Annotated in this window: 49 protein-coding genes, 1 tRNA gene, 2 rRNA genes and 1 pseudogene (2 of these 53 running past the window's edge); 19 read left to right on the forward strand and 34 right to left on the reverse strand. The window is 65.3% G+C overall.

Annotated features, from left to right (window positions below):
* The 3 genes from D3877_RS01265 to D3877_RS01275 form a co-directional block, all read left to right on the forward strand.
* Positions 1-2,161: ribosomal RNA gene (locus D3877_RS01265) — 23S ribosomal RNA — on the forward strand (it extends 583 nt beyond the left edge of the window).
* A gap of 208 nt (positions 2,162-2,369) precedes the next feature.
* Positions 2,370-2,485: ribosomal RNA gene (gene rrf / locus D3877_RS01270) — 5S ribosomal RNA — on the forward strand.
* A gap of 96 nt (positions 2,486-2,581) precedes the next feature.
* Positions 2,582-2,658: transfer RNA gene (locus D3877_RS01275), tRNA-Met, on the forward strand.
* A 166-nt stretch (positions 2,659-2,824) separates the two neighbouring features.
* Here the strand turns inward: D3877_RS01275 and rhmD are convergent.
* The 4 genes from rhmD to D3877_RS01295 all read right to left on the reverse strand — a co-directional run bounded on the left by rhmD (position 2,825) and on the right by D3877_RS01295 (position 7,208).
* The gene (gene rhmD, locus D3877_RS01280; RefSeq protein WP_119828986.1) at positions 2,825-4,012 is read right to left on the reverse strand and encodes an L-rhamnonate dehydratase; all 1,188 of its coding nucleotides are present in this window, start codon (positions 4,010-4,012) and stop codon (positions 2,825-2,827) included.
* Between the two features lie 14 nt (positions 4,013-4,026).
* Positions 4,027-5,421 carry an MFS transporter gene (locus tag D3877_RS01285; RefSeq protein WP_119828987.1) on the reverse strand — a complete coding sequence of 465 codons (1,395 nt, stop codon included), beginning with the start codon at positions 5,419-5,421 and terminating at the stop codon, positions 4,027-4,029.
* Positions 5,422-5,488: 67 nt separating this feature from the next.
* Positions 5,489-6,241, reverse strand: a complete 753-nt coding sequence (locus tag D3877_RS01290) for an SDR family NAD(P)-dependent oxidoreductase (RefSeq protein WP_119828988.1) — start codon at positions 6,239-6,241, stop codon at positions 5,489-5,491.
* 124 nt (positions 6,242-6,365) lie between these two features.
* The gene (locus tag D3877_RS01295; RefSeq protein WP_119828989.1) at positions 6,366-7,208 is read right to left on the reverse strand and encodes a fumarylacetoacetate hydrolase family protein; all 843 of its coding nucleotides are present in this window, start codon (positions 7,206-7,208) and stop codon (positions 6,366-6,368) included.
* 110 nt (positions 7,209-7,318) lie between these two features.
* Here D3877_RS01295 and D3877_RS01300 point away from each other — a divergent pair, with 110 nt between their 5' ends.
* Positions 7,319-8,299 carry a LysR family transcriptional regulator gene (locus D3877_RS01300; protein ID WP_119828990.1) on the forward strand — a complete coding sequence of 327 codons (981 nt, stop codon included), beginning with the start codon at positions 7,319-7,321 and terminating at the stop codon, positions 8,297-8,299.
* Positions 8,300-8,488: 189 nt separating this feature from the next.
* Here D3877_RS01300 and D3877_RS01305 read toward each other — a convergent pair whose 3' ends face one another.
* The 6 genes from D3877_RS01305 to paaX all read right to left on the reverse strand — a co-directional run bounded on the left by D3877_RS01305 (position 8,489) and on the right by paaX (position 16,537).
* Positions 8,489-9,493 carry a methyltransferase domain-containing protein gene (locus tag D3877_RS01305; protein ID WP_119828991.1) on the reverse strand — a complete coding sequence of 335 codons (1,005 nt, stop codon included), beginning with the start codon at positions 9,491-9,493 and terminating at the stop codon, positions 8,489-8,491.
* Between the two features lie 43 nt (positions 9,494-9,536).
* Positions 9,537-11,213 (reverse strand): methyl-accepting chemotaxis protein, encoded by a 1,677-nt coding sequence (locus D3877_RS01310; protein ID WP_119828992.1) that lies wholly within the window; start codon positions 11,211-11,213, stop codon positions 9,537-9,539.
* Positions 11,214-11,302: 89 nt separating this feature from the next.
* Complete coding sequence (locus tag D3877_RS01315; RefSeq protein WP_119828993.1) at positions 11,303-12,346, reverse strand: sulfotransferase family protein; 1,044 nt, start codon at positions 12,344-12,346, stop codon at positions 11,303-11,305.
* A 722-nt stretch (positions 12,347-13,068) separates the two neighbouring features.
* Positions 13,069-14,142 (reverse strand): 2Fe-2S iron-sulfur cluster-binding protein, encoded by a 1,074-nt coding sequence (locus D3877_RS01320; RefSeq protein WP_119828994.1) that lies wholly within the window; start codon positions 14,140-14,142, stop codon positions 13,069-13,071.
* Between the two features lie 95 nt (positions 14,143-14,237).
* The gene (locus tag D3877_RS01325) at positions 14,238-15,266 is read right to left on the reverse strand and encodes a diiron oxygenase (protein ID WP_119828995.1); all 1,029 of its coding nucleotides are present in this window, start codon (positions 15,264-15,266) and stop codon (positions 14,238-14,240) included.
* A gap of 311 nt (positions 15,267-15,577) precedes the next feature.
* On the reverse strand, positions 15,578-16,537 hold the full coding sequence (paaX, locus tag D3877_RS01330; RefSeq protein WP_119828996.1) for a phenylacetic acid degradation operon negative regulatory protein PaaX: 960 nt from the start codon (positions 16,535-16,537) through the stop codon (positions 15,578-15,580).
* 390 nt (positions 16,538-16,927) lie between these two features.
* Between paaX and D3877_RS01335 the strand changes: the two genes are divergently transcribed.
* From D3877_RS01335 to D3877_RS01370, 8 genes are all read left to right on the forward strand, one after another.
* Positions 16,928-18,082, forward strand: coding sequence for an ABC transporter substrate-binding protein (locus D3877_RS01335; protein WP_119828997.1), 1,155 nt, complete (start codon positions 16,928-16,930; stop codon positions 18,080-18,082).
* 190 nt (positions 18,083-18,272) lie between these two features.
* Positions 18,273-19,148: a branched-chain amino acid ABC transporter permease gene (locus tag D3877_RS01340; RefSeq protein ID WP_119828998.1), complete on the forward strand. Its 876-nt coding sequence runs from the start codon at positions 18,273-18,275 to the stop codon at positions 19,146-19,148.
* Between the two features lie 13 nt (positions 19,149-19,161).
* The gene (locus tag D3877_RS01345) at positions 19,162-20,109 is read left to right on the forward strand and encodes a branched-chain amino acid ABC transporter permease (RefSeq protein ID WP_119828999.1); all 948 of its coding nucleotides are present in this window, start codon (positions 19,162-19,164) and stop codon (positions 20,107-20,109) included.
* Positions 20,106-20,930, forward strand: coding sequence for an ABC transporter ATP-binding protein (locus D3877_RS01350; RefSeq protein ID WP_238474669.1), 825 nt, complete (start codon positions 20,106-20,108; stop codon positions 20,928-20,930). Before D3877_RS01345 ends, D3877_RS01350 begins: the two co-directional genes overlap by 4 nt.
* Positions 20,931-20,942: 12 nt before the next feature.
* Positions 20,943-21,647 carry an ABC transporter ATP-binding protein gene (locus D3877_RS01355; protein ID WP_119829001.1) on the forward strand — a complete coding sequence of 235 codons (705 nt, stop codon included), beginning with the start codon at positions 20,943-20,945 and terminating at the stop codon, positions 21,645-21,647.
* Positions 21,648-21,679: 32 nt separating this feature from the next.
* On the forward strand, positions 21,680-22,645 hold the full coding sequence (locus D3877_RS01360; protein WP_119829002.1) for an MBL fold metallo-hydrolase: 966 nt from the start codon (positions 21,680-21,682) through the stop codon (positions 22,643-22,645).
* Positions 22,646-22,762: 117 nt separating this feature from the next.
* Positions 22,763-23,404, forward strand: coding sequence for a maleylacetoacetate isomerase (gene maiA / locus D3877_RS01365; RefSeq protein ID WP_119829003.1), 642 nt, complete (start codon positions 22,763-22,765; stop codon positions 23,402-23,404).
* Positions 23,405-23,557: 153 nt separating this feature from the next.
* Positions 23,558-26,116 carry an ATP-binding protein gene (locus tag D3877_RS01370; RefSeq protein ID WP_238474670.1) on the forward strand — a complete coding sequence of 853 codons (2,559 nt, stop codon included), beginning with the start codon at positions 23,558-23,560 and terminating at the stop codon, positions 26,114-26,116.
* A 26-nt stretch (positions 26,117-26,142) separates the two neighbouring features.
* Here D3877_RS01370 and D3877_RS01375 read toward each other — a convergent pair whose 3' ends face one another.
* Complete coding sequence (locus D3877_RS01375) at positions 26,143-27,027, reverse strand: DMT family transporter (RefSeq protein ID WP_119829004.1); 885 nt, start codon at positions 27,025-27,027, stop codon at positions 26,143-26,145.
* Between the two features lie 283 nt (positions 27,028-27,310).
* On the opposite strand from D3877_RS01375, the gene D3877_RS01380 reads away from it, so the two are divergent.
* Positions 27,311-28,006: a cold-shock protein gene (locus tag D3877_RS01380; protein ID WP_119829005.1), complete on the forward strand. Its 696-nt coding sequence runs from the start codon at positions 27,311-27,313 to the stop codon at positions 28,004-28,006.
* A 196-nt stretch (positions 28,007-28,202) separates the two neighbouring features.
* Here D3877_RS01380 and D3877_RS01385 read toward each other — a convergent pair whose 3' ends face one another.
* The 3 genes from D3877_RS01385 to D3877_RS01395 form a co-directional block, all read right to left on the reverse strand.
* Positions 28,203-28,868 (reverse strand): NnrU family protein, encoded by a 666-nt coding sequence (locus tag D3877_RS01385; RefSeq protein WP_119830708.1) that lies wholly within the window; start codon positions 28,866-28,868, stop codon positions 28,203-28,205.
* A 65-nt stretch (positions 28,869-28,933) separates the two neighbouring features.
* A complete protein-coding gene (locus tag D3877_RS01390; protein ID WP_119829006.1) occupies positions 28,934-29,581 on the reverse strand; it encodes a 3'-5' exonuclease in 648 nt (215 codons plus the stop codon).
* A 13-nt stretch (positions 29,582-29,594) separates the two neighbouring features.
* Positions 29,595-30,185, reverse strand: coding sequence for an NUDIX domain-containing protein (locus tag D3877_RS01395; protein ID WP_238474671.1), 591 nt, complete (start codon positions 30,183-30,185; stop codon positions 29,595-29,597).
* A 248-nt stretch (positions 30,186-30,433) separates the two neighbouring features.
* On the opposite strand from D3877_RS01395, the gene D3877_RS01400 reads away from it, so the two are divergent.
* From D3877_RS01400 to D3877_RS01420, 5 genes are all read left to right on the forward strand, one after another.
* On the forward strand, positions 30,434-31,516 hold the full coding sequence (locus D3877_RS01400) for a class I SAM-dependent methyltransferase (RefSeq protein WP_119829008.1): 1,083 nt from the start codon (positions 30,434-30,436) through the stop codon (positions 31,514-31,516).
* A 145-nt stretch (positions 31,517-31,661) separates the two neighbouring features.
* Entirely contained in the window at positions 31,662-32,048 is a 387-nt protein-coding gene (locus tag D3877_RS01405; protein WP_119829009.1) for a heme-copper oxidase family protein, read from the forward strand.
* 90 nt (positions 32,049-32,138) lie between these two features.
* Positions 32,139-34,829 (forward strand): aconitate hydratase AcnA, encoded by a 2,691-nt coding sequence (gene acnA, locus D3877_RS01410; protein WP_119829010.1) that lies wholly within the window; start codon positions 32,139-32,141, stop codon positions 34,827-34,829.
* A 294-nt stretch (positions 34,830-35,123) separates the two neighbouring features.
* Positions 35,124-35,822, forward strand: a complete 699-nt coding sequence (locus D3877_RS01415; RefSeq protein ID WP_119829011.1) for a ParA family protein — start codon at positions 35,124-35,126, stop codon at positions 35,820-35,822.
* Between the two features lie 23 nt (positions 35,823-35,845).
* Entirely contained in the window at positions 35,846-37,420 is a 1,575-nt protein-coding gene (locus D3877_RS01420; protein WP_147395070.1) for a ribonuclease E domain-containing protein, read from the forward strand.
* A gap of 6 nt (positions 37,421-37,426) precedes the next feature.
* Here the strand turns inward: D3877_RS01420 and D3877_RS01425 are convergent, their stop codons facing one another.
* The 9 genes from D3877_RS01425 to D3877_RS01465 form a co-directional block, all read right to left on the reverse strand.
* Positions 37,427-38,272 carry a LytTR family DNA-binding domain-containing protein gene (locus D3877_RS01425; RefSeq protein WP_119829013.1) on the reverse strand — a complete coding sequence of 282 codons (846 nt, stop codon included), beginning with the start codon at positions 38,270-38,272 and terminating at the stop codon, positions 37,427-37,429.
* Between the two features lie 181 nt (positions 38,273-38,453).
* Positions 38,454-39,134 carry a helix-turn-helix transcriptional regulator gene (locus D3877_RS01430; RefSeq protein ID WP_119829014.1) on the reverse strand — a complete coding sequence of 227 codons (681 nt, stop codon included), beginning with the start codon at positions 39,132-39,134 and terminating at the stop codon, positions 38,454-38,456.
* 9 nt (positions 39,135-39,143) lie between these two features.
* Positions 39,144-39,527: a VOC family protein gene (locus D3877_RS01435; RefSeq protein WP_119829015.1), complete on the reverse strand. Its 384-nt coding sequence runs from the start codon at positions 39,525-39,527 to the stop codon at positions 39,144-39,146.
* A gap of 134 nt (positions 39,528-39,661) precedes the next feature.
* The gene (locus D3877_RS01440; protein WP_199720667.1) at positions 39,662-40,087 is read right to left on the reverse strand and encodes a tellurite resistance TerB family protein; all 426 of its coding nucleotides are present in this window, start codon (positions 40,085-40,087) and stop codon (positions 39,662-39,664) included.
* Between the two features lie 81 nt (positions 40,088-40,168).
* Positions 40,169-40,651: a VOC family protein gene (locus tag D3877_RS01445; RefSeq protein WP_119829016.1), complete on the reverse strand. Its 483-nt coding sequence runs from the start codon at positions 40,649-40,651 to the stop codon at positions 40,169-40,171.
* Between the two features lie 27 nt (positions 40,652-40,678).
* Positions 40,679-41,767, reverse strand: a complete 1,089-nt coding sequence (locus D3877_RS01450; protein ID WP_119829017.1) for a hypothetical protein — start codon at positions 41,765-41,767, stop codon at positions 40,679-40,681.
* Positions 41,768-41,972: 205 nt separating this feature from the next.
* Positions 41,973-42,194 carry a DUF1150 family protein gene (locus tag D3877_RS01455; RefSeq protein WP_119829018.1) on the reverse strand — a complete coding sequence of 74 codons (222 nt, stop codon included), beginning with the start codon at positions 42,192-42,194 and terminating at the stop codon, positions 41,973-41,975.
* A gap of 78 nt (positions 42,195-42,272) precedes the next feature.
* Positions 42,273-42,749: an Hsp20 family protein gene (locus tag D3877_RS01460; protein ID WP_119829019.1), complete on the reverse strand. Its 477-nt coding sequence runs from the start codon at positions 42,747-42,749 to the stop codon at positions 42,273-42,275.
* A gap of 139 nt (positions 42,750-42,888) precedes the next feature.
* A complete protein-coding gene (locus tag D3877_RS01465; RefSeq protein WP_119829020.1) occupies positions 42,889-44,031 on the reverse strand; it encodes an NAD(P)/FAD-dependent oxidoreductase in 1,143 nt (380 codons plus the stop codon).
* A gap of 271 nt (positions 44,032-44,302) precedes the next feature.
* On the opposite strand from D3877_RS01465, the gene rpsD reads away from it, so the two are divergent.
* On the forward strand, positions 44,303-44,917 hold the full coding sequence (rpsD, locus tag D3877_RS01470; protein ID WP_119829021.1) for a 30S ribosomal protein S4: 615 nt from the start codon (positions 44,303-44,305) through the stop codon (positions 44,915-44,917).
* Between the two features lie 85 nt (positions 44,918-45,002).
* Here the strand turns inward: rpsD and D3877_RS01475 are convergent, their stop codons facing one another.
* The 11 genes and pseudogenes from D3877_RS01475 to D3877_RS01525 all read right to left on the reverse strand — a co-directional run.
* Complete coding sequence (locus D3877_RS01475; protein WP_238474672.1) at positions 45,003-46,202, reverse strand: PP2C family protein-serine/threonine phosphatase; 1,200 nt, start codon at positions 46,200-46,202, stop codon at positions 45,003-45,005.
* The gene (locus tag D3877_RS01480) at positions 46,199-47,407 is read right to left on the reverse strand and encodes a fused response regulator/phosphatase (RefSeq protein ID WP_238474673.1); all 1,209 of its coding nucleotides are present in this window, start codon (positions 47,405-47,407) and stop codon (positions 46,199-46,201) included. Before D3877_RS01480 ends, D3877_RS01475 begins: the two co-directional genes overlap by 4 nt.
* Positions 47,404-48,135, reverse strand: a complete 732-nt coding sequence (locus D3877_RS01485; RefSeq protein ID WP_119829023.1) for an ATP-binding protein — start codon at positions 48,133-48,135, stop codon at positions 47,404-47,406. The genes D3877_RS01480 and D3877_RS01485 overlap by 4 nt, the downstream gene beginning before the upstream one ends.
* Positions 48,136-48,140: 5 nt before the next feature.
* Positions 48,141-48,446: an STAS domain-containing protein gene (locus D3877_RS01490; protein WP_119829024.1), complete on the reverse strand. Its 306-nt coding sequence runs from the start codon at positions 48,444-48,446 to the stop codon at positions 48,141-48,143.
* A gap of 45 nt (positions 48,447-48,491) precedes the next feature.
* Positions 48,492-49,172: pseudogene (locus D3877_RS30960) on the reverse strand (methyl-accepting chemotaxis protein); the annotation flags it as partial.
* Positions 49,173-49,644: 472 nt separating this feature from the next.
* Positions 49,645-50,706 (reverse strand): protein-glutamate methylesterase/protein-glutamine glutaminase, encoded by a 1,062-nt coding sequence (locus D3877_RS01500; protein ID WP_119829026.1) that lies wholly within the window; start codon positions 50,704-50,706, stop codon positions 49,645-49,647.
* 3 nt (positions 50,707-50,709) lie between these two features.
* Entirely contained in the window at positions 50,710-51,402 is a 693-nt protein-coding gene (locus D3877_RS01505) for a chemotaxis protein (protein WP_119829027.1), read from the reverse strand.
* 2 nt (positions 51,403-51,404) lie between these two features.
* Complete coding sequence (locus D3877_RS01510) at positions 51,405-52,259, reverse strand: CheR family methyltransferase (RefSeq protein ID WP_238474674.1); 855 nt, start codon at positions 52,257-52,259, stop codon at positions 51,405-51,407.
* 85 nt (positions 52,260-52,344) lie between these two features.
* Positions 52,345-54,927 (reverse strand): methyl-accepting chemotaxis protein, encoded by a 2,583-nt coding sequence (locus D3877_RS01515; protein WP_119829029.1) that lies wholly within the window; start codon positions 54,925-54,927, stop codon positions 52,345-52,347.
* A gap of 124 nt (positions 54,928-55,051) precedes the next feature.
* Positions 55,052-55,579 (reverse strand): chemotaxis protein CheW, encoded by a 528-nt coding sequence (locus D3877_RS01520; RefSeq protein ID WP_238474675.1) that lies wholly within the window; start codon positions 55,577-55,579, stop codon positions 55,052-55,054.
* A gap of 21 nt (positions 55,580-55,600) precedes the next feature.
* On the reverse strand, positions 55,601-57,671 hold the 3' portion of the coding sequence (locus D3877_RS01525; protein ID WP_119830711.1) for a chemotaxis protein CheA. It continues 206 nt past the right edge of the window; only the last 2,071 of its 2,277 coding nucleotides appear in the window; its start codon lies off the right edge, out of view — the gene reads right to left on this strand; it ends in the stop codon at positions 55,601-55,603.

Here is a 57,671-nt window from a genome sequence, read left to right on the forward strand (position 1 = left end):
CAAGCTTAAGCCGATAGGTGGAGGCGCAGCGAAAGCGAGTCTGAATAGGGCGACCGAGTTGCATGCTTTAGACCCGAAACCTGATGATCTAGCCATGGGCAGGTTGAAGGTGCGGTAACACGCACTGGAGGACCGAACTCACGCCTGTTGAAAAAGTCGGAGATGACCTGTGGCTAGGGGTGAAAGGCCAATCAAATCAGGAAATAGCTGGTTCTCCGCGAAAGCTATTTAGGTAGCGCGTCGGATATTGCCTGCGGGGGTAGAGCACTGGATGGGCTAGGGGGACGCGAGTCTTACCAAACCTAACCAAACTCCGAATACCGCAGAGCAGAGTCCGGCAGACAGACGGTGGGTGCTAAGGTCCATCGTCGAGAGGGAAACAGCCCAGACCGCCAGCTAAGGTCCCCAAATCACGGCTAAGTGGGAAAGGATGTGGGAAGGCCATGACAACCAGGAGGTTGGCTTAGAAGCAGCCATCCTTTAAAGAAAGCGTAATAGCTCACTGGTCTAGTTAAGCCGGCCTGCGCCGAAAATGTATCGGGGCTCAAGCCGTGTACCGAAGCTGCGGATGTGATCTTTGATCACGTGGTAGCGGAGCGTTCCGTAAGCCTGCGAAGGGCTGCCGTGAGGCCGCCTGGAGGTATCGGAAGTGAGAATGCTGACATGAGTAGCGACAAAGAGTGTGAGAAACACTCTCGCCGAAAGTCCAAGGGTTCCTGCGCAAGGTTAATCCACGCAGGGTGAGCCGGCCCCTAAGGCGAGGCCGAAAGGCGTAGTCGATGGGAACCACGTTAATAATCGTGGGCCAGCGGGTGGTGACGGATGGGAAAGCGTGTAGGCTCTTATCGGATTGAGCCTGCTGTGGACCCGTTCCAGGAAATAGCCCCCGCGTTAGACCGTACCCCAAACCGACACAGGTGGACAGGTAGAGTATACCCAGGCGCTTGAGAGAATGGTGTTGAAGGAACTCGGCAAATTGCCCTCGTAACTTCGGAAGAAGAGGGCCCCGTTCATGCGCAAGCGTGGGCGGGGGGCACAGACCAGGGGGTAGCGACTGTTTACTAAAAACACAGGGCTCTGCGAAGCCACACAAGGCGACGTATAGGGTCTGACGCCTGCCCGGTGCCGGAAGGTTAAGAGGAGGGGTGCAAGCTCTGAATTGAAGCCCCGGTAAACGGCGGCCGTAACTATAACGGTCCTAAGGTAGCGAAATTCCTTGTCGGGTAAGTTCCGACCTGCACGAATGGCGTAACGACTTCCCCGCTGTCTCCAACACCAACTCAGCGAAATTGAACTCTCCGTGAAGATGCGGAGTTCCCGCGGTCAGACGGAAAGACCCCGTGCACCTTTACTACAGCTTTGCAGTGGTGCTAGGGATCTCATGTGTAGGATAGGTGGGAGGCTTGGAAACATGGGCGCCAGCTCGTGTGGAGCCAACCTTGAAATACCACCCTTGAGATCTCTGGCATCTAACCGCGCTCCGTCATCCGGGGCCGGGACCCTGCATGGCGGGTAGTTTGACTGGGGCGGTCGCCTCCCAAAGTGTAACGGAGGCGCGCGATGGTGGGCTCAGAGCGGTCGGAAATCGCTCGTCGAGTGCAATGGCATAAGCCCGCCTGACTGCAAGACTGACAAGTCGAGCAGAGACGAAAGTCGGCCATAGTGATCCGGTGGTTCCATGTGGACGGGCCATCGCTCAACGGATAAAAGGTACGCCGGGGATAACAGGCTGATGACTCCCAAGAGTCCATATCGACGGAGTCGTTTGGCACCTCGATGTCGGCTCATCACATCCTGGGGCTGGAGCAGGTCCCAAGGGTTCGGCTGTTCGCCGATTAAAGTGGTACGTGAGCTGGGTTTAGAACGTCGTGAGACAGTTCGGTCCCTATCTGCCGTGGGTGTAGGAGTTTTGCGAGGATCTGTCCCTAGTACGAGAGGACCGGGATGGACATACCTCTGGTGCACCGGTTGTCACGCCAGTGGCATGGCCGGGTAGCTAAGTATGGACGGGATAACCGCTGAAAGCATCTAAGCGGGAAACCCACCTCTAAACAAGAGCTCCCTTGAGAGCCGTGATAGACCATCACGTCGATAGGAGGCGTGTGGAAGGGCAGCAATGCCTGAAGCTAAGCCTTACTAATCGCTCGATCGGCTTGATCTCACACAACGAGACGCGCCGCGCGCAGCGGCAAGCCTGTTCAACGCACAGCCAACGTCAGTCAAAACAATGACTTGACACAATCCGCCGGTTCAGATACAAACATCCTCCGATCACTTGCACACAAAACAGCGCGAAACATTGTTGGTTCGGCTGCCCTCTCTGGAAACAGAAAAAGCAGCAGTTGGTTGTCGGTCTTGTGCCTGAGTGACCTGGTGGTCATGGCGAGGCGCCAAACACCCGATCCCATCCCGAACTCGGCCGTGAAAAGCCTCTGCGCCGATGGTACTGCGTCTTAAGGCGTGGGAGAGTAGGTCGCCGCCAGGTCGCTCAGGCACAAGAGACATCAACACCGTCCAACAAAACACGCGCCTTCATCTCACAACTCCATCTCCACACAGCACGCCACGCACAAAAGACACTCGCGGGGTGGAGCAGCCCGGTAGCTCGTCAGGCTCATAACCTGAAGGCCGCAGGTTCAAATCCTGCCCCCGCAACCAAATCTCAAAAGCCAGCCTCCCTAAAGGAGAGCGGGCTTTTTGCTGTTCACGCGCTCACAGTCCGTGGCGCCGAGAATGTCCCCCGCTCTTTGCGTGAAAGCCTGCGTGCGCCCCATGCATTTGGGGCTGAGGAAACCATTGTCCCCACAGCCCCGTGATTGATCGGTCAGTGCGTGTGCGGACGCGACAGGGCGCAGTCGGGGTTCAGCCGCACGCCGAAGCCCGGACGGTCTGGCACTTTCAGGCGTCCGTTCACGGGCACCGGCTCGTCCAGCAGCAGCGGGTTGAACATCGGAACCACCTCATCCGCCTTTGGCGCCATCATCAGGAACTCGGCGAAGGGGCTGTTGTGACGGGTGACGACGAAATGATAGCTGTAGACGCTCGACCCATGGGGCACGACCAGCGCGTTGTGGGCGTCGGCCAGGGCTGAGATCTTAACCAACTCGGTGATCCCGCCGCACCAACCGACATCGGGTTGCAGAATGTCGCAGCAGCCCATGTCCAGCAGCATGCGGAAGCCCCAGCGGGTCGCCTCATGCTCGCCGGTGGTGACGAGCATGCCCTTGGGAACATTGCGGCGCAGCTCGGCGTAGCCCCAATAATCATCGGGCGGCAGCGCCTCTTCGATCCATTTCAGCCCCAGCTCCTGCGCGCCCAGCGCCAGACGCGTGGCGTAGTTCACGTCGAGGCTCATCCAGCAATCATACATCAGCCAGAAATCCGGGCCGACCCGCTCGCGCATGTCGGCCAGCAGGGCGAGATTCTTACGCAAGCCCTCCTCGCCTTCCGCCGGGGCGTGGCGCAGCGGCAGCTTGCCGCCGATGAAGCCCATCTGCTTGGCCAGATCGGGCCGCGCGCCGGTGGCGTAGAACTGCAATTCGTCGCGCACCGGTCCGCCCAGCAGGTGGAAGACCGGCTCGCCCCGCACCTTGCCCAGCAGATCCCACAGCGCCAGATCGACGCCTGAGATCGCGTTCAGCACGATGCCCTTGCGACCGTAGAACAGCGAGCCGTTGAACATCTGGTCCCACATCTTTTCGATGTCGGTGACGCGCTGACCCTCAATGAAGCGGGCGAGATGCTTTTCGACGATCCAGGCGCCGATGTCGCCGCCGGTGGTCACGGCGAAGCCGATGGAGCCGTCGGACGCCTCGATCTCGACCACCAGCGTGCCCAGCACGTTCAGGCCGAAGGTCTGGCGGCTCTGCCGGTACTCCGGGTATTTGCTCATCGGGGTGGCGATGTGGTCGTCGATCCAGTGGCCGCCAGCTTGGTCATGGTAGTCGGCGCCGCCGCCGCGCACGGTGAAGGCGCGGACCTGCCGGATGATGGGGGTGGTGGAAGCGCTCATGGGTTTGGTTCCGGTTAGGATTGATGTTGCGGGAGGCCGACGCCGGGCGCCAGCCCGTCGGAACGCTGGGTCTCGACCAAACCCAGCGCCTTCAGGCCGAGGATCAGCAGGGCGCCGAGCAGCGTGGTTGCGGCCAGCAGATAGAGACCGGCGGCGGTGGAGGCGAAGAATCCCTCCGCCCAGGTCTTGACGTTGGGGGCGACGAAGCCGCCGAGCGCGCCCAGCGAATTGACCATGGCGATGCCGCCCGCCGCCGCGACGCCGCCGAGATAACCCGTGGGGAAGGTCCAAAACAGCGGCTGCACGGCGATGAAGCCCGCCGCCGCCACGCACAGCGCCAGCAGCGCCAACAGCGGCGACCCGGCCCCGGCGGACACGGCGATGCCCAACCCGGCGGCTGACAGGGTCAGCGCGGCCAGCACGCGACGCTCGCCGGTGCGGTCGGAATGGCGTGGGATCAGATAGGCGGCGGCCAGCGCGCAGATCCAGGGAATGGCCGTGACCAGCCCGACCTCAAACCCGACCTTCTTGCCCAACAGACCGGCGACCTGCGTCGGCAGGTAAAAGACGACGCCGTAAACGCTCATCTGGATCAGGAAATATATGGCGCAAAGATAGAGCAGGCGGGGGTTGGCCAGGGCGGCCAGAACGCTCTTCGGGCCATGGGCGTGCTTGTGCGCCTCTTCGGCGTCGACGGCGGCGGCCAGCACGCTCTTTTCCTCGGTGGACAGCCAAGTGGCGTCGGTCGGGCGGTTGTTCAGATACCAATAGGCCCAGACGCCGACCGCCGAGGCCAGCAGCCCTTCGACCAGGAACATCCATTGCCAACCGAGCAGACCACCGGCCCCATGCAGATCAAGCAACAGGCCGGACAGCGGGCTGCCCAGGATGAAGGCGATGGGGGCGCCGAAATAGAACATCCCCATCACCCGCGCCCGCGCCTGAGACGGGAACCAGTAGGTCATGTACAGGATGACGCCGGGAAAGAACCCGGCCTCGGCGACGCCCAGCAGGAATCGCAGACCATAGAAGGTCGTCTCATCATGGGCGAAGGCCATGCCGGCGGAGATGACGCCCCACGTCACCATGATGCGGCACATCCAGATGCGGGCGCCGACCCGATGCATGATGAGGTTGCTTGGCACTTCGAACAGCGCGTAGCCGATGAAGAAGATGCCGGCGCCGAGCGCGAAGGCCGCGTCGCCGATGCCGGTGTCGAGCTGGAACGCCTTCTTGGCGAAACCGATGTTGGCGCGGTCGAGGAAGGCCAGCACATACATCAGCAGCAGGAAGGGCAGCAGCCGGGCCTGAACCTTGGCGACGGTGGCGGCGAGCGTGACCGGCGACGACCCAAGCGACGATTGGCCGATGGACGCCGGGCGTGGTGGAGACGCGGTGGAGGTGGCCATGGTACGTTTCCTCACAGGTTGCGGGCTGTTTTTGTTGGTCGATGCCCTGATGCGCGCGCCCGGCCCGTCAATAGACGGCGCGGCCGCCCGAAATGTCGAAGACGCCGCCGGTCGTGAAGGAGCAATCCTCGGTCGCCAGCCAGCCGATCATCGCCGCGACCTCGCCAACCTCGACGAAGCGGTTCATCGGGATTTTCGACAGCATGTACTCGATGTGCTCTGGCTTCATCTGCGCGAAGATGTCCGTCTTGGCGGCGGCGGGGGTCAGGCAGTTGACCAGAACCCCCTTGGTCGCCAATTCCTTGCCCAGCGATTTGGTCAGCGCGATCAGGCCAGCCTTCGACGCGCTGTAGTGGGAAGCGGTCGGGTTGCCCTCCTTTCCGGCGATGGAGGCGACGTTGACGATGCGGCCATAGCCGCGCGCGATCATGTGCGGAGCCACGGCGCGGCAGGTCAGGTAAGGGCCGACGAGGTTGACGTCGATCACCCGGCGCCAGACGTCGGGGGCCAGTTCCCAGGTGGGAGCGTTTCCGCCGGTGACGCCAGCGTTGTTCACCAGAACGTCGATCTTGCCGAAGCGATTCAACGTCGCCGTGACGCCCGCCGCGACGGAATCGGCGTCGGTCAGTTCGACCACGGCGGCGGAGACCTCGCCCTGGCCCGACAGGCGGTTGAAGGCGCTGTCCAGCGCGGCGGAATCGACGTCCCACAGCGCCACGGCGGCGCCGGACGCCAGCATGCGCTCGGCGGTGGCGAAGCCGATGCCGCGCGCGCCGCCTGTGATGATGGCGATGCGTCCGTTCAGGTCGAGACGGTTCATGATGCTGAGTCTCCCTATCGATGGTTCTTGGCGCCGTCGTTCGGCATGCCTCCCCCGTTCCGACCGGACGATGATCCGGTCGGGGCGAGACGGGCGAATGGACGGGGCGAGAGGCTGGGGCCGGTCAGGCGGCGACGGTGCGCTGTGTCTGTTCGCCCAGCCCGGCGATGGCGAGCCGCATGGTTTGGCCAGGACACAGGTAGAGCGGCGGCTTCTGGCCAAACCCGACGCCGGGCGGGGTGCCGGTGGAAATGATGTCGCCCGGTTGCAGGCTCATGAACTGGCTGATGTAGGACACCAGATGGGCGACGCCGAAGATCATCGTTCGCGTCGATCCGTTCTGGTAGCGCGTGCCGTCAACCTCCAGCCACATGTCGAGCGCCTGGGGATCCTCCACCTCGTCGGACGTGACCAGCCAGGGGCCGATGGGGGCGAAGGTGTCGTGCCCCTTGCCCTTGTCCCACTGGCCGCCACGTTCCAGTTGGAAAGCGCGCTCCGACACGTCGTTGACGACGCAGTAACCGGCGACATGCTCCAGCGCCTGCGCTTCGGTGACATATTTGGCGGTCTTGCCGATGACGATGCCGAGTTCAACCTCCCAGTCGGTCTTCTCGGCCCCGCGCGGGATCTCCACGTCGTCGAAGGGGCCGCAGATCGCGCTGGTCGGCTTCATGAACAGCACCGGCTCCGACGGCACGGCCATGCCGGATTCCGCCGCGTGGTCGGAGTAATTCAAGCCGACGCAGACGATCTTGCCGACGGCGCCGACGCAGGCGCCGACGCGCGTCGTGGCGGGCAGTTCCGGGAGAGTCGAGGGATCGAGGCGGCGCAAACGGTCCAGGGAGTCGGGCAGCAGCGTCGCTCCGGCGATGTCCGCCGCATGCCCGGACAGATCGCGCAGGATCCCGTTCCGGTCGAGCAGCGCGGGTTTCTCCTGGCCGGGCGGACCGACGCGCAACAGCTTCATGATGGCTCCTTATGCTTGGTGAACTGATTGTCCGCAGTGTAAAAAGCTCTGCGATAGCGATCCAATCGAAACTTGGATGGCATTGATCGAGTTTTTCTATCGGAGTCAGCATGTCCGCCACCCCCCTGCTGCCCACCTTGATGAACCGACTGCGGTTGAAGCAACTGGCGCTGATCGCGGCGCTGGGCCAGCAGCGCAACCTGCACCGCGCCGCCGAAGCGGTGCATGTGACCCAGCCGACGGCGACCAAGATGCTGCACGATGTCGAGTTGGTTTTTGGCTTTCCGCTGTTCGAGCGGCTGCCGCGCGGCATGCAGCCGACCGAATTGGGGCAGGAGGTGGTGCGTTTCGCGGCGCGGCTGCTGGCGGATTTCGACCGCTTCGCCCAGGATTTGGAGGGCAAGCGGCGGGGCGGTTACGGGCAATTGGTGGTGGGGGCGATCATGGGCGCGGCGCCGGACGTCGTCGCCCGCGCGGTTGCCGATCTGAAGGCGGACCGTCCGCTGTTGGTCGTCCGGCTGCTTGGCGAAACCAGCGACGAGATCCTCGATTTGCTGGCCGCGCGCAAGCTGGACCTAGCGGTTGGGCGTTTCAGTGGACCGCTTCAGCACAATGAATTCGATTTTGAACCGCTGGCCAACGAAACGCTCTATGTCGTCGCGCGGGCGGCGCATCCGCTGATTGGGCGGGAGGGTTTGGCGTTGGGCGATCTTGCGGATCTGCCCTGGGTGATGCAGCCGTTGACCAGCCCCGCCCGTCAATTGCTGGAGCAGGAGTTCGCGCAAGCCCGCATGTCCACGCCGACCAATTTGGTCGAGGCCAGTTCGATCTTCGCCACGCTGCAACTGCTGCAAACCAGCGACGCGGTGTCGGTGTTGCCGGAATCGGTGGTGCGCGACCATTTGCGCGCCGGTCTGTTGTGTCGCCTGCCGATGGTGATCGGCAAGAACCTGACCGGCTTCGGCATTCTGACGCGCAAGGGGGAAGCGTTGGGGGCGTCCGCCATCGACTTCGTGCGCGCGCTGCGGGTTTACGCCAAGGCCATCGACCGAACGGGGCGCGCGGCAACGCGCCCTGGCGGTCCTTTGTGAGGCCGACGAAAGCCTCGCCAGCCCGGTCAATTGTTGGGGCCAATCGGACGAAACGCCGCGAAGCCTTTGGCGTCGCGGCGTTTCATGTCGGTTTGATCGCGCTCTGCGCGTCGTGGGCGACCACCGCGAAGCCCTTCAATCCAAGCCCGCCAGAGCGTATCGGCTCGGCGGGCTTTTTGCTGTTTCAGGTCAGCGTGGATCGGCCACAGACAGGGCGTTTGTCGCGCGCCACCCGTCATCCAACAGAACGGTCACGCGGTCGCCGCCGCGAACCGGGATGGCGTGCGTCAACGGGCTGAACACTTCGGTGGACCAGATCAGGAAATCGTTGAACCACAATTCTTGGATCCACATCACCGCGTTCAAGGTTCCGGCGGATTCGACCGCCAGCGTCGCGCGGTCGGGCAAGCCAGCGAAGCGCTCGCCGCCATCATAACGGATCTCCGTCACCAGGGTTGGATCGCCCAAGAAACGCCCGCCGCCGCGCCGGTGGCGGTAGCCGCCGTTGGTGAAGCCGGGCGACCAGTCGTAATCGCCGAACGTCACCGGACGGGAGCGGTTGTAGCAAACCTCCGTCGTCATCGCGTCGAGCAGCGGCCCGAGATTGAGCGCGTAGCGGTCTTCCAGATCGCCGACGGAGCGCCGCAGATCGGCGAGTTCGGTATAGGCGTCAACCGGCGGCCAATCGCAGGGAATGGCGCGGTAGCGGACCCGATTGGGCACGGTCACGCAGGTGGACGTGCCGAAACGGTGGCGCAGATCGCAGACGGCGGTGGAGCGCGCTTCATCGACGATGATGTGGTTGGTGTAGATGAAGGCGAACAGCACGTCGAAGCGCCCGGACAGATCGGACGGCGTGAGTTCCCTCAGATCGGCCTCCAGAAAGCGGATGCGGTCGGCGAAGCCGTTGGCGCGGGCCAAATCGCGGGCCAGATCGACGTGATCGCGGTCCACCGCCACCACGTCTCCGGCCCCGGCCTCCAGCGCCAGAAAGGACAGGATGCCCATGCCGCACCCGGCGTCGAGCACGCGGGCGCCGGGCGTCACGGCGGCCCGCACCGCCTGTTTGACGCTGAAGGTCCGATCCAGCCGCAGCAGGAAGCGCAGATGCATGGCGACGGAGAAATGGACATCGCGCTTGGGGGCCGCCGCCGGGGCGGCGATGGATTGGTCGTGGTCGGAACGGTCGCTCATCGGTTGGCCTTCCGGTCAGAGGGGGCAGGGCGGATGTGGCCGCTCAGATCGCGCGCAGCCGCTCGAAAAAGCTGGTGACTTTGCTGTTCAGTTCCGCCGCCTCATGTTGCAGGGCGTCCGACGCGCCATGCAGATCCCCGGCGGCGCGGCTGGTGGATTCCGCCGCTCCGGCGACGCCGTTGATGTGGGTCGAGACGTCGCGGGCGCCGTCGGCGGCGCGCCCGATGCTGCGCGCGATTTCCTGAGACGTCGCCCCCTGCTGCTCCATCGCCGAGGCGATGCCGATGGAGATGTTCCGCATGTTGGCGACGATGCCGCCGATGGTGGAGATCGCCGACACCGCGCGGTCCGTCTCGCCCTGGATTTCGCCGACGAAGGATTGAATTTCCACCGTCGCCTGGGTCGTCTGGCTGGCCAGCGCCTTGACCTCGTTCGCCACGATGGCGAAGCCCCGACCGGCTTCCCCGGCGCGCGCCGCTTCGATGGTGGCGTTCAGCGCCAGCAGGTTGGTCTGGGTGGCGATGTCCTGAATGACCTTGACGATGGCCTCGATCCGCTGGGCCGCGCTGGCCAGCCCCTGCATGGTGGCGTTGGTCCGTTCGGCCTCGTTGACCGCGCGCTCGCTGACTTCGGTGGAGTTGGCGACCTGTTGATTGACCTCGCTGACCGCCGCCGACAGCTCTTCGGCGGCGCTGGCGATGGTTTCGACATTGCCGGAGGTCTCGTTGGCGGCGTGGTTCACCGCGTCGATCATGCCCCGGCTTTGCTGGGCCATCGCCGACAGGCCGCCCGCGTTGGAGCGGACCTGCTGGGCCGCCGCCACCACCGCCGCGACAATCTGACCGATTTGGTCGCGAAACTCATCAAGCGACCGTTCGATGGCTTCCTGCCGACGCTGCTTGGCCGTTTGTTCGGCGGCTTGCGAGGCGATCAGGCTGTCGGCCCGCTGACGGTTCTGCTTGAAGATCTCCAGGGCGCGGGCCAGCACGCCGATTTCGTGGCGGTCATCGAGATGGGGGATCTCGACGGTCAGATCGCCGTTGGCCAAGCGCCCCATCCGGTCGGCCATCATCGACACCGGACGGCTGATGCTGCGGGCCAGCGCGAAGGCCAAGGCGCTGCCGACCAGAACGACGATGGCCGAGATGCCCAGGTAGATTTCGAGAATGCGGTTGTAGATGGCGTCCACGTCGTCGAGATACAGGCCGGTGCCGATGGACCATTGCCAAGGCTTGAACTCCGCCGCGTAGGCGATCTTCTCCACCGGATCGGTCTGGCCGGGTCGGGGGAAGCGGTAGCGGAAGAAATCGCCGCCGCGCTGGGCCGCTTCGATCTGCAAGCGAACCGTCGGCACGCCGTCGGCGGTCTTGAAGTCGATGCGGTTCTTGCCTTCAAAGGCGGTGTTGACGTGAACCATCGTCACGCCGTCGTAGCGCGTGGCGAAGAAATAGTCACCAGCGCCAAAGCGCAACGGGCGGATCTGGTCACGCGCCGCTTGCTGCGCCTGTTCGCGGGTGAGTTGGCCAGCGGCTTCCTTGTCCTGCCAGCCCTGCACCATGCCGCGCACCACGCCGACGGTCTGGCGCAATTGCTCCTTGCGGTCTTCCAGAAGGCTGTCCTTTAGGACGCTCAGGCCAAAGCCGATGACCACCATCAGGGCGATCAACAGCACCGGGATGAACAGCATCAGCCGGTGGGAAATGCGCAGTCGTTTCAGCATGGCGTCCTCTCGCTTCAATCATCGGTGACGGGCGTCCGGTTGCGGACGGATGCAACCGAACACCGCTGCGGGGTGGTGGCCGCTGGTTTTCAGGAAACCAGGATGGGCCGTTCGGTGGGCGGCGTTTCGTAAAAGGCGTCCGGCGCGAAGGTTTCGGGGGAGAAGGTCATGCGTCGGCCGAGAACCGTTTCAGACAGATCAAGGGACAGATGAAGCTCCCCCATGCAGGCTACGGCGCAGGCTTCATAAAGTTCCGTGACGCCCATCCGGGTCAGCAGATCGAGATCCGCGTCGGTCACGTCCCCTCGGCTGCGGTCGATGTAGCGATAGCCCGGTTCGGCGCGGTGGAGGTCGGGGACGAAATAGACGTCGGGTTCCTTGACGAAGATCACGCTGGATTTGCCGCTGTCGAAGGCTTCAACCTCGCCCCAATCGGTGACGGCTTCCGCCGAGAAACGATCGGACAGGCCGAGATGGTGGAACAGCGCGGCGGCGGCGCGCACCGGGTCGCGGCTGGCTTCGTGGATGTAGTGGGTGGTCGCCACGCCATGACGCTTGGCGTAGCCTTCGACGCGGATCGCGTTGAGGGAGGCCAGAACGAAATGCCGAATCAGCCGGTCGCGCGGCACCCGGTCAGTCCATTTGTTGAGCCAGGAGGCGAGCGACAAAACCGGATCGCGGTCCAGCATGATGAGGTGCAGACGGTCAACCGGATAGCCCGCTTCGATCAGGATTTGCAGGGGAATGTAAAGGCACTCGGCCATCAGATAGGGGCCGGCGACCTCCTTGCTGAAGATGTTGGGGTGCTCGTGGGCGAGGGGCGGCGTCCAGTGGGATTGCGGGTCGCCGGTCAGGCTGTTGCGCATCGATGACTTGACCGGCTGGTAGTAAGACGGAATGCCAGCCTCGCCAAACAGATTGGCGATGGCGGTGGAGCCAACGCGGCAGCGGCCCCAGCCATAATACAAATGCGGGAAATCATCGGTTGGAATCCGATGAAAATCGGCGGACAGGGTGGTGGCGACGGCGCTGGTCAGATCATTCAGCCGGAAATCGCGCGTTTGATACTTTCCATCCGGCTCCATCCACAAAGACGAAATGGAGTCATCATCGGATCGAATGAGATCGGACATGGAATAGAAAGATTTAGGGTTGTTCTCAAGTTTTCCCACGACAAACCTCCCTTTTCAGCATTGTTGTCTGTCCAACAAACGCAGAAAATCGCCGCATCAAACGCATGCAGGCGTATGTCTTGTTCATCAGTTTGATGATAAGAGAAGAATTTTCAGCTTTGATTGTTCTTTTTGTTCGGACGCACGAAACAATTGCGCTAATCATATTAACAAAAGGTTATCATATGACGTATGTCACAACTGATTTGAGAAATTTTCCGATCGAAAGGAAAATTTATTGTCGCAATTATTGTTAAATTTAAGAAATAGACAGAGTTTCTGGAAAATCTTATATGGTCATTATTGTAAAGTAATTGCTATTGAACATCATCGATATTTTGAAATTCCACTTTGATTTGTGGGAGGTTTTGCAGCATCGGAAAGTGGAAAAAATGCAAACTGTGATTGTTTCTGGGGAGTCGATCAAAGATGTGCTTTTCAAAAAGTCGACAAAATTTCTCGCATGACTGGAAAGTCTGAAAATAAGCTGAATCCCTTGGTGGTGTCCTTGGGGCGCAAAGCGAAATCTATGAAAATTCCTACAGGAAGATTGTTTCAGTAAGAGAATGTTCATATTGCGAAGCAGTGAGGGCGGGGTGTTTGGCGATGACCGTCAACGCCAGACGCCCCGACGAGGCTGGCTCATCGGGGCGTCTGGATTGGACGGTCGTCTTTTGGTGGCGTTACGCCAGGGCGTTCGCCATCAGCCGATCTGGTGACGGCGCTTCCGGGAGTTGTTGGGAGACGTAGCCTTCGCTGTGGATCTGGTCGTCCTTGGCCCCCAAGAGCTTGGCGGCGGTGACGCAGTCATGGACGAAGGGCGGGCTGCCCGCGACGAAGAGGGCGTGGTTCGACAGGTCGGGGAACAGGCCGGGCAGGATGGTCGGAATGCGCCCAGTCAGGCTTTGGCCGGTCAGCCCCTCATCCGGCGCTTCGCGGGTCAGCGTCACCAAAACCTTGAAATTGCGGTATTTCGCCTGCCAATAGGCCAGCAACCCCTGTTCATAGACGTCCAGCTTGGTCGCGGCGGAGAACAGCAGCGTCACCGGCGGGCGGTAGCCCCGGCGCAGCGCCGCGTCGGTCAGCGCCAGAATCGGCGCCAGCCCCGACCCGGCGGCCATGCACAAGACTGGGCTGTCCACCGACGGGTCGCCGATGAAGGTGCCGTAAGGGCCGGACAGGCGGACCTGCGCGCCGACGGTCAGGGCGTCGTGCGCCCAGTTGCTGGTTGGGCCGCCGTCCACGCGGGTGATTTGCAAGACGATTTCGCCGTCCGGTCGCGGGGCGTTGGCGATGGAGTAGCAGCGCGGCGGGGCGCCCGCCGACGCGTCGCCCAGCATCACATATTGCCCCGGCCAATAGCGCAGCGGCTGGCCCAGCGGACGCAGGCGCAATTCGACGATGCGCGGCGTGCGGGCGATGCGGTCGGTGACGACGAACAGCGCGTTTTCGCGCGGCGGAAACAGCTTGGGCTTGGCGTCGGCGGTGCCGAATTCGATGACCAGCTCGTCGGAGATCGGCTTGGCCATGCACATCAGGCCATAGCCGTCTTTCCGTTCGGCTTGGGACAGCGCCATGTCCAGCACCATGCCCTGGTCGAACTGGCCGCTGACCACCTTGACCTTGCATTCGCCGCACGCCCCGGCGCGGCAATTGTTGGGCAGGGCGTAGCCCGCCTGCTCAAGCGCCGACAGAACGGTTTCGCCGTCGCGGCACTCCACCGTGCGGCCCGAGGGATGAAGGCGAATGCGGCTCACCGGCAAGGTCCTTTGGGTGTGGGTGAGGGAAAGAAGCCCTCTCCCGCAGGCGGGAGAGGGGGAGAACAAAACAACCAGCTCAGAACACGGGCGAATCAGAACACAGGGATGATTTCGTCCATGTCGATGTCGCGGACCTCTTCGCCGGTGATGTCCACTTCGGGGATCGCCGGGAAGGGGATGCTGTAGCGGTCGAGCACGCCCTTGAGGTTCAGCATGGCGTTGCGCCAATTGTCCTTCTTGGCCTCGTAGGTCGGGATGAGGAAACCGGCCTTGCGGGCGATCTCCTCGCCTTCGCGCTGGTTGGCGATGAAGTCGTCGGGCAGATCCCAGAACTGGGGGGGCGGCTCGAACAGCACGGCGGACAGGAACAGATAGCCCGCGCGGATCTGCTTGGTGATGACCGAACGATCCTCCGGCGCCAGCTTGGGATAGTCGCGCTCCATCACCGACATGCAGATCGCCATGTGGCGGCCTTCGTCGCGGCCGATGTTGCGGAAGGCTTCCTTGAAGACCGGCTCGGTGCAGCCCGCCGCCATCTGGTGGAAGATGGTCGCCGCCGCGATTTCGCCCATCAGGAAGGAGCTGAACAGCACGGCCAGCGAGTATTTCGGCACGGCCTTCTTGTAGCCGTCCCAATAGCGCCCGCCGTTGTAATAGAGCCAATGGGCGTTCTTTTGCAGGCGACGGCCAATGTCGGTCTTCGGCTCGTAGGTCAGCGGGCTGGAGGCTTCCAGCAGCTTGGTGATGGCCAAGCCGCACATCTGCTCGTGATTCTGCTCGTCGCGGGTGACGGAGAAGAAGCAGCGGCGGACGGGATCCTCTTCGTGAACCTCGTAGGTCTTGATGAGGGCGTGGGCGAAGACCGGCGGGGCCGAGGCGTCGAACACCGACAGGATCGTCCACCAATAGGCGATGGCCTCGCGCTCTTCCCACGTGTAGCGGGTGACGTCGAAGGTGTCCCAGGACAGCTTGAGCGGATCCCAGTTTTCACGCTGGGCGGCGGCGTAGACCTCTTCCAGCTTCTTCGTCTGGGATTCCCACGACAGCGGGTAGACGTTGGGCTGCGGGGTGGCCGGGGGGAATTCCATCGTGTTGGCGATGGGGCTGTAGTCCTTGGCCATGGGGGCGTGTCCTCCTGGAATTCATGGGGGCGCTCGCGTTTGACCATCGGCGCCTTGTGGGGATTTTATGACGCATATTTTCAGTTCAATCAACATTTTCTGTATCACATTAAACGCGGGCAAAAATTCGCATCAACCAATTGAATTTAATGGATTTTATGACTGATTTTTGAAATTGATCTATATCAATTCGCATCAATGCAGAGACTTCGCAGGTGCGAACTGTATCGAAAAGACGTGCGGCGCGGGGGCGGGATCGAGCGCCGCGCCGGGTTGCGCGCGGTGGTTCCGTCTGATGCGGGCGCGTTGGTTCAGGCTGTGCCGACGCTGTCCTGATCCACCGGCGTCAACCCGCCGAATCGGTTGACGAAGCTGGGCTGGGCCTCGGGCAACGGGCCGTTGGCGGTGGTCAGGGCCGACATCAGATAGGCTTCCGACGGCGCGGACAGGCGGCGGTAGAGGTTGCGCGTCAGCATCCGCGATTCCTGGCCCGGCCAATCCGACGGCAGCAAATCCTGCGGCAGCATTGGGTCGCGCAGCAGAATCCGGCGAAAATCATGGATCATCAGCGTGCGCAGGACGAAGCACAGCCGGGGTTCGGGCGTTTCCATGGCGTCCAGCGCCGTCCAGACCGGACGGAAACGATCCAAAAAAGCGGCGTAATCGCGTTCCAATTGATCCACGTCCCAGCAGCCGCGCACCAGATCGCGCAGTGCGCCAAAGCCGCCCGCCCGGTCCAGCGTGGCCTTCATGTGGACGATTTTGTCGGCCACGCCCAGCCCGGCCAACAGCCGATGCATCGCCGCCTCGTCGCAATTGGGGTGGGCGTACACGGTGGGGGAGGCCGCGCCGAAGCCCTGCCACAGCAGCTCGCGCTTCAGCGAATCGCGGGCGTCGGCGTCCAGCGCGTTGGGCGGCACCATCAGAATGTCCCAGCCGCGATCCCACGCGCTGGCCAGCGGCGCGTAGATGCGCCGTTCGGCGGCGGCGAATCGCTCCGTCCCGCTGTCGGTCACGCGGTAGAAGCTGCGCCGCCCGATCTGGGTGTTGTCCAGCCAATCATCCTTGCACAGCCGGAAGACGGAGGTGCGGACGATCCGCTCGCTCATGCCGAAATGCGCCATCAGGTCGATCAGCCCGCCCAGCCACGCCGATCCGCCATGGGGCAGCACGGCGTCGCCATAGACGGTGATGATGAGCGACTTGGCGCGGGGGGCCACCGCGTCGAGCAGTTGGGCGGCAAGGTCTTCGGGGCGGCGCGGGCGGGCCATGCGGACGAGGTGTCCTTCTGTCGGGGCGGAACGAGGCTTCTGTATACGCAACCTGCCCCATCCAGGGCCAGCGCCAAGGGCGGTTCGCCGTTCGGGCGCGCGGCGGGGTGGCTGGACAGTCGCCGATCCGGACTTTCCGTTTGACAATCATTAATATGATACACTACGGTCATCATGTTAAAAGAAAGTGTGTCATAAAACGAAACGCCGACAATCGAGACGAACGGGATCGGAACGACCGGCTCCACCGCCAAGGCGCGCAACATCCGCAAAAACCACTTTGTTCTTAAGGGCAAATTTTTTCTTTCGAAATCATTTCGTTTGAAACATTATGGTTGGCAAATCGTCCCCCGGCGCAAAAACGGGGGCGCATCCAAATGGGAGGACACCATGCGTATCCGCTTGCTCTCCACCATGGCCGCTGTGGTCGGCCTCACCCTTGGCGCCGTGACGGGAGCGGCGTCAGCCGCTGATCCGATCAAGGTCGGGGCGATCATCTCGGCGACCGGCCCGGCCTCTTTCCTGGGCGACCCGGAAAAGAAGGTGCTGGAACTCTACGCCGACCGCGTCAACCAGGCGGGCGGCGTCGCCGGGCGTACGGTGCAGCTTACCGTCTATGACGATGGCGGGGCGGCGGACAAGGCGGCGTCCTTCACCAAGCGCTTGATCGAAAGCGACAAGGTGGACGTCATCGTCGGCGGCACGACGACGGCGGCGACGATGGCGGCGGCCCCGCTGGTCGAACGCGGCGAGGTGCCCTTCATCTCGCTGGCGGGCGCGGTGGTGATCGTCGAGCCGGTGAAGAAGTGGGTGTTCAAGACCCCGCACACCGACCGCATGGCGGCGGAAAAGGTGATGGACGATCTGAAGAAACGCGGGCTGACCAAGCTGGCGCTGGTGTCGGAAGACTCCGGCTTCGGCAAGTCGGGCCGCGAACAGACGCTGGCCGTCGCCAAGGAGCGCGGGATCGAGCTGGTGGCCGACGAAACCTATGGCGCCAAGGACACCGACGTGACGGCGCAGCTCACCAAGATCCGCAACAACGCGGCGGCGCAGGCCGTTCTGGTGTTCGGCTTGGGGCAGGGGCCGGCGGTGGTGACGAAGAATTACCGCCAGTTGGGCATCACCCTGCCGCTCTACCAGTCGCACGGCGTGGCGTCGAAGGAATACATCCGCTTGGCGGGCGGAGCGGCGGAGGGCGTTCGGCTTCCGGCGGCGGGTCTGGTGGTGGCCTCGCAACTGGCGGACAGCGATCCGCAGAAGAAAGTCGTCGTCGAGTTCACCAAAGTTTACGAGGAGGCCTTCAGCTCGGAGGTCTCGACCTTCGCTGGTCACGCCTATGACGGGTTGATGATCGCGTTGGACGCGGTGAAGCGGGCGGGCGGCACGGACAAGGCCAAGCTGCGCGACGCCATCGAGCAGACCAAGGGCTATGTCGGCACCGGCGGCATCGTGACGATGAGCGCCAAGGACCATATGGGCCTGTCGCTCGACGCCTTCCACATGGTGGAGGTCAAGCAAGGCGATTGGGCGCTGGTGAAGTAAAGGCAGGGGCGCAACGGCTCCCTCTCCCGCCCCGGGAGAGGGAGGGGACCCGCCGAAGGCGGGGAGGGTGAGGGGCTGCCGGAACATGGAGTCCAGTCTTACCCGATAGCCCCTCACCCTTCCCATGCTGCGCATAGGCCCCTTCCCTCTCCCGGGGCGGGAGAGGGAAAAGAGACGCGGAAGAACGAGAATGTTCGCGGAACTGCTGCAATACATGCTGTCGGGGCTGACCATCGGCGCGATTTACGCGCTGGCCGGTCTTGGCTTCTCGATCATCTACAACGCCAGCCACGTCATCAACTTCGCCCAGGGCGAGTTCATCATGATCGGCGGCATGGCGTCGGCCACCTTGACCGCGTCGGGCGTTCCGTTGCCGCTGGCGATCCTGATCGGTTGCGGCGGGGCGATGCTGGTCGGCGTCGCCGTGGCGAAATTCGCGGTGGAACGGGCGCGCGACGCCTCCACCGTCACCCTCATCATCATCACCATCGGCGCGTCGATCTTCCTGCGCGGCTTGGCGGAGCTGGTTTGGGGCAAGGATTTCAAGCGGCTCGACGCCTTTTCCGGCGAAACGCCGATCCAGTTCCTCGGCGCGTCGATGCAACCGCAATCGCTGTGGGTGGTCGGCTGCGCGGGCGTGCTGATCGTCGCCATCGGCCTGTTCTTCAACAAGACGCTGACCGGCAAGGCGATGCTGGCCACCTCGCACAACCGGCTGGCCGCGCAACTGGTCGGCATCGACGTGAAGCGGGTGGTGCTGGCCTCCTTCGCGCTGTCGGCGGCCTTGGGGGCGGTCGGTGGGGCGGTGGTCGCGCCCATCACCTTCTCCTACACCGAGATGGGCATCATGCTGGGGCTGAAGGGCTTCACCGCCGCCGTGTTGGGGGGCTTGGGCCATGGGCCGGGCGCCGTCGCCGGGGGCTTGATCGTCGGCGTCGCCGAGGCGTTGGGCGCGGGCTACATCTCGTCCGCTTACAAGGACGCGGTCGCCTTCGTCATCATCCTGGCCGTCCTTCTCTTCATGCCGAACGGCCTGTTCGGCAAACGCGGCGCCGAGCGGGTGTAAGGGGATCGATCGGATGAACCGCATTCTTCATGGCCGTTTGACCGGCCTGGCCGTTCTGGGCGCGATCATCGCCGTCCTGCCGGTCTTCCTGACCAACAATTTCTATCTGGACGTGGCGATCCTCGCCGGGTTCAACGCGGTGGTCTGCGTCGGCCTGAATTTGCTGATCGGCTACGCCGGGCAAATCAGTCTGGGCCATGCCGGATTCTTCGGGATCGGCGCCTACGCGTCGGGCGTTTTGGTCGGCGTCTATGGCTGGCCGCCCATCGCGGCCCTGCTGGCCGGGGCGGTCTTCGTCGGCGTCCTCGCCTTTGCCGTGGCCAAGCCGATCTTGCGGTTGAAGGGCCATTATCTGGCGATGGCGACGCTGGGCATCGGCATCATCGTCTCCATCGTGCTGCGCACCGAAAGCGGCCTGACCGGCGGCCCCGACGGCATGATGGTCGAGCCGTTCAAAATCTTCGGCGTCGAGCTGTATGGCGAAAAGGTTTGGTACTGGGTCGTCGGCGTTCTGCTGTTCGTCGTCGTCTGGCTGTCCTTGAACCTGATCGACAGCCCGATGGGCCGGGCGCTGCGCGCGGTCCACGGGTCGGAGGTGGCGGCGGAGGTGGTCGGCGTCGACACCGCGCGCTTCAAGGTCATGGTCTTCGTGCTGTCGGCGGTGTTCGCCAGCGTGGCGGGCAGCCTGTTCGCCCATTACGCCGGCCTCATCACCCCGGCCAAGGCCGATTTCTTCAAATCCATCGAACTGGTCACGATGGTGGTGTTCGGGGGCATGGCCTCCACCTTCGGGGCGGTGGTCGGCGCGGTCGTGCTGACCCTGCTGCCGCAGGCGCTGACCGTGTTCCAGGACTATCAGCAGATCGTGCTGGGCGCGATCCTGATGGCGACCATGGTCTTCATGCCGAAGGGGCTGCTTCCCACCCTGGCCGGATTTCTCCCGTCGCGGAGGCGGGCATGACCATGCTGACAGCGCAAAAGCCGTCTTCCGACGCCGCGCCCGTCGCCCGGCGCGCGGGGCCGCCCCTGCTGCGGGTGGAAAATCTCAGCCGCGAGTTTGGCGGCGTGCTCGCCATCGGCGATCTCAGCTTCACCGTGGCGGCGGGGGACATCCATTCGATCATCGGGCCGAACGGGGCGGGCAAGACGACGCTCTTCAACCTCGTCACCGGCGTCTACAAGCCCTCGGGCGGGCGGGTGCTGTTCGACGGGGCCGACGTGTCGGGGCAGGCGCCCTACAAGCTGGCGGCGCGCGGCATGTCGCGCAGCTTCCAGAATTTGCAGATCTTCTTCAACATGACGGCGCTGGAAAACGTCATGGTCGGGCGGCATCTGCATCTGGACACCCGCCTGCTGCCCGCGCTGTTCCGCTTCCCCTCGCTGGTCCGCAAGGATTCCGAAGCCCGCGACCGGGCGGCGCAGTTGATGGCCGACGTCGGTCTGTCGCGCTATCTGGGGGCGGACGCCGATTCCATGCCCTATGGCGCGCTGAAACGGCTGGAAATCGCCCGCGCGCTGGCGTCGGAGCCGAAAATGCTGCTGCTCGACGAACCGGCGGCGGGGCTGAACGCCACCGAAAGCCGGGAAATCGACGCGGTCATCAAGACGGTCGCCGCCAGCGGCGTCACCATCATCCTGGTCGAACACGACATGAAGATGGTGATGGGGATTTCCGATCACATCACCGCGCTGAATCACGGGCGCAAGCTGGCCGAAGGAACCCCGGCGGAGGTGGCGGCGAATCCCGACGTCATCGCCGCTTATCTCGGCGCGGCCCCGTAAGGAACCGGATCCATGCTTCTGGAAATTGACGGTCTGAACAGCCATTACGGGCGCATCCACGCGCTGAAATCGGCCAGCCTGACGGTGCGCGAGGGCGAGCTGGTGGCGCTGGTCGGCGCCAACGGCGCGGGCAAGACGACGCTGCTGCGCACCCTGTCGGGCGTTCACCCGGCGTCGAGCGGCGTCGTCAAATTTGACGGACTCGACATCACCCGGATGAAGGCGGTGCGTCGCGTCGCCGAGGGGGTGATCCAGGTGCCGGAAGGCCGCCAGCTTTTCGGCCCGCAATCGGTCGAAGACAATCTGCGGCTTGGCGCCTTCCGCCGGGGCAGCGGCGATCCCGACGGCGATCTGGAGCGTCTTTACGCGATGTTCCCGATGCTGCGGGTCAAGCGCGACCAACCGGCGGGCACCCTGTCGGGCGGCCAGCAGCAGATCGTCGCCTTGGGCCGCGCGCTGATGGCCAAGCCGCGTCTGCTGCTGCTCGACGAACCCAGCATGGGCCTCGCCCCGCTGCTGGTGGCCGAGATTTTCGAGGCGGTGCAGCGGCTCAAACGCGAGGGCGTCACCATCCTTCTGGTCGAGCAGAACGCCCACGCCGCCCTGTCCATCGCCGACCGTGGCTATGTCATCGAAACCGGCGAGATCGTGCTGAGCGACTCCGGCCCGGCGCTGTTGAGCAACGAGCGGGTGCGCCAAGCCTATCTGGGCCTTTGACGTCATTATAGAAAACAAGAGGACGGGAACCCATGTCCAGCACCGCGCCGACCAAAGCCTTCGCCTCCACCGGCGATCTTGAACCGAAGACCGTCACCTTCGCCGAACTGGCGCCCGGCGCCTACGCCTACACCGCCGAGGGCGACCCCAACACCGGCATCATCGTCGGCGACGACGGCGTGATGGTGATCGACGCCCAGGCCACGCCGCTGATGGCGGAGGACGTGATCGCCAAGGTCCGCGCCGTGACCGACAAGCCGATCAAATACGTGTTGCTGACCCATTACCACGCCGTGCGCGTGCTGGGCGCGTCGGGCTACAAGGCCGAGCACATCATCGCCAGCCGCGACACCTATGATTTGATCGTCGAGCGCGGCCAGCAGGATTATGAATCGGAGCTTGGCCGTTTCCCCCGCCTGTTCCAGGGCGCCGATTCGATCCCCGGCCTGACCTGGCCGACCATCGTCTTTGAAAAGCATATGACCCTGTGGCTGGGCAAGACGCGGGTCGAGATCATGCAGCTTGGGCGCGGCCACACCAAGGGCGACACGGTGGCGTGGCTGCCCGACAGCAAGGTTCTGTTCTCCGGCGATCTGGTGGAGTTCGGCGCCACCCCCTACACCGGCGACGCCTATTTGCAGGAATGGCCGGCGACGCTCGACGCCCTGTCGGCGCTGAAGCCGGAAAAGCTGGTGCCGGGCCGGGGCGACGCGCTGACCACGCCGGAGCTGTGCGCCCAGGCGATTGACGAGACCAAGGCGTTCCTCACGGCCATGTATGGCTCGGTGGCGGCGGCGCGGGCGGCGGGGGCCTCGCTGGGCGACGCCTTCGCCCAGACGCGCAGCGCGTTGGCGCCGCGTTTTGGCCAATGGGTGATCTTCGAGCATTGCCTGCCGTTCGACGTTTCGCGCGCCTATGACGAGTCCGGCGGCATCCGCGACCCGCGCATCTGGACCGCCGAGCGCGACCGCGACATGTGGGCGGCGTTGCAGGTCTGATCGTTCGGCGTAAAATCGTCGGCCGACAAGCGTCCTACCCCCTCTCCCGCGCCAAGCGGGGGAGGGATGGGGAGGGGGCAAGGCACCACAACCACCTCCCTTCAGGAACCCCGCCCCGTGAAGCTCCACAGCTATTTCCGCTCCTCCGCCGCCTACCGGGTGCGCATCGCCTTGAACCTCAAGGGCTTGCAGCCGGAGATGGCCTTCGTCCATCTGCGCCATGGCGAGCAGACGCAGCCGTCCTTCGCCGCGCTGAACCCGGAAAAGCTGGTCCCGGCGTTGGAGGTGGACGGCCAGACGCTGACCCAGTCGCTGGCGATCATCGAGTATCTCGACGAAACCCACCCGACGCCGCCCCTGTTGCCGTCCGATCCGCTGGGCCGGGCGCGGGTGCGGGCGCTGGCGCTGGCGGTGGCCTGCGACATCCACCCGCTCGACAATCTGCGGGTGCTGAAGCATTTGAAATCCGCCATGGGCCATGGGCAGGCGGAGGTCGATGGCTGGTATCGCCATTGGATCGCCGTGGGCCTTGGCGCGCTGGAAGCCAAACTGGCCGGGGACGCGCGGACCGGGCGTTTCTGCCACGGCGACACGCCGGGGTTGGCCGACATCCTGCTGGTTCCACAGATCTACAACGCCCGCCGGATGGAGTGCCCGCTCGACGGTTTCCCGACCCTGCTGCGCATTGACGCTGCCTGTCGCGAACTCCCTGCCTTCCTCGCGGCGGCCCCGGAAAATCAGCCCGACGCCGAGGGGTGACGCCGCCCAGCCATGCCGCCGCCGCCGGGTTTCCCGCAGCTTTCCCGGTTCACCGACGGCGCCGCGTGGTATAAGGAAAGACAGTCTTTTGCGCTGCGTCATCATGGCGACGGCGGAACGGATGGCGCAGGCGGATGGGCGAGCGGCGGGACGATGCTGGGCAATTTCTCATCAGTGGCCTATGACCTTGCCGAGAACATCGCGGCAAGCGCCTTCGTCGTTCTGGCCTACACCTTCATCATCCGCCGGTCCGACGGTTGGGGCCGCCGCATCCGTCAGGGCATGTTCGGGCTGTTCATGGGCTTGACCGTCATCTTCACGATGGTCCATCCGATCCACATCCAGCCCGGTGTTTTCATCGACGCGCGTTCCCCGCTGGTCGGTTTGACCACGCTGTTCGGTGGGCCGCTCGCCGGTCTGTTGGCGGCGCTGGTCGGCGGCGGCTATCGGGGGTGGTTGGGCGGCATCGGCATGCCGGCCGGGGTGATGAACGTCACGCTGTCCCTGCTGGTCGGCATCGCCTTCGCTCGTTGGATCGAGCGCCGCACCACGCCGATGCGGGCGGTGGATCTGCTGATTTTTGGCTTCCTGCTGAGCGTCGTGACGTTGAGCACGCTGGTCCTGTTGCCCAGTTGGGATCTGGCGTTGGAGGTGCTGACCAAGACCGCTCTGCCGCTGCAAATCACGATCCCGATCGGCACGCTGTTTCTGGGTGGTCTGCTGCTGCGCGAGCAGCGCCAGCGCGACGCCGAGTTGCTGGTGGCCGAGAGCGAGTCGCGCTATCGCCTGCTGGCCGACAATGTGACCGATCTGATTTTGGTGATGCGGGCGGATCGCACGGTCGCCTATGTGTCGCCGTCGGTGCGCGAGATTTTGGGGTATGATCCGGACGAGCTTATCAATCGGCTTCCGCTGGGGTTTGTGCACCCGGATGACCAGCAACACGCCTTCAGCGCTTTTTCCGGGATGCAGGCCGGGGCGCCGGCCCTCACCATCACCCATCGGCTTCTTCATAAGGACGGTCGCTATCTGTGGGTGGAGTCGAGCATGCGCCCGGCCCGCAACGACGATGGCGGCTTCAACGTCGTCGCCGCCATTCGCGACGTGACCGAACGCAAGCGGTACGAGGCGCAACTCCACGACGCCCGGTCGGAAGCGGAGTCGGCGAATCGGGTCAAATCCGAATTTCTCGCGGCGATGAGCCACGAGATCCGCACGCCCTTGAACGGGGTGATCGGTTTCGCCGACCTGCTGCTCGGCACCGATCTGACGCCGGAGCAACGCCAGTATGTCGCGCTTCAGCGCGAGGCTGGGCGGGGGCTGCTGGCGATCATCGGCGACATTCTGGATTACTCCAAGATCGAGGCGGGCAAGCTGGAGCTTGAGGAGCGCCCCTTCGACCTGCACCGGCTGATGCGCGATTGCCGGGATTTGATGAGCAACGCCGCGTCGCAAAAGGGGCTGCTGTTGCAATTGGCGCTGGGCGCGTCGGTGCCGCGTTATGTGCGCGGGGACGAGGCGCGCATCCGCCAAATCCTGCTGAATCTGGTCGGCAACGCGGTGAAATTCACCGAACAGGGATCGGTGCTGCTCTCCGTTGGGCAATTGTCGGGGGAGGAGACGCCGGTCGAGGGGGGCGCCGCCCCTTTGATGCGTTTTTCCGTCAGCGACACGGGCGCCGGCATTCCGTTGACCGAACAGCCCAACCTGTTTCAGCGTTTCAGCCAGGGCGACCGTTCCACCACCCGCCGCTATGGCGGGACCGGACTGGGGTTGATTATCTCCAAACAACTGTCCGAGTTGATGGGCGGGCGCATCGGTTTTCAGAGCAGCCCCGGTGTGGGCAGCACCTTTTGGTTTGAAATCCCCCTGCCCATCGCCGCCGAGATTCGCGCGGTCGCCGAACAGCCGGTTGCCAGCGGTCAAGCCCGCGCCGGGCGCATCCTGTTGGCCGAAGACGTGCCGATGAACCAGATCGTCACCTCGTCCATTCTCTGCAAGGCCGGGCACACGGTCGAGGTGGCGGAGGATGGGCTGGCCGCCGTCGAGGCGCTGCGCGCGGGCGCGTTCGATCTGGTCCTGATGGACATGCAGATGCCGCGCATGGACGGGTTGCAGGCGACCGCCGAAATCCGCCGGATGCCGGGCCAGCGGGGCAGCATCCCAATCATCGCCCTGACCGCCAACGCGTTGGCCGACCAGTTGCAGCGCTGCTTGGACGCGGGCATGAACGACCATGTGACCAAACCGATTGACCGCGACACCCTGTTGAGCGCCGTGGACCGCTGGCTTGGCGCGGAGCCGGAGGCCCAGGCCGCCGTGCTGGCCGGGGTGGAGACGCCCGCCGACCCGGTGCTGAACCGGGCCAAGCTCGACACGCTGGCGGAGACGCTGGGGCCGGAGGCGATGCCCCGCTTCATCATCGGCACGATGAGCGAGTTGGCCTTGCGCATCGACCGCATTCTGGAGGCCGAACGGCTGAAGGACGCCGGGTTCGACGCGCACGCCATGGTGTCTTTGGCGGGCAATCTGGGGCTGGTCGAGCTGTCGCGGCTGGCGCGTTCGCTTCAGCACGCCTGCGAACAGGAGCGGCCCGACGCGCTGGCGCTGAAGGAGCAGGTGCGCGAAGCGGTCAACCGCGCTTCGAACGCGCTGCACGGCGCCGTGCCGGGGGGACTGGAAACGGCGGTGGCGCAGGGGACCGACGCGTAAGGGCGCGCGTTCCTCAGCGCCAATTCTCAGCGGTTGACGATCAACGCCACCCCGGCGACGGCGACGGCGGCGCCAGCCCAGGCCCCCAGACCTGGACGTTGGCCGGTCCACAGCCACAGCATCGGCAGAATCAAAACCGGGCTGAGCGCAGACAGGGTGGCGACCACCCCGGCGTTGCCGTTCGCCAGGGCGACCAGCAGCAGCGTCATTCCAAGCCCGATGCCGATGAACCCATTCACCACGACTTGAAGGGCGATGCGCGGCGTCAGTTTGCCGCCAAAGCCCAGGGTCTGGCCCGGCAACAGGCCGATCAGCGTCAGCATCATCGCCGCCGCCGTCACCCGCACCGCCGCCGCCGCTATCGGATCGGTTCCCGCCGCCATCACCGGCTTGGCGATGATCGAGCCGACCGCCTGCCCGCAGGCGCCGATCAGGCAGACGCAGACGCCCGCCAGCAGACTGCCCTGCACGGCTTCCCAGGAATGGCTGGAGCCAGAACGCAGGGCGACCGCCAGCATCACCCCCAGCGTCACCAGGACGATTCCCAGCGTCGTCCACGGACCCAGCGCCTCACCCAACACGACCCAGCCCAGCAGCGCGGTCAGCGGAGCGTTGGCGGCGTAGATCACGACGTTGCGGCGGGGGCCAAGGCGGCTGAGCGACCAGAACAGCGCCAGATCCCCCATCACGATGCCGGTGGCGCCGGACAGAACCAGCATCAGAACGGCGTTGGCGTCCAGCGTTTGCCAGCCGCCCAACGACGCGGTGGCGACCAACAACCCGCAGGACACCACGCACAGGCGCAGCCGGTTGAAGGCGATGGAGCCGAGCGCCCGAACCGGGCCGATGGCGATCAAACCGCCGGTCGCCCAACACAGCGCGGTGCCGAGCGCGGCCAACGTTGCAAGCATGATGATGACAAGACCGATGGTTGAAGCGGCCCGCACTCTACGACGCCCGGCGTCTGCCTGCGAAATGAGCAACGCGCATGGCCGGAACGCCTTTGCGCGGCAGCCGTCGAGTGGCGCTCTGCGGGCGGTTTTTCAGAAATCGACGGGGGAAAACCCCGATTCGCGTCATGGCGGCTTGCCAAGCGGCCCGCAACGGGCGATGTGTGATGATTGCGCCCGCCTGCGAGGTTCGCCGCGAGGTTTGAGGGCGCCGTTTCTGTTCCGCCGGAGTTTGGGTATCCCCATGAGTCAGCCGCCGCCCCGTCAGCATGTCTATCGCCAACCCAACGTCGTCGGCACCCAGGTGACGGCCACCGTCAAGTGGTTCGACCCGGAGCGCGGCTTTGGTTTCGTCACGCTTGGTCCGGCGGGCAAGGACGCGCTGATTCCCGCCTCCATCGTCGTTCCCGCCGGGCACGCGACCTTGCCGGAGGGGGCCACCGTGGTGGTCGATCTGGTCGAGGACCGCAAGGGCCAGCAGGTCAGCGTTCTGCACTCCGTCGATCTGTCCACCGCGATGCCCGCGCGCCCGCGCATGGGCGATCGGGGCGGCGACCGTGGAGGAGATCGTGGCGGGTTCCGGGATCGCGGGGGTGATCGCGGCGGCTTCGGCGACCGTGGCGGCGAGCGCAATTACGGCCCTCGTCCGGGCGGCTTTGGCGCGCGCGATGGCGGGCGCGACGCCGGGCCGCGCGGCGCGGCCCCCCGTCGGTCGGCGGACGCCGGTCCGACCTCGGAAATGACCGGCACGGTCAAGTGGTTCAACAGCGGCAAGGGCTTTGGCTTCGCCACCCCGGACGCCGGTGGCCGCGACGTCTTCATCCCCGCCCGCGCGCTGGAACGCGCCGGTCTGCACGGTCTGGACGATGGCCAGCGCGTGCGGATGACCGTCCGTCAGGGCGAAAAGGGCATGGAAGCGGTCAGCCTGTCGGCGGAGTGACGGGGTGCCTTTTTAATATTTGACACCGATGAACACAGATAAACACCGATGAACAAGGATCGGCTGTCATCGCCTGGGGAGATCAGACCCGAGGCGATGAAGTGCGCAAGATCATCATCTTTCATCTGTGTTTATCTGTGTTCATCGGTGTTAAACCTCACGCCTCGCATGGCGTGACGAAGCCGCGACGCCGCGATCACCCCAGCCAATAGAGCGGGTTGACGCTGAACAGCCAGGGATGGGCGGTCAGCATCGCCAAATAGGCCGCAACGCCGCCGACCAACCGCGCCCACCCGATTTCACCCATCGCCAGGATCCATCCGCCGATTGGCTCGGGTCTGGGCAAAAGACGGGTTGCCGCGCGAAAGGCTTGACCGCCGGAGCTGCGGCTCAGGATGATCTCATTTTTGACGATGGCGAACAGGGCGATGGCGGCCATGGTGACGAACAGAACCACCCGCCGCCCGTCGCCGGTGGCGTTCAGATGCAGCAGCGCCCACACCAACAGCCCAAGACTGCCCGGACAGCGGCTGATCCGGTAGATCCCGCGCGGCGGGTTGGGGGCGTCGAGGGCGCCAAAGCGCGTGGTGATCCGGGCGACCAGCAGCAAGAAGACCAGCGGCATGACGACGACCACCAGAGGCGCCGCCCAACCCGTCGGGGTGAACAGAACCTCCCCACCATCAGCGGCGCGGTAGGCCAAAACGAACAGGGCCAGCGTCGCCAGCGATCCCAACGAATGCAGGGCAATGAAGCCGGGACGTCCCAGCCGCGCGATCAAAGCGGGGCGAACCCCGGGCCAGGACGGCGCGGCGTGGCTGAGAAACAGAAGCGTGGCGGCGAGCAGAAGCGGCGTGGTCATGAGCGCCATTCCATCCCGGTCAATCGTCCATCGCCTTGACCGCGATCAAGCGGCCGGCGCGTCGCTTATCCCTGGACCGCCGCTTTTGCCCGGCGCGACGGCGCCTTGGCCCCCTTGCAGGCGGTGTAACCGTCGGGGGTGAGCTGACCAAAGGTGATGCCGGCGCCTTTGGGGATCGCCGCCAACCCGCTCAACCCCAACTCTTGCGTGGCGGCCAGCGCGATCCGCCCGCAGGCTTCGGCGTCGCTGCCCGCCCGGTGATGCTCCAGGGCGATGCCGAGGAAATCGGCCAGATGGTTCAGCTTGTGCGCCGTCAGCGTTGGCCACGCCCGCCGTGCCAGCGTCACCGTGCACAGATAGGGGCACACCGGCCAGACCAACCCGTAATCGGTCAGGGTGTGGCGCAGCACGCTGAGGTCAAAGGCGGCGTTGTGGGCCAGGATCAGGCGGCCATCCAGCCGCTCGCGCAGCCGCGCCCAGACGGCGGGAAATTCTGGAGCGTCGGCGACGTCGTCGGCCCGGATGCCGTGGATGGCTGAGTTGAACGGGTTGAAGCGCATCTCACGCGGGCGGATCAGATGCTCTTCGGTCGCCGTCACCCGGCCATTCTCGATCCAGGCGACGCCGATGGAACAGGCGCTGGTGCGGGATTCATTGGCGGTTTCGAAATCGATGGCGACCGCAAGGTCGCCGTTGCCTGTCGCAAACAGCATGGGGAACCCGGAGTCAGGGGCGGATCAGCCGGGCGACCTCATCGGGCAACGAGCCGTCCAGCGCCATGAGCTGTACCTTGAACAGGCTGGCCACCGCCATGGAATCCGTGATCTCGCCGCGCATCGCCATCGCCACCGTCTCGGCGAAGGGCACGCGGCGGACGGCCAGAACCTCGGTGTCGTCGGGGCAGGGGGTTCCCTGCTCCAACCCCCAGGCGAGGAAGGTGTGGGCGACCTCGTCGGTGATGCAGTTCGACAGGTGCAGAGTCATCAAGGGCAACCAGTGGCGCGCGGTCTGTCCGGTCTCCTCCAGCAACTCGCGCGCGGCGGATTTCTGCGGATCGACGCTTTTGTCTCCGCCGCCTTCCGGGATTTCCCAACTGTATTGTTCCAACGGAAAGCGGTACTGGCCAACCAAGGTGACGCGGCCTTGATCGTCGATCGGCACGACGCCGGTGGCGACGCCGCGCGGGCGGACGACGCCGTAAATGCCGGGATTTCCCTTGGGCGTCAGCACCTTGTGCTCCACCACCTCGATCCAGGCGTTTTCGTATTTGGTCGTGCTGGTCAGCACCGTCCAGGGATTGCCGGTCTCTTGCGGCACGCCGAAGCCCTCCGTTGATTGCGGGCGGACTATAGGCAGCCGCCCGTCGCCCCGCAACAGTTCAACCAGGACAAAACTAGATAAAATTTTCTCTGAATTAGTCACAACCAAAAGGAAATCGTTAAATATTGGTTTCTTGACAGACAACATCGGCGCGCTTACTTCTAGAAACAAGAAGAAAAGATGGCGAGGGCGCTATCCGAAAATTTAATTAAAATTCTTTTTAACTGGGCGGATGGGCGGAGGATATGACGTTGGTTCCGCGCGATCTCGAACGATGGCAGAATCCGAATTGGCGCACCCGGTTGGCGGCGTGGTGGGAGGGTTATGACCTGTCCCGCGTTCCGCGCCAGTCGCCGCGCTCGTCCAGCCGTTCGTCCTTTGATCGTCGCCCGAACTTTCGCCCGGTCAACGCCGTGGGCGGCGCCGGTGGGCTGCCGGTCGCCGGGCCGACCTCGCCCTTGCCCGCCGCGCTGGCGGTCGAAGCGGCGGCGGAAGCGCCCGCGCCCGAGACGGGCAACCCGGAACTGGACCGTCTGTCCCTGATGCAGCTTGACCGTCATGGCGAGCCGGTGTGGTCGCCCGCCCGCAGCGAGGGCGCCCAACTGCTGTGGGGGGAGGATCTGACCGGGCCGGGCGATTCGCAATGGATGGTCGATTCGGTGCGGCCCTTTGGCCTGAACGCGGCCAAGAGCGTGCTGGATCTGTCCGCCGGGCTGGGCGGGGCCGCGCGGGCGTTGGTCAACACCTGCGACACCTGGGTGACGGGGTTGGAGCCGTCACCGCTCCTGGCCAAGCTGGCGATGGACCGTTCCAAGGCGCTGGGCGTGTCGAAAAAGGCGCCGATCACCCATTATGACCCGGAGCATTTCAACCAGGCGGGCAGCTTTGATCTGGTGATGGCCGACCGCGTCATGCACCGGGTCCGTGACAAGGAGGCGTTCCTCGACCGCATCGGCGATTGCGTCAAGCCCAAGGGCGGCATCCTGATGTTCGATTACGTCATCGACGGCACGCCGGGTTCCTGGGACAATTGGAACACATGGCGGGAAGAGGAGCCGATGGAGGTCTATCCCTGGACCGGAACCCGTCTGGCCGATGAACTCACCCAACGCAACCTGGATTTGCGCATCAGCGAAGACTTGACGCAACTGCACCGCCGCCAAATCATTGAACGGGTGCGCAAGCTGGGCGAAACGCTGAAAAACTGTGCCCCCACCGGCCCGGTCCTGCGCGCGCTGGCGCGGGAACTGAATCTGTGGTGGTCGCGCCTGTCGGTACTGGGGAATGGTCTGCGGTTTTGCCGCTATGTCGCGATCAAGCCGGGTTGACGACGGCGACCGCTCACTCGTTCCACGGTTGGTTACAGCTCCATGTTCGCTGTGAAATCAGCCTGTAAGACCATTGAGGTTTCGGACGTGATGTTCACACGCTAAATTGTCCGCGCATCATTGTTGTCTGAAGGGTGATTGAAACATGCGCGGTGTGGCTTTTTGGTTTCTTCTCATTGCGGCGCTGTGCGCGCTGCTTGGCATGGTGAGCGGCGTCGTGATGGCGGCGGCGCAGGATCATTCCCTCTCCCCGGCCCACGCCCATCTCAACCTGTTGGGTTGGGTGTCGATGGCGATTTTTGGTTTTTACTATCACCTTGTGCCGGAGGCGTCGGCTCGCCCGCTGGCGCGGCTGCATTTTGGCCTGTCGGTCGTCGCCACCATCCTGTTCACGCCGGGAATCATTCTGGCGATTCGCGGGCAGACGGAGGTGTTGGCGCAGGTTGGCGCGTTGCTCACCATCGCCTCGATGCTGGTGTTCCTGGTCACGGTGGCGCGGCATCGGCCAACTGGCCGTATGGCGAAAGTCTAGCGCGCGCGAACGTCCAAAGCGGGCAGGGGCGATCCATATCATCCAGGCGAGATCCTCGCTGACGACCACCCCCGCCCATGGAGACGTCCCGTGACCATCGCCACCGGCCAGGACACGCTGAAGACCCGCCGTTCCCTTGAAGCCGCCGGGCAAAGCTGGGACTATTTCAGCCTGAAGGCGGCGGAAGAGGCGGGGCTGGGCGATCTGTCGCGCTTGCCCTTTTCGCTGAAAGTGCTGCTGGAAAATCTTCTGCGTTTTGAGGATGGCCGCACGGTGTCCGTCGCGGACGTCACGGCGGTGGCGCAATGGCTGGTGGACCGGCGGTCGGATCGGGAAATCGCCTACCGCCCGGCCCGCGTGCTGATGCAGGATTTCACCGGCGTTCCGGCGGTCTGCGATCTGGCGGCGATGCGCGAGGCGATGGTGGCGCTGGGCGGCGATCCGACCCGCATCAACCCGTTGGTGCCGGTCGATCTGGTCATCGACCATTCCGTGATGGTCGATTATTTCGGCAGCGCCGACGCCTTCGCCAAGAACGTCGCCTTCGAGTTCGAGCGCAATCTGGAGCGTTACGCCTTCCTGCGCTGGGGCCAGACGGCGTTTGACAATTTCCGCGTCGTGCCGCCCGGCACCGGCATCTGCCATCAGGTGAACATCGAGCATCTGGCCCAAGTGGTGTGGACCGACGCCGACCCGTCGGGCCACCGGGTGGCTTACCCCGACACGCTGGTCGGCACCGACAGCCACACCACGATGGTCAACGGCTTGGCCGTGCTCGGCTGGGGCGTCGGCGGGATCGAGGCGGAAGCGGCGATGCTGGGCCAGCCGATCTCCATGCTGATTCCCGAGGTCGTCGGCTTCAAGCTGACCGGGCGGATGAAAGAGGGCAACACCGCCACCGATCTGGTGCTGACCGTCACCCAGATGCTGCGCAAAAAGGGCGTGGTCGGCAAATTCGTCGAGTTTTTCGGGCCGGGCCTTGACGGCCTGAGCCTGCCCGACCGCGCCACCATCGCCAACATGGCTCCGGAATATGGCGCGACCTGCGGCATCTTCCCAATCGACGCCGAGACCATCCGCTATCTGACCTTCACGGGGCGCGACGCCGACCGGGTGGCGCTGGTTGAGGCCTACGCCAAGGCGCAAGGGATGTGGCGCGACGCCGACAGCCCCGATCCGTTTTTCACCGAGGTGATGGAACTGGACATGGCGACGGTCGAACCGTCGCTGGCCGGTCCGCGTCGCCCGCAGGACCGCGTCGCCCTGTCCAACATGGCGTCCAGCTTCGCCGCCGAACTGACCGGCTCCTTCAAAGCCGCCGAGCCGAACAAGGCGGTTCCGGTGACGGGCGGTGATTTCAGTCTGGAGCATGGGGCGGTGGTGATCGCCGCCATCACCTCCTGCACCAACACGTCGAACCCCGCCGTGCTGGTCGCCGCCGGTCTGGTCGCCAAAAAGGCGGTGGAAAAAGGGTTGCGGCAAAAGCCCTGGGTCAAAACCTCGCTGGCCCCCGGATCGCAGGTGGTCAGCGATTATCTGGCCAAGGCCGGGTTGCAGCCTTACCTGGATCAGCTTGGCTTCAACGTCGTCGGCTATGGCTGCACCACCTGCATCGGCAATTCCGGTCCGCTGCCCGACGCCGTCGCGGCGGCGGTGGAGGGGGGCGATCTGGTGGTCGCCGCCGTGCTGTCGGGCAACCGCAATTTTGAAGGCCGCGTCAACCCGCACACCCGCGCCAACTACCTCGCCTCGCCGCCGCTCTGCGTCGCCTACGCGCTGGCGGGCAATTTGCGGGTTGATCTGACCCGCGACGCGCTGGGATTCGGGGCGGACGGGCAGCCGGTCTATCTCAAGGACATCTGGCCGACCAACCAGGAAGTTCAGGCGGTTATCGACGCGTCGCTGACCGCCGCGATGTTCCGCGACCGCTATTCCAACGTCTTCCAGGGGCCGGAGGCGTGGCGGAGCATCGCCACGGCGCAGGGGCAGACCTATCAGTGGCAGGACAGCTCCACCTATGTGAAGCGCCCGCCCTTTTTCGATGGGTTGACCGCGACGCCCGATCCGGTGTCGGACGTGCGGGGCGCCCGCGCGCTGGCTGTGTTCGGCGATTCGATCACCACCGACCATATTTCCCCGGCGGGGTCGATCAAGACGACCAGCCCGGCGGGGGCCTATCTGATCGGCCATCAGGTCCGCCCGCAGGATTTCAACTCCTACGGCGCCCGGCGCGGCAATCATGAGGTGATGATGCGCGGGACCTTCGCGAACATCCGCATCCGCAACGAGCTGCTGTCCGGCGTCGAGGGCGGCGAGACCCGCCATTACCCCTCGGGCGAGCGGCTGCCGATCTACACCGCCGCCATGCGCTACGCGGAGGAAGGGACGCCGCTGGTCATCGTCGCCGGGAAGGAATATGGCACGGGGTCCTCGCGCGACTGGGCGGCGAAGGGAACCCGGTTGCTGGGCGTCAAGGCGGTCATCGCCGAGAGCTTCGAGCGCATCCACCGTTCCAATCTGGTCGGGATGGGCATCCTGCCCTTGCAGTTCATGGACGGGCTGACCCGCGCCGACCTGCGGCTGGACGGGTCGGAGCGTTTCGACATCGCCGGGGTCGAGGAGGGGTTGCGCCCGCGCAAGGACATGATCCTGACCCTGACCCGCGCCGATGGCGCGCGGGAGAACCACAGCCTGCTCCTGCGCATCGACACGGTGGACGAGGTGGATTACTACCGCAATGGCGGGGTTCTGAACGCGGTGCTGCGCAGTTTGGCGCGGTGATCGCGCCGCCTTCGCGACCGTCTGACGGGGGCTTTGCCGACGGCGTAGGCCGATTCGCCGAGCGCTGACCAACGCCGCCGGAAAGTCCCTAGCCAAACCGTCCCGACAAGTGTGTTGCGCCGCCCTTGTCGGGGAAAGTTTGGCCCGCTTGGTTGGTGATGCGTCCTTTCGTTGCGCAGGGGCGGCCCGGTCGCCCCTGGCTTTGCTGCGCCGCCAAAAAATCTCTAGGGATTGCACCCCCTTGACCATGTCTGCGCTTTTCTTTGGTCTGATATCTGCGATACCGTTTTTCCTATGTCTGGAAAGATCATCGCTGTTGGAAATCTGAAGGGTGGCACCGGCAAAAGCACGGTGGCCATCAACTTGGCGTGCGCGCTGCGAAACGGCGGGAAGGCGACGGTCGCCGTCGTTGACGCCGACGGGCAGGGCACCGCCAGCGACTGGGGCGCCAAGGGCCAATTGGGCCTGACGGTGCACGCGCTTCCCTTTGAAGAGACGCAAGGCACGGGGCATGGCGCCAGCCACGCGAACGGTGTGGAGAGTGGGGGGACGGCGAATTGGGGCGCGGAGGTTGATCGCCTGAAGGCCGATCATGATTTCGTCGTGATCGACCTGCCGCCGCAATTGAGCGACGCGATCCTCAACGCCCTGGTCGCCGCCAACCTGTTTGTCGTGCCGGTGACGGCCAGCGGCGCCGACCTTAAGGCGACGACCAAGGCCATTGAGCTGTTGCAGCGCGCGCGGGCCTTGCGCGACGACGGGCGTCCCGCCTGTCTGCTGGTGCCGTCGCGGGTTGACCGCCGCACCGCCGCTGGCAAGGAAATCGAGGCGGTCCTCCATGATTTTGGCGAGCCGGTCGCCCCGGCCATCGGCCAGCGCACCGCCCATGTCGACGCCTTCACGGCGGGCGAATGGGTCGGGTCTTACGCGCCCCGGTCGGCGGCCCATGGGGAAATTGAAGTTCTCGCGGCTATTGTCAAAAGGGTGAAGTGATGGCCCCCAGGAAGCGCCCTTCGTTGCGCGACAACCTCACCCCCAGCGACGCCGCCCCGCCGACCGTCAAGACGCGGGCGAAATCAAAGGCGAAAGCGACGCCGGTTGACGCCCCGCCGGTCGCGGTCACGGTCGAGGCCGTGGAGGCCCCCGCTGTGGTGGTGGAGCCGGTCGTCGCTGTCGCGGCGGACGAGGCGCCGCCGGTCGCGGTGGTCGCCGTTCCTGAAGAGGCTGTGGTTTCCGAACGCGTCGAGGCTGTGTCCGCCGAAACGGTTCCCGTTGAGGCTCCGCCCGCCGACGCGCCGCCCGCGTCCGAAGCTTCCGCCCCTGAAATCCCCGCCCCTGAAATCCCTGCCGTCGAAGCTCCAGTCGAGAGTCCGGTGGTCGTCGAAGCCCCGTCCGTCGTCGAGGCCATCGCCGCTTCGCCGGTGGCCGATCAAGCGCCCGTTTCCCCAGCGTCGCCCGCCCCCGTGGCAGACCCTGCGCTCCCACCCGTTGCGGTTCCCGCCGCTTCCCCTGTCATCGTCACCCCTGTCATGGAGACCGTTGTGTCCTCTGCTCCCAGCGACGCGGTCGAAAAGCCGACCACTGCCTCCATCTCTCAGCCCGCCTTCATTCCGGCTCCGCCCCCGGCCCGGTCGTCCGGTGGCCTTCTGGCGACGGTTGCGGTGGTGCTGGCGACCGCCGGTCTGGCGGCGGCGGCGACCACGCCGCTGTGGTCCCCTCAATTCAAGCGGCAGGTGGTCGCCAGCCGCGCCCTGGACGAGCGTGTGACGTCGGTTGAAACCCGCCTTGGCGCGGCGACCGCCGCCGGTGGGCCGTTGGCCGACCGCATCACCGCGTTGGAAGGCACGCTGGCGTCGCTCGACCGCAAGATCGCCGCGTTGCCCGACCCCAAGGCGTTTGGCGCGCTGGCGATCGCGCAACTGACCTCGGCGTTGGATGATTCCGATCCGTTCGCGGCGGAATTGGTGGCGGTTCGCGCCTCGGGCGTCGCCGACGATCCGTTGAAGAAGGCGCTGGACGCCCTGGTTCCGCGCGCCGCGACCGGCATTCCGACCTTTGACGCTCTGGCCGAAAGCTTTGTCTTGATCGTGCCGGACGCGCTGGCCGCCGATTTGCGCGCCGCCGCCGAAGAGGCCAAGGCCGCCGCTGAAGCCCAAGCCGCCGCCGCTCCCGCCGCTCCGGTCGCCGCCGCTCCGGCCACGCCCGCCGCCCCGGCGGCGGATGCGCCCGCTTCGGCGGACGCCGCCGCTCCGGCGGACTCCGCCGCCACGGATGAGACGGTTGTGGTGGACGCTGGTCCGGGCATTGTCGATCAATTGTGGTCGGCGCTCTACAGCGCCGCCGACCTGCTGCGCGTCGTGTCCTTCAGCGGTGGCGAGGCCCGCAAGGCCGCGATGGTGCTGGAGCAGACGGGCGTTCTGTTGGCCTCGGGCGATCTGGTCGCGGCGGTCGAACTGCTCGGTTCGCTGGAAGGCGCGGCGGCCCAGGCTTACGGTCCGTGGTTGGACGATGCCCGCGCCCGCGTGGCGGCCAACCAGGCCTCGGCTCTGCTGACCGCGCGCAGCGCCGCGCTGCTGTCCAGCAAGTCGTAAAGCCTCTCAGCTCTGTGTGTGTGACGCGCCGCCGTCGCGCTCCGCCCATCCGGCGGCGCGCACGGCGGCGTTGCAACGTCGGCTGACCGGAACGCGCCGACCGTCGGTCAGAATCAGCGTCAACTTGCCGTCGGCGTTCCGCTCAGCCGTCGCCACAGCGCTGGCGGCCACCCAATGCGAGCGGTGGACCTGCAAGCCGTCGATTCCGGTCAATTCGGCGACGGCGTCGCGCAACCGCAGCAGAATCAGATCGCTGCCGAGCCGGGTGTGAACGCGGATGTAATGATCCTCCATCTCCAAGGCCAGCAGATCACGGCCCAATTTGGCCGGGATGCGGTCGAGGAAGGGGGCGGCGTTCAGCGGCGACGCGGGGGTGGTCTCCGGGGTGACGGCGGGCGGTGCGACCGTTGATGGCGGCGTGGACCGGGCGTCGATCAGGCCATGGCGCCGCAACTCCAGCCAGATCGGCACGGCGGAGACCAGCAGAGTGATGACCAGAACATAACCATAAAGTTCCGCCAGACTTGATGGTGAGACGACAGTCACGCCCCGGCGCTGTTGCTCCAGGGCCGCGACGATCACGGTTTGGATCAGGCTGACGGTCAAGATCGCCGCCGCCAGCGTCCAGGGCCAGCGTCGCGCGTGGTTGCCCAACACCCGCCGGGCCATCAGGATGACAAGGTCGAATTCCAGGGTTCCGGCCAGCAGCAGGCCGCCCCAATAGGCCAACCGCCCGGACAGGCTCATGTCCTGAAAGGTGCCGAATGGCCCCAGAACGGTCAGCGCCGCGACGCTGACGCTCAGAACCGGCAGGCGTCGGGCCAGCCGCTCCCGCAGCGCCGACGGGATCATCGGCGGACTCCCAAACGGTCCACCGAACGCGGGAGGGGGCGGCGGGGCGCGAAAACAAGAATCCGCAAGATAGACCGCTTCGGAAAAGTGCCGACGACGTCGGGAGAGTCGCGCAACCATCGGCGCGGTCAAGCGGAATCGCGGCACGCGGGCGCCGTTCCGACGCCACCAAGCGCGCCGGTCAATCCAGGGCGTCGCAGGCCGCCAGAAAATCGGAGAGTCGCCGACCCGGCGTGTCCTCAAACCCGCGCTCCAATATCTGCAAGCCGTCCATACGGTCGATGCGGAAATTGCGGAACTCCTGGCGCAGCTCGCACCAGGCGGCCAAGGTCCACACCCGGCCCCAGAAATAGAGGCCGAGCGGATGCGCGGCGCGGGCCGATCTGGTTCCATCCTCCCGCTGATACTCAAACAGCGCGACCCGGCGTTCGTTGATCGCCGCGCGCAGTTGGTCCATGCGCTCGCGCAGCGGGGGCGGGAAGAAATCGGGCGCGAACAGGCGGCTGTCGGCCAACTCGCGCCGCCGGGCCTCCGGCACCACCGCTTCGACCTTGTCCAGCACGCGGGCGGCGGCGGCGGCCAATTCGCCGCCGGTCCAGGCGCGGGCTAGCCGGGCGCCGACCACCAGCGCCTCCACCTCGTCGCGGGTGAACATCAGCGGCGGCAAATCATAGCCGTCGCGCAGCAGATAGCCGACTCCGGCCTCGCCCTCCACCGGAACGCCGGAGGCGGCGAGGTCGCGGATATCGCGGTAGATGGTGCGCTCCGACACCTCCAAGCGCCGCGCCAGATCGCTCGCCGTCATCAACCGCCCCTTGCGGAGCAGTTGCACGATGTCGAACAGGCGGTCGGCGCGGCGCATGGCGGGGCGTCAGTTCAGCGAATGAAGGCCGATGCGGTTGCCTTCGCTGTCGATGAGTTGCGCGAAGAAACCGAGTTCGGGGGTGATCGGCGTCTTGGGCACGACGATCCGGGCGCCGGCGGCCTCGGCGCGGGCCAGCGGTTCCGACAGATCAGAGCCGCCGTTCAGATAAATCACGGGGCCGTCGCCGCCGGGCTTGGCGTCCTCATGCTCGATCAGACAGCCGGTGACGGCGTCCTTTTCGGCGGGGAACAGGGCCAGACGGATCGGCATGCCGCTCGGGCATCCGCTTTGGCTCAAGGTGACGGCGAAGACCGTTTCGTAAAAGCCGATGGCGCGGGCGAGGTCGCTGACGGGAATCTCGAACCAGACGGCGACGTTGGGGGACATCATGGGAACAGGCTCCTGACAAAAGAGGGAGGGTCGTAAACAGGGTGCGTGCCGGCACGAACCCTTTGTACGCCCCCCCTCCTGACAGCGTGCTGTCAGGAGGTTGGCGCCGCTGGACGAAAATTCGCCCAACGGTGTCAGACGTCCAGAACCGCGCGTTCGTTCTTGGCGACCAGCGCGTTGAAATACGGCTCCATCGTCGCGTCGTCGAAGCCGAAGGCGCGCTGGTACTGGATGATGAGATCGCGTTCGCCCGGTTCGGCCTCGCCATCGGCCATGGCGCTGTCGATCATGTTCAGCAGGATGCACAGGCGCTGCTGTTGGTTCAGCTTGGGCGTCACCTCTTGCAGGAAAGTGGCGGGCGGCGTGCTGCGGGCGTGCTTCAGGCAGCGGTCCAACTCGTCGCGCGTCGCGTTGCGGCCAAGGACGGAGACGAGATGCGCGACCTCTTCCGGGTCGATCTCACCATCCGAAGCCATGCATTGGATCAGGGCCACCGCCAAAGCGCGGCGGGGGGTGATGTCCAGCGGGGCGGCGCCTTTGAACTTGTCGAACAGGCCCATGGGAATACTCCGTCATTGTTGAACCGCCCGTGCATATGGGGGCGGACGCGGAGGTTCCCAGGGGGGCGCGCCGGACAAATTTCAGACGCCGGAGGGCAGCGGCTGGGGGTATTGCGCCAACTCGAACAGCGCGCCGTCGGGATCGCGCAGGTAGCACATCAGCTTGCCGCGCGGCAGGACGCTGTCGGGCACGGTGACGATTGGGCCGACGGCGACGGCGCCCGCCGCCAGGGCGCGGGCGCGCGTCGTCGCGATGTCGTCCACCGCCACGGCGAAATGGCCGATGGCCTGCGGCCCGTCGGGCGCGCCGGTCCGTTCGGGAAAGCGCAACAACTCGATGCGCAGCCGCTTGCTGGCGTCCACCAGGATCACGCAGTCGGCGGTCGCGCCGGGGCGCTCCAGCAGCGCCTCGAACCAGGGGCCGGACAGGGTTTTGCGCAGCGTCTCCGTCATGGCGAAGACGGCGCTGTAAAAGGCGACGGCGCGGTCCATGTCGCGCACAATCACATTGACGTGGTCAAGACGGGCCACAGGGTCAAGACGGGCGTGGTCGCTGTTGGGCATGGGGCCGCCTGTGTGGAAGAACGTGGCTTAGCTGTGCCCGGTGCGCGCCGAATTTTCCAGCGCCTTGATGTGCGACAGGCCGGGCAGGATTTCCGACTTCACGAACTCCATGCGGCGGTTGGGGCCGCCGCCGCCGCGTTGAAAGCGGCTTTTCCACAAATCCATCTTCACCGCCAAACCGCACAGCACGCCGCCGATGGTGACATGGTGCGAGGCGATCAGCTCGCGGATGGTGCGGAAGGTGTCGGCGTTGATGTCGCTCCAAAAATCCTTCGACCGATTGTCGAAGCTTTCAAAACGCCCGGTGATCGAGGTTGAGATGTCGGTCAGATCGCGGGCGATGTCGTCCAGCAGTTTCATTTGACGCTGGTCGCGCTTGACCTCGGCCGAGGTGCGGATTTCGCCCATCCAGGTGACGAAGCGTTGGACCTCCGGGACGATTTCGTCCAGGCATTTGCGGAAATAGGCCAGCGACAGGAAGATGTCGCCATACTCTTCAAGAAACTGCGGAATCTCGGTCAGTTCGATGTCGAGCCGGTCGGCCATCATGCGCAGGTTGCGCAGCGCCTCGTCCCGGTTGGGGGTGGCGAACATGCGGATGATGTCGCTGACGTCGGCGACCTGGATCTCTTCCTGCCCATAGACATACTCCATCAACGGGCGGGTGAAGACGCGCATGTAATTGGTCAGTTCCGCCTTCTTGCGGTCCGACAAGGTCAGGCATTCGACGTTGTTCACGTCGATCTTCAGCCGCCGCAACTCAATGCGCGAGGAATAAACGTCAAAGCTGGACGCGGTGGCGATCTTCTCGATTTTCACCAGATCGCGTTCGATCTCGTCCTTGTAGGATTCGAAATAGGCGGGGATGTGGCGGGGAATCACCTGACCGCTGCCGGTTTGGCTGTCGCGAAACATCTCGACGACGGTCTGGAGCCGGACATTCTTGATGAGCCGGGCGTGCTGAAGACCGGGGGTTTCCAACGGGATGCTGGACAGGGGCAGAATGTGCAGCGAATCGCGCGCCTCGTCGTCCGACGCCCGGCGTTTGGGCGTGTCGGCGTGGGGGGCTGCATCGGATTCCGCGCTCGCTTCGGCAGGGCTTGCGTCGCCGTTCACCCGGGTCTCTCCCAAAACGTGCAGCGTGTTACGAAACCGTCATCGTGTGGCTGCACCATACAGCAGACGATTCCTGTGGCAAGGATCCAGATGCCACGATTTGCGACGCAAAACCATTAGGGGCGCACGCGGTTTCCTGTTGTGACAAAGGCCGGTCCCCGCGCAGGAACCGGCCTTTTCGCGAGCGTGCGGGCCGGATTTTGCGTCAATGGACGCTCATCGGCTCCATGTCGTTCTGCCGGATGGCGGCGAAGGCGACCTCGCGCTGCGGCAGAACGCTGAGTTGCGCCCCGTCGGCGGCGTGGATGGAAAAGGCGGGCGCGCCATCGACCTGGATCGGGCGGACATAGGCGAGGTGATCGACGCCGAAGGTCGCAAAATCCTGGACGGAAAGCTGGCGCAGATGGTCGAGCGTGCTGTTCATCATGATGGTGATCCTTTGCGGCCCCCAAAGATCCGGCGGGCCGCGAAACGGAGTGTGTTGGACGTGTTCCGTCGTGCGCGGTCAGCCTTCGTTGCGGTCGGCGGCGACGTCGATGGTCTGCGGGGCGGCGCCGGGGGCGACGCCGGGCTGTTCGATTTTGATCGTCCGCACCTTCGGTTCGGGCAGCGGGCGGGTCAGATCGATGTTCAGCAAGCCGTTGTCGAGCGAGCAGCCGATCACCTCGATCCCGTCGGCCAGCACGAAGCTGCGCTGGAACTGACGGGCGGCGATGCCGCGATGCAGGTAGATTCGCGACTTGTCGTCGCCTTGGCGGCCTCGGATGACCAGTTGGTTGTCCTCGATCTGCACCGACAGATCCTCGGACGTGAAACCAGCGACCGCCAGGGTGATGCGCAGACCGTCATCGCCGATCTGCTCGATGTTGTAGGGCGGATAGCCCTCGGCGGAATTCTTGGCGATCCGGTCGAGCGTGCGCTCGAACTGGTCGAAGCCCAACAGCAGCGGGCTGTTGAACAGGGACAGACGTGTGGTCGTCATGGCGCATCCTCCTCTTGACGCGAGCGAGTTGCACAATCAAAGGCCCGTTTCCGGCGCCCGGCGAAACGGCAGCCCAAACATGTTCGGCGCTGTCCTGACATTAGATTGGGAGATGGGGGGCCGGGGTCAAGGATCTCCGTCAGGGATCGACAACACCGGCCAGTTCGGCCACCGCGTCGGCGATGGCCAAGCACGAGGTCAGGCCCGGCGATTCGATGCCGAACAGGTTGACCAGACCGGGAATCCCATGAGTCTCCGGCCCTTGCAGCAGGAAATCCCGCTGGGGCTGACCAGGGCCGCTCAGCTTCGGGCGAACGCCGGAATAGGCGGGAACCAGCGCGCCATCGGGCAGCCCCGGCCAATAGGCGCGCACCGAGTCGTAAAAGCTTTCGGCCCGCGCCGGATCGACGGCGTAATCGACGCCGCCGCCGCTGGGCGTGGTCGCTGGGTCGCCGAGCCATTCGACGTCCGGGCCAAAGCGCGCCTGTCCGGCGAGGTCGAGCGTCAGATGGACGCCCAGCCCGCCATCGACCGGCACCGGATAGATCAGACGGGAAAAGGGCGAACGGCCCTGGCCCAGCGCGTAATAGCTGCCCTTGGCCAGCACGCGGGGCGGAATCTGGTCGGCGGGGAAGCCCTCCAGCCCGGCGGCCACCGCCCAGGCCCCCAACCCGGCGGCGTTGACCAGCGTGGCGCAGCCCAGCCGCATCGGTTCGGCCCCGCCAACCTCCAGAACGAAGCCGTCGGGCGCGCGGTGGCTGCGCTCCAGCGGGCTGAGCAGCGCCAGCATGGCCCCCGCGTCCTCGGCGTCGCCCAACAGGGCCAGCATCAGCCCGTGGCTGTCGATGATCCCGGTTGAGGGGGAGACGAGAGCGCCCGCGACGCGCAGATTGGGTTCCCAGCCTTTCGCGGTGGCGGCGTCGATGGGGCGCAGATCGGTGACGCCGTTGGCGATTGCCTGCGCCCGGATGGCGTCGAGCTTCGGCAATTGGCTGTCGTCGCTGGCGACGATCAGCTTGCCGACACGGCGATGCTCCACCCCATGGGCGCGGCAATACTCATAGAGCGCGTCCCGCCCGGCGACGCACAGCCGGGCGCGCAGGCTGCCGGTGGGGTAATAGATGCCCGCGTGGATCACCTCTGAATTGCGCGAGCTGGTTCCCGTGCCGATGGCGTCGGCGGCCTCCAACAGGATGACCTCGCGCCCGGCCTGCGCCAGCCGCCGGGCGATCGCCAAGCCGACCACCCCGGCCCCGACCACCACGCATTCCACCCGCTCCATCGCCTTCGTCCTTGTCCGTCCATTCCCGCGACGGGCAGGGGAGCGCAAAGCGGCGCGCGGCGCAAGCGGGGCAACGCGCTGGCGACGGCGCAACGGTGCATGGCGCGCCGCGCAGAGACGCGGTGTTTGACTCACGACGAAGGATGCGTATAGTGCGCGCCTTCACCTCCTGGGAAAGCGGGCGCGCGTAGCGTTTGCGCCCCGTCCGTCGCCGCAAGGGGATGGAACTACCGGGACAACATCAACTCGTGCATCAACGAGGCAGTTCGTTATGAGCAAGCGTCAAGAATCCAAGTTTAAAATTGACCGCCGCCTTGGCGTCAACCTCTGGGGCCGTTCCAAAAGCCCGCTGAACAAGCGCGAGTATGGCCCCGGCCAGCATGGTCAGCGCCGCAAGAAGCCGTCGGATTACGGCTTGCAGCTGATGGCCAAGCAGAAGCTGAAGGGCTACTACGGCAACATTGGCGAGAAGCAGTTCCGCCGCATTTACGCCGAAGCCGTCCGTCGCAAGGGCGACACCGGCGAGAACCTGATCGGTCTGCTGGAGCGTCGTCTGGACGCCGTGGTCTACCGCATGAAGTTCGCGCCGACTCCGTTCGCCGCCCGCCAGATCATCAACCATGGCCACATCCTGGTGAATGGTCGTCGTCTGAACATCGCCTCGGCCCGCCTGAAGGACAACGACGTTGTCGAGGTGAAGGCCAAGTCGAAGCAGATGGCCCTGATCCTGGAAGCCGCCGCCTCGGGCGAGCGTGACATCCCCGATTATCTGGAAGTTGACGGCGGCGCCCTGAAGGGCCGCTTCGTCCGCGCGCCGCTGCTCGCCGACGTGCCGTACCCCGTCCAGATGGAACCGAACCTGGTCGTCGAATTCTATTCGCGCTGATCGGTCGGCTTCGGTCGCACAACGGAAAGGCCGCTCCCTCGGGGGCGGCCTTTTTGTTTGGGCGCGGTTTGGTGGGAAGAGAACGTCACCGTTTGCGGGTCAACACCAGCGCGGTCAAATCATCGTCAATCGGGCCGGTGGCCCGCAACTCGTCGAGCAGACCGTCCAGGAAACGGGCGCCGTCCTCCTCGCCGATGCGGCGGGCGACCATGGCGGCAAGCCCGGCCTCGTCGAGAACGTCGCCGCCCAGCGGAATTTCGATGGCGGCGTCGGAGTAGAGGAACAGCCGCCCGCCGGGCGGCAGGGGCAAGCTGCGGCTGTCATACTGAATCGACGCCAACAGGCCGAGCGGCAGGCCGGCGCCGTCGCCCAGTTGGGGGGCGTTGTCGCCGGGCGCCCAGACCATCGGCGCGGTGGCCCCCGCCGAGGCGTAGTGGAAGACCCCGGCTGTTGGGTCGATCACCCCGGCCAGCATGGTGGCGAACTGGCCGCTGGGCAGCAGCCCGCACAACCGCTTGTTGACCGCCGCCAGAAACTCCGCCGGCTCGTCGCTGATGGCGGCGAGCTGTTGGCAAATGGCGTGCAGGCGGAAGGTGTTGAGCGCGGCGCCGACGCCATGGCCGGAAAAATCGACCAGATAGACGGCCAGCCGTCCATCGAGCAGCCGCCGCTTGCCCCAAAAATCGCCGCCCAGTTCCGATGACGGGGCGAAATGAGCGCTGATGGCGATGCCCAGGGAGTCTTCGGTGCTGGTCAGCCGCGCTGGGCTGGGCAGCAGCCGTTCCTGCATGCTGCGGGCGAGCGCCAATTCGCGTTCCGCCCGGCTGTGATACTGCTCCAGATCGTGCAGCAGGGCGCGTTTGTGCAAGTGGATGCGGACGCGGGCCAGCAACTCCACAGCGTTGATTGGCTTGGTCACATAGTCGGTCGCCCCGGCGGCGAAGGCGCGGGCGCGGTCTTCCGCCCGGTTCAGGCTCGATTGCACCAGGACCGGCAGGTTTTTCCAGCGGGGATCGCCGCGCAATTGCTTGCACATCTCGAACCCATCCAGGCGCGGCATCATCAGATCCAGCAGGATCAGGTCGGGATTAAACATCTCAAGCCGCGCCAGACCGTCGTTGCCATCCTCGGCCTGCTCAACCTGATGGATTCCACCGCGTTCCAGCAGCGCCAGCAGCAGGTTGCGGTTGATCCGGTTGTCGTCCACCACCAGAACGCGGGCGTTCTCCAGCCCAGTCAGAGCGCCGCGCAATTGGGCGGGCAAGATCGAGGGGGGGGAGGTCACGGGCGGCTCCGTTCAATCCAAACCAGCGTGTGGTCGTCACGGCTGGCGCTGCCCAGGGCAAAGGTCAGCGAACGGACGACGCTGGCGAAACCATCCGCGCCGCCACCCTCCGCCACGGCGCGGCCAATCACCCAGCCCAGCCCGATTCCGGTGCCGCCCGCGTCCAGGGCTTGCAGCACCGCCACCGAATAGAGCGCCAACACCGCGCCGGGCGGCAGCGGCAGCGTTTCGGTTTGGTAGCGGGAACCGGGGGCAAGGCCAACCGCCAGCCCGCCCGCCTCGCCGAATCGCGGCTCCACGCCATCGGCGGGCAGCAGCATGGGCGGTGCGGAATCGGCGGCGGCGTAGACGAACTGTCCCGCGTCGCCGTCGATCACCCCATAGATCACCGTGGCGTGCTGCCCCTCTTCCAACAGATCGACGGCGCGCTCGTTCAACGTCGCCAGCATGGCGGCGGGATCAAGGCCATGGTCGGTCGCCAGCTCGTGCAGCAGGGTGTGCATGCGAAAGGCGTTCATCGCCGCCGAGACGCCCTGCCCGGACATGTTCAGCAGGAACACCCCCAGGCGGCAATCGTCCAGCGGCACGATCCCCCAGAGATCGCCGCCCAAATTGGCCGAAATTTCGGTGTGGGAGCGCAGAGTCACCCCGGCCAAGGATCCCAGCGTGGCGCACAGGGTGGGGGAGGGCAACAGATGCTCGTGCATGGAGCGGGCGATGGCCAACTCGCCTTCCACCCGCGCCCGGTAGCTTTGCAGATGGCGGATCAGCACCCGGCTTTCCAGATGGATGCGCACGCGGGCCAGCAGTTCGGTGCGGTCGAGCGGTTTGGACACCAGATCGGTGGTTCCGGCGATGAAGGCCTTGTTGCGGTCCTCGCTCGACGTCAGCGAGGTTTGCACCAGGATCGGCAGATCCGCGTGTTCGGGATCGGCGCGCAGGCGGCGGCAGACCTCGAAGCCGTCCATGCCCGGCATCATGATGTCGAGGATCAACAAATCGGGCGGCCGCTCGGCGATTTTCTCCAGCGCCTCCAGCCCGTCTTTGGCGAAGAAGACGTTGCGGAACCCGGCCTCGGCCAAAAAGGCGCCGATCAGGGTGCGGTTGAACGCGGTGTCGTCGACCACCAGGATCGGGCAATCGAGAATGGCGGCGCGGGCTGCCGCTTCGGCGTCGCCGCTCAGCGCTGGGCGGAAGACGCTCACAGCGCGAACCTCATGCGAATGCGGCGGCCGCCGTCCTGCAATTCAATGGAATCGGCGACGGTGGCGATCAAATTCAGGCCACGGCCCGACGCGCCATGACAGTCCATGGGCGTGGGCTGGAAGCCGTTTCCTTCATCCGCGACCTCCACCGCCATAGCGGTCGCTTCCAGGGTGACGGCGACCTCCAGCCGCCGTTGCGACAAGATCGGGTTGGCCATTTGTTGGACAAGGTCGCGCGAAAACCGCTCCAACTCGGCGGCGCTCAACTCCTTCATGCCCGCGACTTCCAGATTGCCGTGGACCAGGGCGTTGCTGATCGCTTCGTGCAGCGCCAGTTCCAGATCCTCGCGCCGGTCCTGCGGCAGGGGATGGCGCGCGGCCAGCGCGTTTAAGATGCGTTCGGCCAGATGCAGGTTGTTGGCGGTTTGCGTCGTCACGTTGATGTAGAGATCAACCGACCCGGCCCGCGTCGTCAGCAGGGTCAAGGATGGCTGGGCGTCGTCGCCCGCTGTGGGTTCGATCCAGGCGGTGATCGGCGGCAACCAAGCGGCGGCCTCCGTCGCGCCCTGTGGGCCGTCCAGCAAGGCCAGGGTCGGGCCGCTGTCGCGCTTGCCGCGTCTCGATGGCAAGCCAAGCCATGTCGCGCACCGCGCCAGCCGGTCATCGGCCATCGCCAGACCATGCAGGGCGGCGAAGCGGGTCCGGGGAGGGGGCGTCTGGACGACCAACAGCCTCAGTCCTCGATGGTGACGATCTTGCCGATCTGCGCCACGGTCAACACCCGCTTGACCTGCCCGACCGCGCCGCGCAGCACCAACTCCTTGGTGGCGGCGACCATCTCTTCCCGCGCGATCAGCAGCATGCCGATTCCGGCGGAATCGACGAACTCCAGCGACGACAGGTCCAGCACCTGACGCTTGGCCTTGTTTTGCTTCATCTCTCCGATCAGCGCGCGCAATTTGGCGTGATCGTTGAAGGTCAGGCGGCCACGCAGGCGGACGGCCGCCTCTTGGTCCCGTTGTTCGATGCCGTAATCCATGCCCACCCCCGAAAACGTCGTTTCTCAACCAAAAATGGCTTTTGGTCAAAACAGTTCGATGTCGCCACCGGCACTGTCGCTATGGGAAACGTCCACGTCAAGCACGCCATTTTCGTCCAGCGCGGTGCCTTCCAACAGAAGCTTGCGGACAAAGCGCCCGCGCATTTCGCTGAGCGTGAAGCGGTTGAGCAAACTGTTGAGCCATTCCTGGGGTTCGCGGGCGCCGATGCTGGATGGAACCTCGGCGCGGATCTGGCCTTCCAACTCGTCCAGACCGGCGCTCATGATCGCCAAACTGTCGTTGATTCCCTCAATCCGCTGCTTGGTCAGATCCTGGAATTGCATGCCGGTGATGACGCGCGCGATGGTGGACGACATGTCCGCCGACACGCTGGCGGCGGTTTCCAGCACGCTCTGGAAATGGGTGGTCTGTTCGACCAGACTGTCCATCGTCTTGTCGACCCGCTCCTTGGCCAGCATTTGCGGCGACATGTCGGTGTTGGCGATCTGGCGCAGGATCTCGTGGCCGTTGCGCACGCCCTTGACCACCGCCGTGATCTTGCTGCGCATCCGTTTGGCCAAATCGCCGGTGGAGTGGGACAGGTGGCGGACCTCCTGGGCGACAACCGCGAAGGTGCGTCCGGCTTCGCCCGCCCGGCTGGCTTCGATGGTGGCGTTGAGCGCCAGAAAATTGGTTTGCCGGTTGATGACGTCGATGTCGCCGATGGATTTTTCCAGCTCGACCACGTCCTTTTGCACGTCGTCCAGCAGATAGACCATGCTCATGGCGTGGCGCGACAGGGTGACGATGTTGCTCACCATGTCGGTGATCATGTCCTGCATGCCGACGACCAACTGGTCCAGCGGCACCTGTTCGTCGTCGATGCGGACGGTTCCCGCGACGGCGACGATCTGGGCGACGCGTTCGGACTGCTCCATGGCTTTTTCCGCCAGGATGCGGAAGCGCGCGGACAGGTCGAGCGTCGCGTCCTCGACATGCTGGGAGGTGCGGGCCAGCTCGGTCTGCACCACGCCCAGCGTGCGGCGCTGGACGTCGGCAAAGCCCATCCAGGTGGACAGAAGGTCGCTGGACACCGTGACCGTGCCTTTGGGGTCATCGGCGGCTGGCGTGGCGGCGGGCGTCAGGTGTGGCGTGGCGCCGTCAAACGACATGTCAAAGCTCCTAAAATCACCCGCGTCAGGCGGTGCGGGGGCGGTCGCCGATGGCGTCGAAGGCGCGCATCATTTCGGCGGGGATGTGGGACAGGGGCAACTCGATCACCACCCCGCCGCTGTCTTTGGCGGCGCGTGGCATTCCATAAACGACGCAGCTTGATTCCTGCTCGCCAATGGTGTGGGCGCCCGCGTCGCGCATGGCCTTCATGCCGATGGCGCCGTCGCGCCCCATGCCGGACAGGATGACGCCCACCGCGTTGGCCCCGGCGGCCTTGGCGACCGAGGCGAACAGCACGTCCACCGATGGGCGATGGCCGCTGACCGGCGGGGTGTCCTGAATGTGGCAGACGAAGCCCTGGGAATCGCGGACGATGGCCAGATGGCGATCACCGGGGGCGATGAAGACGACGCCCTGGGCCAGTCGGGCGCCGTGGCTGGCGACCTGGACGCTGGGCGCGGAAATCCGGTCAAGCCGCGCGGCGAAGCTGGGGACGTAGCTCGGTCCCATATGCTGGGTGATGACGATGGGCGGGCAATCGGCGGGCATGGCGGCCAGGACGTCGCGGATGCGCTCGACCCCGCCGGTGGACGCGCCGATGGCGATCAAGCGGTTGCCCGATCCGGCCCGGCGCGGCGTGGGCAAGGTGGTCGTCGTGGGGGCGGCGCGGCGCATCGACAGGCGCGCGGTGGCGGCCACCATGATCTTGGAGACCAGTTCGCGGCCCGTCTGCTCGAACCCCTTGCCGTCGGAACCGCCGGGCTTGGCCAGGCAATCAATCGCTCCCAACTCCAGCGCGCGGATGGCGGCGTCCGATCCCTCGCGGGTCAGGGACGAGATCATGATGACCGGCGTCGGGCGCAGGGTCATGATCTTTTCCAGAAAGGACAGGCCGTCCATTTTCGGCATTTCGACGTCCAGGGTGATGACGTCGGGGTTGGTCGCCTTGATGATCTCGCGCGCCTCGAAAGGATCGCGGGCGACGCCCACCACCTCGATGCCCGGCTCGCGGTCAAGGATGTCTTTCAGCATCTCGCGCATGAGGGCGCTGTCATCGACGATGACGACGCGGATCGCTCGGGTCATGGGTCAGGCGTCTCCCGAAGGGTCGGGGGTGAACAATTCCATGTCGCCCTCAATGGGGTCGCGCCGCAGATTGGACATGAAATGGCGCTCCTGTGTGATCGTATCCACAACCGTGGTTGGATTCAGCATACGGCGCAGCGCCCGGCCCGAGTGTGGAAAATAGTGAATGCGGCGAGCCGCCGCGCCGCCCAGATCATGCCCGGCCAGGATCAGCCCCTCGACCCGCACATAGTTGATGGCGAAGCGGCTGTTCATGCCGCCGATGTCGTAGCTGGATTCGATGACGCGGGCGCCGCCGAACAGCTTGACCTGCAAGCGCCGCTTCTCGGCCCCTTGCGCCAGCAGGTCGTTGATGAGCCGCTCCATGGCGACCGAGCCATAGCGCGCCGACGCCCCGTCGCCCTCCAACTCCGATTCCGGCAGATCGGGCAGGAGAAAGTGATTCATCCCGCCGACGCCGCGCACCGGATCGTGGATGCAGGCGGACACGCAGGATCCCAGCGTCGTCGCCATCATCACGTCGGCCCGCTCGCTGATGGCGTGGTCGCCCAGAAAGACCTTGATGGTGTCCGCCCCGAGCGCCCTGTTGTGGCGTTGACCGCCGCTCAGCTCTCTGGCGGATGCGCCGTGTTTTCGTGGCGTCGTCTCGTCGGGTGGAAATCCAGGCGGAAATCCAGGCGGGCGGGGGCGGGCCATGCTCACACCCGTTGGTAGATGGTGGGGCCAGCCTGACGGAAGCTGTCGGAAACGCCGTAAAGGCTTTCGGAATGCCCCAGAAACAGATAGCCGCCGCTGCCGATCATGCGGGCGAAGCTTTCGATCACCTGGGTGCGGCCGGGACGGTCAAAATAGATCAGGACGTTTCGGCAGAAGATCGCGTCGAACGGCCCCGACATCGGCCAGCGTTCCAGCAGGTTGAGCGGCTTGACGGTGATGAGCCGCTTCAACTCGTCGGTCATGGCGATGGCCGGTTCGCCGTTCAGCGTGGTCGCCTGGGTGTAGCGGGACCGGATGGCCGGGGGAATGCCGGACGCGCCGTCGGCGTTGTAAACGCCGCGTCGGGCGGCTTCCACCATATGGGTGTCGATGTCGGTGGCCAGAATGCGGGCGTCCCAGCGCCGCAGTTCCGCCCCCATGGTCGAGGCGAGGACCATGGCGATGGTGTAAGGCTCCGGCCCGGACGAGCAGCCCGCCGACCAGATCCGCAGGCGGGGTTTGGGCTGCCCGGCGTTGCGGTCTCGGATGCCGGGCAGAACCGTGCGTTCGAGAAAGTCGAAATGATGGGCTTCGCGGTAGAAGCTGGTCAGGTTGGTGGTCAACGCGTTGACCAGAAAGCCTATTTCGTCGGCTCCCGCCTCGCTTTGCAGCAGGTCGCAATAGGCGTCGAAATCGGGCAGGCGCAGGTCGCGCAAGCGCCGCGCCAACCGGGCGTACACCATCTCGACCTTGTGGGCGGCGAGCGCGATCCCCGCCAACTGGTGGAGCAGGCGGGCGATCAGGTCGAAATGATGCCGCTCGAACCGGAACTCACGGGTGTTCCGCAGCTCCGCCACCGTCCCAAGGCTGCGGGGCGGCTGGCGTCGGCGGTCGGGCGATCTGGAGGAGGCAGGGTTTCGGTCATAGATGGCGGGTTGGTCTTCAGGCGCGGGCGCGGGCGCGGCGGCTGTCGCCGGGGCGGCGTTCCAGGGTGAAGTAGGTCATCTGTTCGCGCAGTTGATCGGCCTGCTCTTCCAGCGAGCGGGCGGCGGCGGTGCTTTCCTCGACCAGCGCGGCGTTTTTCTGGGTCATTTCGTCCATCTGGGCGACGGCGATGTTGACCTCGTCCAGGCCGGAAGCCTGTTCGTTGGTGGCGCGCGCGATTTCGCTGACCAGATCGGCGACGCGGCCAATGCCGGTGACGATCTCGGTCAGCGCGTTGCCCGCCGACCGCACCAGATCGACTCCTTCGCGGACCTGCGCGCCGCTGTCCAGGATGAGCGCCTTGATCTCCTTCGACGCCTGGGCCGAGCGTTGGGCCAATTGCCGAACCTCTTGCGCCACCACGGCGAAGCCGCGTCCGGCGTCGCCCGCCCGCGCCGCCTCGACCGCCGCGTTCAGAGCCAAAAGGTTGGTTTGGAAGGCGATTTCGTCGATGACGCCGATGATGTCAGAAATCTTTTGCGAGGATTGCTCAATCCGTCGCATCGCGTCGACCGCGTTGCCGGCGACTTGGCCGCCGCGCGCGGCGGCGGCGCGGGCGTCGGTGGCGAAGCTGTTGACCTGTTGGGCGTTGTCGGCGTTCGACCGTACGGTGGCGGCCAACTCTTCCATGCTGGCGGCGGTCTCTTCCAGGCTGCTGGCCTGTTGTTCGGTCCGCTCCGACAGGTCGAGGCTGCCCGCCGCGACCTCGCGGCTGGCGGTGGCGATGGAGGCCGCCGCGCTGTCGATGCGCTGCACGGTGTCGGAAAGCTGGGTGACGGTGTTGTTGAAATCATTCTTCAGGCGCTGGAACACGCCCTCGTAATCTTTTTCGATGCGGCGGGTCAGATCGCCGCGCGACAGGGTTTCCAACGCGGCGGCCAGCTCTTCGCTGACGGCGGAGACGTTTTCGGACAGGCGGTTGATGCCCTCGCTGACCAGCCGGAAGAAGCCGGATTTGTCGGTCAGGTCGATGCGGTGGGAGAAGTCGCCGCGCACCGCCTGCTCCACCATGCCGCCGATTTCGGCCTCAATGGCCAACTCGTCGGTCAGGTCGCGCCATTCGATGACGGTGCCGAGTTTTTCCCCCTGGCGGCTGACCACCGGGTTGGCGACGACCTGGAAGGTGCGCCCGCCCGCCTTGGCGGAACCGCGATAGGTCTGGGTCAAATTGCCGAGCAAACGGCGTTGATGGCCGGGGTCGCGATGGAACAGGTCGAAATTTTGGCCCAACAGGGTCTTGGTGTCGAAGGCGGGCAGGGCCTTTCTCAGATCGGCCTCGGCGTGGCGGAACATGTCCATGATCGAGCCGTTGGCGTAGAGAATTTTTCCGTCGGTGTCGGCCATCATGATGTTGGCCGACACCCGGTCCAGCGCGATGCGCGAGCGGGCGGCGTCCACCGCCTCGTCCTTGAAGGCGGCGACGGCGCGGGCCATGTCGCCCAACTCGTCGCGCGCCTCGGTGTGCGGCACGGTCACGGTCAGCTTGCCGGCGGTCAGATCGGTCATCACCGCCTTGACGCCGTTGATCGGGCCGATGATCGAGGCGCCGATGCGGTTGGCGGCGACCACGCCGATCAACAGCGACAGCAGGCCAAGGCCAAGCGACAGACGGGTGTTGAAGGTCGCTTCCTGCTCAGCGGCGGCCTCGTTCGCCTTTTGGTTGGATTGGATCGCGGCGACGATGCCGCCGATGGCGTCGTTGATCTGGACGACCAGTTTGCCGACCTCGGCGACCCGTTGCGCAATGGCGGCGTTTTCCGTCAGAGCGTCTTTGACGGCGGCCCGGTAATCGACCACCCGCGCGTCGATGTCGCGCAACGTTGCGGTCATGGCCGGGTTGGCGCGGAAGGTGGTCATCAATCCGGCCAGATGTTCGGTCAGTTCTTGACCCTGCTCTTCGACTTGGGCGGCGGCGGCGGCGTCCTTCAGACCAAGCGCCCGGTTGGCGAAAAAGCGCAGGGTAATCCAGTGTTTCGCCGACTCCTGGCTATCCAAGGACGCGTTCTTGTCGTCGTTGGCGGTGGCGGCGATCACCTCTTCCAGCAAGACGGTCACACGGGCGCCGACTGGGTCCATCCGCTCCCGCAGGGTGCGGTCGAAGCGCTGCCGGGATTCGCGGACCAGTTCGAACTGGTTGTGATACTCGGCGTGCAGCTTGGCCAATTCGGCGAAGGCCGCCGCCTGCGGGGACGCTTTCAGCGCGCCTTGCCGATCAGTCATCGCCTTGTCGAAAGCGGCGCGCTGGGCGCGCTGGCGCTCAAGAGCGGCGCCGTCGCCGGTGAAGATGAAATCCCGCCCTTGGATCCGCTGGTTGGCCAACCGGGTTTCCAGATCCTTGGCGAACACCGCCAGATCCCCCGCCTTCAGCACCAGATCGAGCCGGTGATTCAGCCGGTTCTGCCCCAATATGCCGATGCCCAGTTGAACGGCGATCAAGGCCAGCAGCAGACCAAAGACCAACCAGAGTCGCTTGGCGATGCCAAGATTGCTCAAAAAAGAACCAGCGCTGGTTGATGTGGGGGTTGAACGGCTTGTGGTCATGCGTCGCCTCCGGCTTTTTTTGGACGATGCCCGACAATCGGCGCTGAAGCCTTGGCGGACGCGTCAGGGGTCTAGGCAGGTTTTCCGAACTCTGCCCACACATGGGCAGGCTCGGAAAACCGGCTTAGGCGCTGGCGGTGATGGCCCGGTTGGAAGCCGGTTCATGATCGCCATGTTCGGTGGAGAACAGCTTTTCGACGTTCAGCAACGTGACCATCCGGTTCTCGGCGGTGTAGAGGCCGCTGAGATATTCGGCGTCGATCAGGCCGCTGTCCACGTCGGGCGGCGGTTTGATCGACTCCGGGCCGATGGCCAGAATGTCGGAAATGGCGTCCACCAGAATGCCGCGCGTGCGTTCACCCACCTGCATCACCACCACGACGTGGCGTTTCGTCACCTCGGTCGCGCCACCGCCGAAACGGGCGCGCAGGTCGAAGATCGGAATGATGATGCCGCGCAGGTTGATGACGCCCCGGACATAGTCCGGCAGATTGGGCAAGCGGCTTTCCGGTGTCCAGCCGCGTATTTCCCTTACTGAAAGGATGTTGACACCGTATTCCTCGGCGCCGACGGTGAAGGACACATACTGGTCCTCCGTCCCGTTGAGGGACAGAGCGTCGGCGCGGCTGCCACCGACAGTGGCGAGTGTCATGGAACTGCTCATCACTGGGCCTCAGACCGTTTGGCGTTGACGTGATTCGGATTTTGGCGCGGGCAGGGCGGGGGCCGGAGATCGCCCGCCGCCGCTGGCGCTGTCGCCGCTGTGGCGGCTCATCTCCCGCAGACCGGCGACGTCCAGGATCAGGGCGACGCGCCCGTCGCCCAGAATGGTCGCGGCGGCGACGCCGTCCAGACGGCGAAAGTTGGATTCCAGGCTTTTGATGACGACCTGCTGTTGCCCCAGCACCTCGTCCACCACCAGACCCAGGCGCGAGCCGTCTTCGGTCTCCACCAGCACGACCAGCCCCTTGGTGGCGTCGTCGATGGCCTTGGGGATGCCGAACAGGCGGTGGAGATGGACCAGCCGCACATACTCGCCGCGCGCCATGATGACGTCGCATTTGTTGACCAGCCCGTGGAGGTCGGCGGGCTTGGGCCGCAGGCTTTCGACGATGTTGGTCAGCGGCAGGACGAAGCGTTCCTCCCCCACCGAAATCACCATGCCGTCGAGCACCGCCAGCGTCAGCGGCAGCGACAGGACAAAGCGCGAGCCTTCGCCCGGCGTCGAATAGACGCCGATGCGCCCGCCGAGCGAGGAAATGTTGCGCCGGACCACATCCATGCCGACGCCGCGCCCGGACAGGTTCGACACCTGGTCGGCGGTGGAGAAGCCGGGCAGGAAGATCAAATGGTCGATCTCCTCGTCGGTCATGCTGGCGCCGGGCTGCACCAGCCCCTTTTCGATGGCCTTCGACAGAACCTTGGCGCGGTTGATGCCGCGCCCGTCGTCCGTCACCTCGATGACGATGCGGCCGGAGCGGTGCTGCGCCGACAGATGGACGGTTCCGGCGCGCGGCTTGCCCATGCGTTCGCGCTCGTCCGGGCTTTCCAGCCCATGGTCGATGGAGTTGCGGATCATGTGGGTCAGCGGATCGACGAGGTTTTCCACCACCGTCTTGTCCACCTCGGTGTTTTCGCCGGAGGTGGCGAGCTGAACCTCTTTGCCGGTCAGCGCGGCGCATTCCCGGACCAGCCGGGGCATGCGGGAAAAGACGCTCGACACCGGCTGAGCGCGGATCGACATGACGCTTTCGCGCAATTCGCGGGTGTGCTGGGCGAGCTGCTCCAACCCCTCCTGCAACTCCTGAAACTGGCCGGGGGGGACGTCGCGCAGATGCTCGGCGATCATCGCCTGGGTGATGACCATTTCGCCGACCATGTTCACCAGCCGGTCGATCTTGTCGAGATCGACCCGGATGGTGTGGGTGGTCAACCCGGCGTGCTCGCCGCCGCCGCTGCCGCCGTTGGTTCCGGGGCCGCCGTTGGTTCCGGCGCCGCGCGGTTTGGCGGTTCCGTCGGTCTTGGCCGCCGTCGCTCCTGGCGGAACCAAAGCCGATTCGCTCAGCGCGGGCGGCGTGTTGGGCGGAGCGTCGCGTTTTGGCGGCGGAGCGATGACGGCGGGCAGCGGCGCGTCGGCGGTGATCTGGATGTCGCATTCGTCGGCGACAAACTCGAACACGTCGTCGATCCGCTCGCGCCCGACCTCGGCGTCGGCGGTCAGGGTGATGGTCCAGGACAGATGCAGAAGCTCGGCGTCGAGATCGGCCAGTTTGGGCAGATCGTCCAGATGACAGACGATCTCGGCGTCGCCCAGGCGGCGCAGCGCGCGCAGCATGTAGGCGGGTTCGTTGCCCGACAGCAGAAGGTCGGATTTGGGGCGGAAGACGATGGTCCAACGCACCCGGTCGGCGGGGGGCGGCGAGGGGGCTTCGGAATCGCGGGCGGCGTTGATCGCGGCCATCGCGTCGCCGAAGATCCCGGCCTCGTCGTCTTCGTCATCGTTGACGGCGGAGGTTGCGGGCGGCGGCGTCTGGGGCGCCGCGCTGGCCGTGCCGCCGCCGCCGCTGGCCGCCAAGGCGTGGCGCAGCGCGGCGACCGTGTCGTCGGTGGCGCCGGGCGGCGCGTCGACCCCTTCGCCCGCGTAGGCCAGCATTTGCGCCAACACGTCGTTGGCGCGGATCAACGTGTCGACCAGTTCGGTGGTGACGGGGATGGCGCTGTTGCGCACCTCGTCCATCACCGTT

The organism is Azospirillum cavernae (assembly GCF_003590795.1).
Lineage (GTDB): Bacteria > Pseudomonadota > Alphaproteobacteria > Azospirillales > Azospirillaceae > Azospirillum > Azospirillum cavernae.

Coding starts and splice junctions, on each gene's coding strand:
- D3877_RS01355 (WP_119829001.1), top strand. CDS start 20,943: ATGCTTCTGGAAATTGACGGTCTGAACAGCCATTACGGGCGCATCCAC.
- D3877_RS01455 (WP_119829018.1), bottom strand. CDS start 42,194: ATGATGAACAGCACGCTCGACCATCTGCGCCAGCTTTCCGTCCAGGAT.
- rhmD (WP_119828986.1), bottom strand. CDS start 4,012: ATGAGCGCTTCCACCACCCCCATCATCCGGCAGGTCCGCGCCTTCACC.
- D3877_RS01360 (WP_119829002.1), top strand. CDS start 21,680: ATGTCCAGCACCGCGCCGACCAAAGCCTTCGCCTCCACCGGCGATCTT.
- D3877_RS01340 (WP_119828998.1), top strand. CDS start 18,273: ATGTTCGCGGAACTGCTGCAATACATGCTGTCGGGGCTGACCATCGGC.
- D3877_RS01465 (WP_119829020.1), bottom strand. CDS start 44,031: ATGGAGCGGGTGGAATGCGTGGTGGTCGGGGCCGGGGTGGTCGGCTTG.
- rpsD (WP_119829021.1), top strand. CDS start 44,303: ATGAGCAAGCGTCAAGAATCCAAGTTTAAAATTGACCGCCGCCTTGGC.
- D3877_RS01285 (WP_119828987.1), bottom strand. CDS start 5,421: ATGGCCACCTCCACCGCGTCTCCACCACGCCCGGCGTCCATCGGCCAA.
- D3877_RS01350 (WP_238474669.1), top strand. CDS start 20,106: ATGACCATGCTGACAGCGCAAAAGCCGTCTTCCGACGCCGCGCCCGTC.
- D3877_RS01460 (WP_119829019.1), bottom strand. CDS start 42,749: ATGACGACCACACGTCTGTCCCTGTTCAACAGCCCGCTGCTGTTGGGC.
- D3877_RS01425 (WP_119829013.1), bottom strand. CDS start 38,272: ATGATCCCGTCGGCGCTGCGGGAGCGGCTGGCCCGACGCCTGCCGGTT.
- D3877_RS01290 (WP_119828988.1), bottom strand. CDS start 6,241: ATGAACCGTCTCGACCTGAACGGACGCATCGCCATCATCACAGGCGGC.
- D3877_RS01305 (WP_119828991.1), bottom strand. CDS start 9,493: ATGAGCGACCGTTCCGACCACGACCAATCCATCGCCGCCCCGGCGGCG.
- D3877_RS01435 (WP_119829015.1), bottom strand. CDS start 39,527: ATGATGTCCCCCAACGTCGCCGTCTGGTTCGAGATTCCCGTCAGCGAC.
- D3877_RS01335 (WP_119828997.1), top strand. CDS start 16,928: ATGCGTATCCGCTTGCTCTCCACCATGGCCGCTGTGGTCGGCCTCACC.
- D3877_RS01405 (WP_119829009.1), top strand. CDS start 31,662: ATGCGCGGTGTGGCTTTTTGGTTTCTTCTCATTGCGGCGCTGTGCGCG.
- D3877_RS01520 (WP_238474675.1), bottom strand. CDS start 55,579: ATGACACTCGCCACTGTCGGTGGCAGCCGCGCCGACGCTCTGTCCCTC.
- D3877_RS01440 (WP_199720667.1), bottom strand. CDS start 40,087: ATGGGCCTGTTCGACAAGTTCAAAGGCGCCGCCCCGCTGGACATCACC.
- D3877_RS01515 (WP_119829029.1), bottom strand. CDS start 54,927: ATGACCACAAGCCGTTCAACCCCCACATCAACCAGCGCTGGTTCTTTT.
- D3877_RS01400 (WP_119829008.1), top strand. CDS start 30,434: ATGACGTTGGTTCCGCGCGATCTCGAACGATGGCAGAATCCGAATTGG.
- D3877_RS01445 (WP_119829016.1), bottom strand. CDS start 40,651: ATGCCCAACAGCGACCACGCCCGTCTTGACCCTGTGGCCCGTCTTGAC.
- D3877_RS01500 (WP_119829026.1), bottom strand. CDS start 50,706: ATGACCCGAGCGATCCGCGTCGTCATCGTCGATGACAGCGCCCTCATG.
- D3877_RS01390 (WP_119829006.1), bottom strand. CDS start 29,581: ATGCTGTTTGCGACAGGCAACGGCGACCTTGCGGTCGCCATCGATTTC.
- D3877_RS01295 (WP_119828989.1), bottom strand. CDS start 7,208: ATGAAGCTGTTGCGCGTCGGTCCGCCCGGCCAGGAGAAACCCGCGCTG.
- D3877_RS01300 (WP_119828990.1), top strand. CDS start 7,319: ATGTCCGCCACCCCCCTGCTGCCCACCTTGATGAACCGACTGCGGTTG.
- D3877_RS01505 (WP_119829027.1), bottom strand. CDS start 51,402: ATGGCCCGCCCCCGCCCGCCTGGATTTCCGCCTGGATTTCCACCCGAC.
- D3877_RS01380 (WP_119829005.1), top strand. CDS start 27,311: ATGAGTCAGCCGCCGCCCCGTCAGCATGTCTATCGCCAACCCAACGTC.
- D3877_RS01310 (WP_119828992.1), bottom strand. CDS start 11,213: ATGCTGAAACGACTGCGCATTTCCCACCGGCTGATGCTGTTCATCCCG.
- D3877_RS01325 (WP_119828995.1), bottom strand. CDS start 15,266: ATGGCCAAGGACTACAGCCCCATCGCCAACACGATGGAATTCCCCCCG.
- D3877_RS01385 (WP_119830708.1), bottom strand. CDS start 28,868: ATGACCACGCCGCTTCTGCTCGCCGCCACGCTTCTGTTTCTCAGCCAC.
- D3877_RS01415 (WP_119829011.1), top strand. CDS start 35,124: ATGTCTGGAAAGATCATCGCTGTTGGAAATCTGAAGGGTGGCACCGGC.
- paaX (WP_119828996.1), bottom strand. CDS start 16,537: ATGGCCCGCCCGCGCCGCCCCGAAGACCTTGCCGCCCAACTGCTCGAC.
- D3877_RS01375 (WP_119829004.1), bottom strand. CDS start 27,027: ATGCTTGCAACGTTGGCCGCGCTCGGCACCGCGCTGTGTTGGGCGACC.
- D3877_RS01370 (WP_238474670.1), top strand. CDS start 23,558: ATGCTGGGCAATTTCTCATCAGTGGCCTATGACCTTGCCGAGAACATC.
- D3877_RS01430 (WP_119829014.1), bottom strand. CDS start 39,134: ATGCGCCGCGCCGACCGCCTGTTCGACATCGTGCAACTGCTCCGCAAG.
- D3877_RS01315 (WP_119828993.1), bottom strand. CDS start 12,346: ATGTCCGATCTCATTCGATCCGATGATGACTCCATTTCGTCTTTGTGG.
- D3877_RS01490 (WP_119829024.1), bottom strand. CDS start 48,446: ATGGATTACGGCATCGAACAACGGGACCAAGAGGCGGCCGTCCGCCTG.
- D3877_RS01345 (WP_119828999.1), top strand. CDS start 19,162: ATGAACCGCATTCTTCATGGCCGTTTGACCGGCCTGGCCGTTCTGGGC.